Raw genomic sequence first — 57,671 nt, 5'->3', positions numbered from 1 at the left:
GGGTTGGTGATCTGAACGCGGCGCAGCATCTGGCGCGCGAGCACCTCGATGTGCTTGTCGTTCAGGTCGACGCCCTGCGAGCTGTAGACGTCCTTCACCGAGTGCACGAAGGTGTGCATGGTGGTCTCGATGTCCGTGAGCTTGCGGAGGTTGCGGAAGTTCACGAAGCCGCGGGTGATCAGGTCGCCGGCGCGCACCTCGCAGGTCTCGCCGTCGCGGAACCCGGGACTCAGGTGCGCGGAAGACGGGATGTGGATCTCGTCGAGCACGCGGGTTGGGTCGTCCATATCGGTGATGGTGGCCACGTAGCCGCTCTCGTCGGTTCCGATGGTGACCATACCGGAGTGCGGCGCGAGCACGGCCTCGGCACCGAGGATCTTCTCGTTCACGTTGCCGACGATGTCGAACATACGCGAAACGGTCGGCAGACCCTGGGTGATGTCCTCAACGCCCGCGACGCCGCCGGAGTGAATGGTACGCATCGTAAGCTGCGTGCCGGGCTCGCCGATCGACTGGGCGGCGATGATGCCCACCGCGGTGCCGATGGCAACCGGGCGACGGGTGGAAAGGTCCCAACCGTAGCACTTCTGGCACACACCGTGCTTAGAACGGCAGGTGAGGAGCGCCCTCAGCTTCACCTTGGTGAGGCCGGCGTCAATCATCTTCTTGAGATCGGCCTCGCGCTCGATGTACTCGTCCTTGTGGAAGAGCACGGTGCCGTCCGCTGCAACGACGTCCTCGATGAAGCAGCGGCCCACGAGGTCGGCGTTGATGTCGCCGGACTCGAGAATGAGGTCGTAGGTCACGCCCTCGGTCGTGCCGCAGTCCTCCTCGCGCACGATGACGTCCTGGCCCACGTCGACCAGACGACGCGTGAGGTAACCGGAGTCGGAGGTGTGCGAAGCGGTGTCGACGAGGCCCTTACGAGCGCCGTAGGTCGAGATGAAGTACTCGAGCGGCAGCAGGCCCTCGCGGAAGTTCGCCTTAATGGGAAGGTCGATCGTCTCGCCGGACATGTCGGCCATGAGGCCGCGCATGCCGCCGAGCTGACGCAGCTGGGTCTTGGAACCACGGGCGCCGGAGTCGGCCATCATGTAGAGCGGGTTCTCCTCGTCGAACATGTCGAGCATGAGCGCGGAGACTTTGTTGGTGGCGTCGGTCCACACCTGGACCACCTCGTTGTGGCGCTCGCGGCTCGTGACAAGGCCGTTCTCGAAGTTCTCGTTGATCTGGTCGGCCTTCGCCTGGGTCTCGGCCAGGATCTCGGGCTTCTCATCGGGGATGAGAGCGTCCCACAGCGAGATGGTGAGGCCGGAGCGGGTGGCGTAGTGGAAGCCGGTGTACTTGATGTTGTCGAGCATCTCGGCAACCTCGGCCTGCGGATAGCGGTCGCAGCACTCGGCCACGAGCTTCTTCACGTCGCCCGAGCCCATCTTGTAGTTGACGTACTCGTAGTCGCGCGGCAGGCACTGGCGGTTGTAGATGATGCGGCCGATCGTGGTCTCGAAGCGAGCGGTCTTGTTGCCCGTCACGTCGAGCTCCAACACGTCGCCGCCGCCGTTGTTCACGCGGAACAGGCGGGTGCCATCCTCGTTCTCGACGTTGGCGTCCTCGCCGGCCACGCGCACCTGGATCTTGGCCTGAAGGTCGATCTCGGTGCGGGCGTCGTAGGCGTTCATGGCGTCATCGAAGCTCGCGAACACGTGGCCCTCGCCCGCCAGCCCGTCGCGGGCCTGGGTGAGGTAGTACACGCCGATGATCATGTCCTGGCGCGGGGTGTTCACGGGCTTGCCGGACGCCGGCGAGCGCAGGTTGTTGGAGCTGAGCATGAGCACGCGGGCCTCGGCCTGCGCCTGCTGCGAGAGCGGCACGTGCACTGACATCTGGTCGCCGTCGAAGTCCGCGTTGAAGGGCTCGCAGACGAGCGGGTGAAGGTGGATGGCCTTGCCCTCGACGAGCACGGGCTCGAACGCCTGGATGGAGAGACGGTGCAGGGTCGGTGCGCGGTTGAGCAGCACCAGGCGACCGTCGATGACCTCTTCCAGGATGTCCCAGACGAAGCTCGCGTTGCGCTCGATGGCGCGCTTGGCGCCCTTGATGTTCTCGACCTTGCCAAGCTCCACGAGGCGCTTCATGACGAAGGGCTTGAAGAGCTCGAGGGCCATGGTCTTGGGCAGGCCGCACTGGTGCAGCTTGAGCTTGGGGTCGGTAACGATAACCGAACGGCCGGAGTAGTCCACGCGCTTACCGAGCAGGTTCTGGCGGAAGCGGCCCTGCTTGCCCTTGAGGGCCTCGGCGAGCGACTTGAGCGGGCGACCGCCACGGCCGGACACCGGGCGTCCACGACGACCGTTGTCGAAGAGCGCGTCCACGGCCTCCTGCAGCATGCGCTTCTCGTTGTTCACGATGATCGCAGGGGCGTCGAGGTCCAAGAGGCGCTTCAGGCGGTTGTTACGGTTGATCACGCGACGATAGAGGTCGTTCAGGTCGGACGCGGCGAAGCGGCCGCCGTCGAGCTGGACCATCGGGCGCAGATCGGGCGGGATCACGGGGATCACGTCGAGGATCATGTTGGCGGGGTCGTTGCCGCCCTTGAGGAAGGCGTCCACGACCTCAAGGCGCTTCACTGCCTTCTCGCGCTTCTGCTTCCGGCCGTCCTCGTCGGCGATGATGGCCTTCAGGGTCTCGGCCTCCTGCTTGAGGTCGATCTGCGAGAGCAGGTCGCGAATGGCCTCGGCGCCCATGTCGCCGGAGAAATACATGCTGTAGTAGCGCTTCATCTCGCGGAAGAGCGGCTCATCGGAGATGAGGTCGCGCTCGGAGAGCTTCATGAAGGCCTCGAAGGCGTCCGTGCGGAGCTGCTTCTCGTCCTTCGTCTCCTCCTCGATATCGATGATACCGGCGGCGATCTCTTCCTCGGTCAGGGGCTCCTCGTCGCTGAACTCATCGAAGTTCTCGGGGTTGCCCTGGGCCTTCAGGCTCTCGATCTGGCGGGTGCACTCGGCATCGAGCTCCTCCAGGTCGGCGGCGAGCTCTTCGCGCAGGTCGTCGGCATCGGCCTCACGAGCCTCATAATCCACGTGCGTGATGATGTAGCTCGCGAAGTAGAGCACCTTCTCGAGGTCCTTGGACTTGATGTCCAGAAGACGGCTCATGGGGAAGCTGGTGGGGCTCTTGAAGAACCAGATGTGGCTCACGGGAGCCGCCAGCTCGATGTGGCCCATGCGCTCGCGGCGCACCTTGGAGGTGGTCACCTCGACGCCGCAGCGCTCGCAGACAATACCCTTGAAACGGATGCCCTTGTACTTGCCGCAGGAGCACTCCCAGTCCTTGGAAGGTCCGAAGATCTTCTCGCAGAACAGGCCGTCCTTCTCCGGCTTCAAGGTGCGGTAGTTGATGGTCTCGGGCTTCTTGACCTCGCCCTTGGACCAAGAGCGAATCTGGTCGGCGCTGGCCAGCGAGATCTTTACCGCGTCAAAATCAGTAGCTTCGAAATCTGCCACAGTCAACTACTCCTTATCTGTGGTCGTGGCGGCGAGGTCGGGAAGCGAGACCTCGGCGGCATCGGCGATCAGATCGTCGTCACCGAGCACGGCCTCGTCGGCGAGGGGATCGACGGGCAGGGCCTCATCGGCCTTATCCGCGACCTGCGCCTTCGCAGCGGGCTCCGCCTCATGCAGCGGCTCGATGTCGAGCGCGAGCGAGCGGATCTCCTTGACGAGCACCTTGAACGACTCGGGGATGCCGGCCGTGGGGATGTTCTCGCCCTTGACGATGGACTCGTAGGCCTTCACGCGGCCCACGGTATCGTCGGACTTAACGGTGAGGATCTCCTGCAGCACGTTGGAGGCGCCGTACGCGTAGAGCGCCCAGACCTCCATCTCGCCGAAGCGCTGGCCACCGAACTGAGCCTTGCCGCCCAGCGGCTGCTGGGTCACGAGGCTGTAGGGGCCCGTCGAGCGCGCATGGATCTTGTCGTCGACCATGTGGCCGAGCTTCAGGATGTAGGAGGTGCCAACCGTGATGGGCTCGCGGAACTCCTCGCCGGAGCGACCGTCGTAAAGCGTGGTCTTGCCGCGCTCGTCGAGCTGGGTCACGAACTTGGGGTCCATGTGCTCGCCATAGCGCTCGGTGGCAAGGTTGAGCATGTTCTTGTTGGCACGGCGGATGACCTCGGCGATCTCGTCCTCCGTGGCGCCGTCGAAGACGGGCGTCGAGACGAAGAACGGGCCGGGCACGTACTTGTCGGAATCGGCGTCGTCCACATCCCAGCCAGCGGCAGCAGCCCAACCGAGGTGGCACTCGAGGAGCTGGCCCACGTTCATACGCGAAGGCACGCCGAGCGGGTTCAGGATGACGTCCACCGGGGTGCCGTCGGCCATGTAGGGCATGTCCTCGACCGGCAGGATCTCGGAGATAACACCCTTGTTGCCGTGGCGACCGGCGATCTTGTCGCCCTGCTGGATCTTGCGGCGCTGGGCAACGTAGACGCGCACCTGCTCGTTCACGCCGGGCGCAAGGTCGTCGCCGTTCTCGCGGCTGAAGCGCACCACGTCGATGACGCGGCCATAGGCGCCGTGCGGCATCTTGAGCGAGGTGTCGCGCACGTCGTGGGCCTTGGCGCCGAAGATGGCCTTGAGCAGGCGCTCCTCGGCGGTCTGGGTGCTCTCGCCCTTCGGGGTGACCTTACCCACCAGGATGTCGCCCGGGCCCACCTCGGCACCGATGCGGATGATACCGTCATCGTCGAGGTTCGCGAGCATGTCCTCGGAGAGGTTCGGCACCTCGCGGGTGATCTCCTCGGGGCCGAGCTTGGTGTCGCGCGCGTCGATCTCGTGACGCGAGATGTTGATGGTGGTGAGCAGGTCCTCGGCCACCACGCGCTCGGACACCACGATGGCGTCCTCGTAGTTGTAGCCTTCCCAGCTCATGTAGGCCACGGTCAGGTTCTGGCCGAGCGCGAGCTCGCCGTGATCGGTCGAGGGGCCGTCGGCGATGGGCTCACCGGCGGCAACCGTATCGCCCACGCGCACGAGCGGGCGGTGGTTGATGCAGGTCGACTGGTTGGAGCGCTGGTACTTGGGCAGGCGGTACTCCTCCAGGCCCGCGGAGGTCTTGATGGTGATCTTCGCGGCGTCGGCGAACACGACCTCGCCGTCGTGCTTGGCAAGCGTGACCTCGCCCGAGTCGAGCGCGGCGCGGCGCTCCATGCCCGTGCCCACGTACGGAGCGGCCGGGTGGATGAGCGGCACGGCCTGGCGCTGCATGTTCGCACCCATGAGGGTACGCTTGGCGTCGTCGTGCTCGAGGAACGGAATGAGGGTGGCGGCGACCGAAATCATCTGGCGCGGCGAGACGTCCATGTAGTCGACTTCCTCAACCAGAACGTCTGCGGGAGCACCGAACTTGCCGTCGTAGTCACGCGTACGGGCCACGATGGTGTGCGGGCGCACGATGTTGCCGTCGATGTCGGTGGTCACGAACTCGTTGGTCTTGGGATCGACCGGGGTGTTCGCCGGCGCGATGATGTGGTTCTCCTCCTCATCGGCGGTCATCCAGTCGATCTGGTCGGTGACGCGGCCATTCTCCACGCGGCGGTACGGAGCCTCGATGAAGCCGTACTCGTTCACGCGGGCATAGAGCGCGAGCGAGCCGATAAGGCCGATGTTGGGACCTTCGGGGGTCTCGATCGGGCACATACGGCTGTAGTGCGAGTTATGGACGTCGCGGACGGCCGTGGGCACGTTGGTGCGGCGGCTGGAGCCGGACTTGTGGCCCGCAAGACCGCCGGGGCCGAGGGCCGAGAGACGGCGCTTGTGGGTAAGGCCCGTGAGGGGGTTCGCCTGGTCCATGAACTGGGAAAGCTGCGAGGAGCCGAAGAACTCCTTGATGGCGGCCACGATGGGGCGGATGTTGATGAGGCTCTGCGGGGTGATCTCGTCGATATCCTGAGAGCTCATGCGCTCGCGCACCACGCGCTCCATACGGCTCATGCCGATGCGGAACTGGTTGGCAACGAGCTCGCCCACGGTGCGCACGCGACGGTTGCCGAAGTGGTCGATGTCATCGGTGTAGAAGCCGTCCTCCCCCGCGGCGAGCGCAAGGAGGTAACGGAGCGTGGCAACGATGTCCTCGTCGGTGAGGATCTTGACCTCTTCCTCGGTAGCGAGGCCGAGCTTCTTGTTCACCTTGTAGCGGCCCACGCGCGCCAGGTCGTAGCGCTGCGGATTGAAGAGCAGGCCCTCGAGGAGGCTGCGGGAGGCATCCACAGTGGGGGGCTCGCCCGGACGCAGGCGACGATAGATCTCGATGAGGGCGTCCTCGCGGGTAAGCGCGGTGTCGCGCTCGATGGAGCGCTTGACCACGTCGGAGTTGCCCAGGAGCTCGAGAATCTCGTCGTTGGTGGTCGCGATGCCGAGCGCGCGCAGGAACATCGTGGCAGACTGCTTGCGCTTGCGGTCGATGGACACCATGAGCTGGTCGTGCTTATCGACCTCGAACTCAAGCCAGGCGCCGCGGGCCGGGATGACCTGCGCCTTGAAGATGTCCTTGGGGGTCGTCTTGCCGTTGGCGTCCGTGACCACGCCGTCCTGCTCGCTCGAGAAGTACACGCCCGGCGAACGGACGAGCTGGCTCACGACGATGCGCTCCGTGCCGTTGATGATGAAGGTGCCCTGATCGGTCATCATGGGGAAGTCGCCCATGAAGACGAGCTGCTCCTTGATCTCGCCCGTCTCCTTGTTGGTGAGACGAACCTCAGTGAGGAGCGGCGCCTGGTAGGTCATGTCCTTGGCGCGGCACTCGTCCTCCGTGTGGGGAGCATCGCCGAACTGGTGATGACCGAAGGTGACCTCCAGCACGTGGTTCTGGCTCTGGATGGGGCTCGACTCCTTGAACGCTTCGCGGAGACCCTCATCCATGAAGCGCTGGAAGGATTCCTTCTGCACGGAGATGAGGTTGGGAAGCTCCATGGAGGGCGCGATCTTGCCAAAGTTGACGCGAGCGCGCTCCGTCGGTGTTGCCTGCGGAATTAATGTTGCCACCAGGTTGTTCCTCCTTCTTGAAAAGGCGGGTTTGTTGGCCTCATGGGCGGCGTGGCCGGAAGCGCTCGCGGGGCATGCGCGCCCGCTTTGAGCGGCATAGCCGCCTCTCACGCTTTCCGGATCCAATCCACCTGATGGGGCCAGTTTCGCAACCTATAAGTTTACCAATCGCCTACCGTTTAGCAAGATTTTCCTTGACGCAGGCACTGTTTTGGGGTAGCAAAATTCTTTACGATTAAATCCGCAGGTTGTTGCTGGCGTATCGAACATTTGTTCATGAGTTTTGTGTGAGACGATGTGCCCAACGCGAACGGGACACCGCCCAGCGGCATGCGAAATCTTACGTCCGGTGCAGCCAGAAGAGCACGCGGACTCCAGAATCCGAGGCTACGTGCGAAACACCGGCACGGCCCATAGCATAAGAAGCAACACGGCGCACGCCACGCGATACCATCGTTGACAACTCATTCCCGTCCCGTCTGTCACGCGTTGCCCCCCCTCACACGTCGCCGCGTTCTGATTCCTCTGCATCCGTCGGCGCAACTTGAGCAGGCCGAGAACTGCCATCACCTTCGAAGCTCGTGCGCTCGGAGATGATGTAACGCGGGCGTGCCTTGGTCTCGAGATAGGTCTTGCCTACATATTCCCCGATGACACCGAGGCATATGAGCTGGACGCCGCCCAAAAGGCATATCACACTGATCGTACTCGCCCAACCGGATACAGCCCACCCCATCACAACATTCGCCACCGCCCACACGATGCCGAAGAAACTTGCGACAGAGATAACAACCCCCAAAGCCATGACCAGGCGAATCGGCTTGATGGTAAGACTGGTGACGCCATCGAGCGCGAGTCCGATCATGCTCATTAAGGAATAGCGAGACCTTCCAGCGATGCGCTTCGAACGCTCGTAAACAACCTCGCAGCTTTTGAATCCCACGAGGGGGACCATGCCCCGTAGATAGATGTTCACCTCGCGAAACCCCGATAGCTCCTTCATAACCGGAGCCGAAAGTAAGCGATAGTCCGCGTGATCGTACACCACCTCGGCACCGAGCCATCCAAGCAGTCGATAGAATGCCCGAGCGGTCGTGCGTTTGAACCAAGCATCTGTTCTGCGATTACCACGCACGCCATACACGACATCGAAGCCCTCTCGGTAGCGCGAAATCATCTCATCCATCGCATCGACATCGTCTTGCCCATCGCAATCAATGGAGATGGAAGCGTCACAGCAATCCTTCACCTCCATGAGGCCGGCGAGCACGGTGTTCTGATGGCCGCGATTCCTGCTCTGGCGAATGCCGCGCACGCGGGAGTTATGCCGAGCGAGTGTACAGATTATGTCCCATGTCGAATCCGACGATCCATCGTCAGCGAGCATGAGGAAGCTATCTTCAGCCACCTGATTGTTACGTATGAGCTCGCCAAGCTTTGCGAGGAACCGAGGAAGCGTGTACGGAAGCACTTCCTCTTCGTTGAAACAGGGGACTACGATGGCCAGCGTGGGTTTTGTCCGCATGAGCTGCTCGAGGGCCTACCGCGTGAGGCCGCCACGCACCTCGATGGCATCCCAGAACTCGTCACGGAAACGCGGGTCGGAAGCGGCCATGAGGGCGTTCGTCGCCATCCAGCCGGACGGGGTGCCCGTATCGTAGCCGCTGAGCGGGTCGATGACGACGGCATACATGGTCTCGCGATCGAGCGAGCGCGCCATGGCATCGGTGAGCTGGACCTCTCCGCCCGCACCGGGAGCCTGATCGGCAAGCAGGTCCATCACGAGGGGCGAGAGCAGGTAGCGACCAACGATGTAAAGGTTCGAGGGGGCGTCGGCGGGATCGGGCTTCTCAACGAGGCCCGAGATGCGCCACACGGCACCGGGTTCGCAGTCGGCAACGTCCTCCGCGCCGGCAAGCGATCCCGCGCGCTCGCCCGCGATCACGCCATAGCGCGAGACCTCCTCCGGAGCGCAAGCCGCAACAGCGATAACGCTCGCGCCACCATGGGCGCGGCTGACCTCGAGCATCTTGTCGCAGATGTCGCGCGCCGGCACCACGTAGTCGCCGAGGAGCACGAGGAAGCTCTCCCCCGCCACGGCATCGGCCGCAGAGCGGATGGCATGGCCGAGGCCGTTCGGCTTGTACTGGAAACGGAAGTCTACGGGAAGGCCGCCCGCCTCGGCAACGGCATCGGCATAAGCGGTCTTTCCACGAGAACGCAGAAGCTGTTCAAGGGCCGTATCAGGCTGGAAGTAGCTCAGGAGCTCCGGCTTGTTGGGGCTCGTCACGATGATGGCGTCCGTAACCTCCTCGGGTTCGAGCGCCTCCTCTACCACGTACTGGATAACCGGCTTGTCAAGCACGGGAAGCATTTCCTTGGGCGTGCACTTGGTCGACGGCAGGAAGCGGGTGCCCAGGCCCGCGGCGGGGATGATGGCCTTCACAGATGCGTTCCTTTCAACGTGCCCGGTTCGGGCGACATCGCCGGCATGCGGCGTGAAATAACTTCGCACAGCATAGTAACGCGACACATGAAATGCACGGGAAATCTCAAGCAAATTCCAAGGCTCCCCCTCATATGTCTACCGCGAACGGTCGCCCTCCGCGTGTGAATGGATGCCTGGGGAGCTATCGAGGCCCGCGCCACCCCAATCGCCCGCTACGCGCTGCGATTGGGGTCCTGGATTTTGCCGCTTCTCACCCAAGAGATAGCAAGATCAAGGACCTCGCTTTGCGAAACGAAGCGCAGCCTTAAAAAACAAGAAGGCGAGCGCAAAAAAACGGGGCCCGAGACGAATCTCGAACCCCGTAGTGCAACACATGGGCTGCAGCCGATCATGCGGCATGTCCGAGCAGGCGCTTCGCCTGCCCAAACTTACTTGAGGGAGACGGCAGCGCCGGCGGCCTCGAGCTTCTCCTTGGCAGCGTCGGCGTCCTCCTTCTTGACACCCTCGAGCACGGCCTTCGGAGCGTTCTCGACGACCTCCTTGGCCTCCTTGAGGCCAAGGCTGGTGAGCTCGCGGACGACCTTGATGACCTGGATCTTGTTGTCGCCGAAGCCCTCGAGCACGACGTCAAACTCGGTCTTCTCCTCCTCGGCGGGAGCGGCGGCAGCGGGGCCGGCCACAACGGCGGCGGGGGCGGCGGCGGAGACGCCGAAGGTCTCCTCGATGGCCTTGACGAGCTCGGAAGCCTCGAGCAGGGTCATTTCCTTAAGAGCCTCGATGATCTCTTCGTTGGTAAGCTTAGCCATGGTAAGCAATCCTTTCGGTTACCACGCCCAACGCTGGGCGCAGAGCTGAAACTTCACGTGGCGCGCGAGCGCGCCGGGGTGCGTGGCCAGGCCACGCGCGGCTGCTAGGCAGCCTTCTGCTCGGAGATCTGCTGGACGGTACGGGCGAGACCGCTCGACACGCCGTTGACGCAGACCGCGATGTCGCGAGCGAAGCCGTTGATGAGGCCGGCGATCTGGCCAAGGAGCTGATCCTTGGTGGGCAGGTCGGCCATGGCCTTGGCGTCCTCCGCGGTAATAGCCTTACCCTCGGAGATACCGCCCTTCACCTCGATGACACCCTTGGCCTTCAGGGCGAAGTCCTTGAGCACCTTCGCAGAGCTCACCGGCTCCTCCTTGTAGAAGATGTAAGCCAGCGGGCCGGCGAGGATATCGTCAATCTCGGGCTGCTCCTGGTTCTTGAGGGCGAGGCGGACGAGGTTGTTCTTGTAAACCTTCATCTCCGCACCGGCCTCGCGAAGCGCGTGGCGCAGCTCCTGAGCCTGCTTCACGGTGAGACCGTTGTAGGACATCACGTACAGGCCAGCGCTGGCCTCCACGCGCTCCTCGATCTCGGCGACTTTGTCGATCTTGTACTGCTGTGGCATTCGTTACACCTCCTCGTTGCTTTTCCGGGCACGGGCCGCCGAAGACTGTGGCGGGGATGCCTCGGAAATGAAGCGCAGAAACCAGGTTTCCGCGTTTCAAAAAGAAACCCCCGCGCTGCGTGAGCGACGGGGGCGAGAAGACATGCAAAGTTGAGCTATCTGCTCGACCACCTCGGCTGGCGGGTTTCCCCATTGAGCCTTGGGTGTGCACCGAAGTGCTCCCCGCGGCACCGGCTGTCTCTGGCAGCGGGTCCGTGCGTGAACCGGGTGTTAGTATGCCGCGTTGCCAAACGCGCGTCAACCGACAAGCGGCAGTGGCGCAGGAAATGTGCACATATTTTCCTCGTTGATGGCCTTCTACGCTCCATTCAGACGATGCGCAAGCCGAATTGCTTTGCCTGCAGGCCAAGTTTGGCTAAAAATGTCGATTTATGGCAATCCGCGCGTGCGTCGAGGGGGTGTCGTGGCCTTCATGGAGCCCCCTTGACGGATCGGAGACGCGTATCCTGCCTGATAACCGTCCCACAGCCCCGCAAATTGCGCTATGGGGCGAGCCCGTCCCATCCAGCTTCTCTTCTTCCATCGCCAGAAATCGACATTTTTAGCCATTTTTTGCTTTCGACACAATATTTTGGCTTTGCCGGACGATTCTAGCCGCACATATCTGTCCGCGAGCGATGCCGAATGCCCCTCCAACCGGAGGAAACAATGCCAAGTAAACCGTTACAGACCGCGCACCGCGCCCAATGACCTCGTTCTACTCTTGCGGTACCATACCGGGCAAAACTCGTTGAAAGGAACGCCGTGTCCAGCCGTACCCCCTCCGTCACGCGCCGCACGCTGCACTACTTTTGGGGCGTCACGCGCATCCAGCTCCCCATGTTCGTCCTCGATGTCGCCGTGACGCTTGGCTACGTGTTCTTCCTCACTTTTGCAAGCCCGCTCATCGTGGGCCAAATCGTAGACATGGTAGGCGCAGGCGGCATGGGGCCGGACGAGGTCCTAACCGCTTTCGGGCCATACATCCTGGCGCTCATCGGCGTGAACATCGCCGGCCAGGTTTGCAGCAAACTGCAGGACTACGCCTGCGCCAAGCTTGAGATCCGCGCAGGTTACGAGCTGGGGCGCCTGGCCTTCGACACCCTCTCCAACCAATCGATGACCTTTCATACCAACCGCTTCGGCGGCTCGCTGGTAAGCTCCACGCAGAAGTTTATATCCGCATACAGCCTGCTCATGGACAATTTCACCTACTCGGCGCTACCCACCGCAGCGACCGCGGTGCTCACCATATGCATGCTTGCGCCACTTGCCCCCGCCTATGTTGTGGTGCTCCTCGTGGTGCTCATCGCATACGTGGCCATCGTATTCAAGCTGTACCGCAAGATTCTCCCCATCAATGCAGCAGCCTCCGCTGCACAGAACCGCCTTTCCGGCGAGCTCTCGGACTCCATCACTAATATATTGGCGGTGAAGACAGCCGGACGCGAGGCATACGAGCAGAGCATCTTCGAGCAGGCCAACCAAGAGGTCAAGGCCGCCGACAGTCAGCGCATGCGTCGCACGGTGAAAACCGGCGCGGTCACGAGTTCGCTCATCGTGCTCATGATGGGGCTTGTCGCGGTGTTCATCGCCGGCGGCAATGCGTGGTTCGGCATCAGCGCGGGCACGCTCGTCATGATGTTCACGTATACCAATTCGCTCACGGGGCGCTTCAACATGCTTTCCCAGATGTTTCAGCAGATCAACCGCTCGTTCGGCGAGGCGCACGACCTCACGGTGGCGCTCGACGAGCCGCGTCTCGTGGCAGATGAACCCGGCGCGCCTGAGCTCGCCGTACCGGAAGGCGCCATCGATTTCAGCAACATCGATTTCCATTATGCCGATGCCAGCGCCGACGACGCCGTGTTCCGCGGTTTCAGCCTGCACATCCCCGCGGGACAGCGTGTGGGTCTGGTGGGTCGCAGCGGCTCCGGTAAGACCACGCTTACCACGTTGCTGCTTCGCCTGGCAGACCTCTCGGGTGGCAGCATACGGATAGACGGGCAGGACATCGCCCACGTGAGCCAAGTAAGCTTGCGCCAGCATATCGCCTACGTGCCGCAGGAGCCGCTCCTGTTTCACCGCACCGTGCGCGAGAACATCGCCTACGGCCGGCCCGATGCCTCGGAGGAGGAGATTATACAGGCGGCGCGCGAGGCCAACGCGCTCGAGTTCATCGAGAAGCTGCCGCGCGGGCTCGACACGCAGGTAGGCGAACGCGGCGTGAAGCTCTCGGGCGGGCAGCGCCAGCGTATCGCCATCGCGCGCGCCATCCTCATGGACGCGCCGATCCTCGTACTCGACGAGGCAACGAGCGCGCTTGACTCCGAGAGCGAGAAGCTCATCCAGGATGCGCTCGAAAACCTCATGCGCGGCCGCACATCGCTCGTGATCGCCCACCGGCTCTCCACCGTGGCCGCGCTCGATCGCATCGTGGTGATTCGCGACGGCGAAATCGTGGAGGACGGCCGCCATGCCGACCTGGTACACGCTGGCGGCGAATATGCACAACTGTGGAGCCGCCAGTCGGGCGCGTTCCTGGGGAGCGAATAGGGCTCGATCGCAGTGCGCGGGATGGTGCTGAGCACGGCAGAAGGTGTTTCAGCGCGGTGCCGGGTGTTTCAGCGCAGTGCCGGGTGTTTCAGCGCGGTGCCGGGCGCTTCGTCGCGGCGTTGGGTTTTTCAGCGCAACGCTAGGCGTCTCGTCGCGACGCAGGGTTTTCAGCACAGCGCAGGGTGCTTCACCGCAACGCCAGACGTTTCGCCGCCCCGCAACCGCAAGTTGCACAATTGCAAGGCGAACATGGTGGCGCGCACGGGCGCGGCGCATAGACTATGTGGTAAGCGACATCCACGCCGCATCGCCTGATCGCATCGTTTGACCGGGAGGCTCCCATGAACGGACAACTTGCCCAACGCCTGCACGACCTCCGCCGCGCCAACGGCTTGAGCCAAGAGGAACTCGCGCGTAAGCTTGCGGTGAGCCGCCAGGCGGTTTCCAAGTGGGAATGCGGCGACGCCCTGCCGAGCACCGAAAACCTGTTCGCGCTGGCCGAGCTCTACGGAGTGGGCATGGCGACGCTCATGGATGACGTTCGGAACGACGCCCGCGAGGAAGACAGGCGCGCCGGGTACGACGTAGAGCCTCGGGCCGCTTGCAGCGAAGCCGGAACGGCAGCCGACGCCGACGTGCCAGGCAGCGACTCCGCGCCCCCTGCGCACCAAAAACCATCCGGCCGATGGCTCAAGATCGCTTGCCTGGCCTTGCTCGGCATCGCAGCTGCCACATTCATCGTCTGCTGCGTTACCGCAAAACCCGATCTGCACGTCATTGAGGGAACCGTGGTGGCGAGCGACCGGGCCAGTGACGACTTCGTCGTAGACCTCGGCCGCGGGTATGACTACCGTTACTGGGTTATTTCCGTTGACAGCAACACCATGTACTCGCACGCCATCGAACAGGATGGCGAGGTGCCCGAAGAGACCGAGACCGATCCCTTTGCGCCTGCGGTAGGCCAGCACGTGCAGGTATCGATCAAGACGCACGCGCAGAATGCGCCGCAAGCGACCAACCTCGCCGAAAGCGTCTGCGTCATCGAGCAGGCGGAGGGGGAATCGTGACGGCCGCGACGAAAGGGGCACGCGAGGCAGCAGGGCTGCGCGTGGGGCTCATCGAGCTTGACGAGGGCTGCGAGTCTCGGCACCCCGGCCAGGTTTGCGGGTCACGGCACGCTGGTGAGGGCAGCGGGCCGCAGCACCCCGGCGAAGGTCCAAACCCTAACCCAAGCCCTGCCGCGTTATTGCTCGACGACTTCGCAGATGCGCTCGCTGCGTACACGCGTATATCGGCACGGCAGAATGGAACAGCAGCGGTTGCGCCACGGTTTGTTCGAGCTCGCCTTGAAGTAGGCTACCACTTGCCAGCGACCTTGGAAGCGGGGGGCCTCACAGGCTGCGACGTTGTGATTTGCGCCGCGTGCTGCACAACAGGGGCACCGGATGCCGCAGCAACGTTATGCGCGGCACTGCAAGACGGCAGCGCGGCGGCGAACGACGCGATCCGCCCCGGCACTCCCATCGGCATGCTCGCCGCGGGGAACGCGCACGACGGCTCAGACGCGCGCGAAGTTGTCGCGCGCGCGGCATCTGCCTGCCAAAGCGCGGGGCACCCCTGGATCGGCGGCGTCATCGTAACCGACGGAGCGCTGTTCCCCCGCCTGATGAGAACGCCGCGACTCGGTGCGTGGCGCCGAGATGTTTCCGAGGCCGTCGATTGCCTGGTCGCCGCCGTGAGGCTCGGCCGCTCGCTTGACGAGGTGGAAGGCATCTTGGGCGCCGGCACTGAAAACCTCGATGCCAGGCACCGAGCCCCGAGCGTCATCGTTGCCTCACCTCACACGTTGTGGCGCTCCGTGGTATCCAAATGTCGAAGGCTTGGCGAATAGCCCTCGTCGGCGGGCACCGGCGAATTGCCAGTCGACCGGCAGGCAATGGTAAATACCCTCGTCGGCGGGCAACGGTTAGCCGCCGATTCGTCAGCGGGCAAGCTCGCCGAACGCTTGGGACCACCGCTCCACCAAGCGCTCGAGACTCCACGACGCGTTCGCCGGGCTGGTCGAAGGCAGCACCACCGCCGGAATGCCGGTCCGATCTTGCAGGTACCGACGATATAACCGCCCTGCCGTGCCGCCGTTGCAAAACACCGCCCCGATGTGCGCCGAACCCACGATGCGCTCGATGCGCGCGGGCACCACATTTTTAATGCTTGCGTCGGAAGAGCCCTTGATATCGCAGCTCTCGATGACATCCCAGAGCGCGATGCCGTGCCCAAGCAGCAACTCGCGCTTTGCCTCGATGGAAGCGGCGAGCGAAGCGGGGATGCCGCCCGGGAGGGCATCACCCTCGTTCGGTGGAACGGGTGCGCCCACGCAAGCCGCGATCACGCGCCAGAAACGGTTTTGCGGGTTACCGTAATAGAACGCGTTCTCGCGCGAAAGCACCGAGGGAAACGAGCCCAGCACCAGCACGCGCGAGCGCTCATCGAAGATCGGATCGAATCCATGCGTGATGTGCTGGTACTCCCCCATCGCCTAGCTCCTCTCACCACATAACCGGCAGGTTACGGCGCATCGGTAGCTCGCCGCGCGCCCCTCCTCTTCTGCTACCATGACGCAAACACCATCCCCATGCAAGGAGGCTCCATGGCTCGCAGATATCTCATCGTCATCGATATGCAGAACGACTTCGTGACCGGCGCGCTCGGCACCACCGAGGCACAGGGGATCGCCCCCGCGGTCGTCGAAGCTGCGCGCGCGTTCGATGGCGAGGTACTCTTCACGCTCGACACCCACGGCGAAGATTACCCCGAGACGCAGGAAGGCAAAAACCTCCCCGTCCCCCATTGCATCAAGGGCTCCGAGGGCTGGCAGCTCATCCCCGAACTCGCCGACGTCCAGCGCGAGCGCGATGCCCGCGTGTTTGAGAAGCCGACCTTTGGCTCCACGGAACTCGTCCACTACCTGACGCACGCCAACGCAGCCGAGCCGATTGAGTCCATCGAGCTTATCGGCGTGTGCACCGATATCTGCGTGGTTTCGAACGCGTTGCTCATCAAGGCGGCCCTTCCCGAGGTACCCGTAAGTGTAGACGCGCGCCTCTGCGCCGGCGTCACGCCCGAGGCGCACGAAGCCGCGCTTGCGACCATGCGCAGCTGCCAGGTTCAGGTGGCCGGCGCGTAGCACCGCGTCCCGCTGCCGCACTTTTTGCGTGAAACGCGTTTTTTGTGGCAGTTATTTCAACTATGAACGATGAGGCGCGGGCTTTGCCGTGCCTCATCGGGGCCACGGGGACGGCCAGCCAATAAAATCCTGCGATTTTGACACACGCATAGGCATCGCGGGGGCATCGACAGCTGCCGATGCCCCCGCGAATCGTTCATAGTTGAAATAACTGCCAGAAATACAGGCTTTCGGAAGAAAAACTACGTGACCGCTCCCAAAATCGCCAATCAGCCGCTACGCTAAGCCCAGCGCCAAGCCAATCAGCCGCACGGCCAAGGCCACCAGCCACGCCACGCCGCACTACATGAGGACCACGGCGCACATCATGCGCGTGCCAAGCTCGTTTCGCACTGCGGATACCGCTGCCACGCAGGGCGTGTACAGCAGGACGAATGTCAGGAACACATAGGCCGTCAGCGGCGTGAAGAGCGTAGCGAGGCCCGCGACCGATCCGCCCATGAGCACGGTAAGCGTCGCCGCGACGTTCTCCTTGGCCCCAAAACCCGCAACGATGGCAGCAGCCGCAATCCAGCTCCCAAAGCCAAGCGGCGCGAACAGCGGCGCGATGAACGTGCCCAGCCCCGCAAGCATGCTCTGGGACTGGTCTGCCACCACATCGAAGCGAAGGTCGAACGTTTGCAGGAACCAGATGATCACGCTCGCCGCGAAGATGATGGTGAACGCCTTGGTCACAAAGCCCTTGGCTTTATCCCACGCCAGGCGGATCGTCGTCTTGGCCGAGGGCAGACGGTAGTTGGGAAGCTCCATCACAAACGGAACGGGGTCGCCCTTGAACGCCGTCCCCTTGAGCACGAGCGCCACAAGCACGCCCACGACCATGCCCATGATATAGAGCGAGACCATAACGAGCGGAGCATGGTCGGGGAAGAACGCCGCCGAGAACAGGGCGTACACCGGCAGCTTGGCTGAGCAGCTCATGAACGGCGTGAGCATGACCGTCATCTTGCGGTCGTGCTCAGAAGGGAGGGTGCGCGTGGCCATGATGGCGGGCACGCTGCAGCCGAAACCGATGAGCATGGGCACGAAGCTCCGCCCGGAAAGGCCCAGCTTGCGCAGGATCTTATCCATCACGAAGGCGACGCGCGCCATGTAGCCCGAGTCCTCCAGGATGGATAGCAGCAGAAACAGGACCACGATGATGGGCAGGAACGAGAGCACGCTGCCCACGCCGGCGAAGATGCCGTCGATCACGAGCGAGTGCACGACCGGGTTGAGCCCGAACGACGTGAGCGCTTGATCAACCACGCCGGTGAATGCCTCGATGCCGAGTTCGAGCAGATCGGAGAGGCGCTGCCCCACCGCGTCGAAGGTGATCCAAAACACGAGCACCATGATGAGGATGAACACGGGTATGGCCGTGTACTTGCCGGTAAGGATACGGTCGGCGGCAACAGAGCGCAGGTGCTCGCGGCTCTCATGGGGCTTTACCACGCTCTGGTCGCACACCCCCTCGATGAACGAGAAGCGCATGTCGGCGAGGGCAGCCATGCGGTCGGTGCCGGCTTCCTCCTCCATCTGGCAGATGATGTGCTCTACGGCGTCGAGCTCGTTCTGTTCGAGCGCGAGGGCCTGCGTAACCAGCCGGTCTCCCTCAATCAGCTTGGTCGCGGCGAAGCGTACGGGTATGCGCGCCGCTTGGGCGTGGTCGTCGATCAGGTGGCAGATGCCGTGGATGCAGCGGTGGAGCGCACCGCCGTCCGGACCGTCCGCCGCGCAGAAGTCGAGCCGGCCAGGGTGCTCGCGATACCGCGCCACGTGCAGCGCGTGCTCGGCGAGCTCGCCCGTGCCCTCGTTCTTCGCCGCCGAGATGGGCACCACCGGTATGCCGAGCGCTGCCTCGAGCGCGTTCACGTCCACCGTGCCGCCGTTCTCGGTAAGCTCGTCCATCATGTTGAGGGCGAGCACCATGGGCCGATCAAGCTCCATAAGCTGCAAGGTAAGGTAGAGGTTCCGTTCGATGTTCGTGGCGTCCACGATATCGATGATCGCGTCCGGCTGCTCTTCCAAGATGAACTGGCGGCTCACGACCTCCTCGCTCGTGTAGGGCGAAAGCGAGTAGATGCCCGGCAGATCGGTGATGGTGGCGTTTGCGTGCCCCTTGATCTGGCCGTCCTTGCGGTCCACCGTCACGCCTGGGAAGTTGCCCACATGTTGGTTGGAGCCGGTGAGCTGGTTGAAAAGCGTCGTTTTGCCGCAGTTCTGGTTACCGGCGAGGGCAAAGCGCAGGGGCGCGGTCTCGGGAAGGGGCGCCGCCCCCTCGCGGCGCGGGCGCGCGGGCTCCTCGCCGAACGCCGGGTGAGCCGCCGTGCTCGCCTGCGGGTTCTTGCGCGGACAGTCATGGGCGTCGTGCACGTTCGCGAGCGAGATGCGCGCGGCGTCGGCTCGGCGCAGCGTGAGCTCGTAGCCGCGCAGGCGAATTTCGAGCGGGTCGCCCATGGGGGCGTACTTCATCATGGTCACTTCAGTGCCGGGGGTGAGCCCCATATCGAAGATGTGCTGCCGCAGGACGGCATCGCCGGAATCGACCGATTCGATGATGGCGTCCTTGCCGATTTCTAGCTCATCGAGCTTCATGCAATATCTCCTCTGCATGAATCTGTCCAAAGATTTCTACGGTGAATTGTAATCGCAATACATCGACCTAGCGCAATATCGTTAATTATTTATATGTGAACATATGTGCAGATAGTATTGTATTATCACTGTTTGCCCCTCATGCGGCCGTTGGATGTCGCTACGCGCCATAGTCCTCTCGTCACTTCATGGCAAGGCATTTCCAGAGCCCCTTTCGAAGGTCTCCGCATTACAGCAGGCCACAGCGACCTCAAATCGATTTGAGCAGAGGGAACTTTCTCCAAATCAAAAATCATCGCTGAGGTTCTCAACTACGCTGGGAATATGAATTGGAATGAGCACCCCCTTGTGTTCGCATACTACCCAAGTACACGGGAATGCCAATTACTTCGACAGTTCAGGATGGCGGCAGCGACACATTGCCCGCCGGAATCTCGCGCTACCGACATCCGAGACAAATGGGCTGACCAGCGGCAGGCATTCATATCTGCCGTATGCCGCCCAATCCTGTCGCAGCGAATGGACATGCCCAGAATTAAGACACAACGCAACGAACCGGCTGTAATCGCATGCGGACATGCGCCCCTCGCTGAGACCCCACGGCGCAACGTTCACCACGCGAAACGGCACGAGTTGAACGGCCGAACAGGCGCCATTTGCCCGACCTTTCAACTTTTGGGCACCCCATGGGGATCAAGCGAAGATGACGGAAAAGTGCCAGCGTCCCTACCTGCGCGTTCCCCGCACACCGCGCCGCGTCTACTCCGACGCTCCCCGTTTACGTGCCCAAAAGTTGAAAACGCTTCTCAGCGAGGAGGGAACCAGGCGCGAAATCCAGCTCGAAGCCCCTTAGAAGCTCTTGGGGGCGACGCATCGCCACCTCAGCGCTCCCCTAGCGCGCGAGCAGATGACCATACGCCCGCTTAAGCTCTTTAATCCGATCGAGGGTTTCGAGCGCCGGCCCGTCTAGCTGCGCCGCAATGCCCACCACAAGCGCGTCGACCAACGCCACCGCGCTCGCCATCGAATGATACGCACGCGGCTCCCCGCGGTAGGTATAGAGCTCGATCGTCGCCCTCGGTCCCGCGCTGCGCACATAGCGGTCGGTGAAGAGCACCGTCGTGCAGCCAACCTTCTCGCCATGGTCCAAAAGCGCCTGGCCCTCGGGCGACACGCGCTGGAAGCCGAAGGTCACGAGCACGTCGCTCTGCCCCGCGTGCACAAGGCCCTCCATGAGCTCCGTTCCGCCCGCAGGCAGCAGCTCCACGAGCATCCCGTAGCGGTTGAGGCGAAAGCGCAGCAGCTCGGCCACGCAGGCCGAGGCGCCCTTACCGTGCAAGAAGATGCGCCGGGCCGCCACGAGCGCGTGCACCGCCTTGGCAAACGATTCCTCATCGAGCCCTTCGAGGGTGCGATCGATGTTCGAGCGCTGCTGGCGCAGGAACGCCTGCGCGTCGCCCGCGCCCTCATCGATACTCGCTGACATTTTATCCGCGGGCCCCAGCGAACGCGCCGCGACAGCATTCTTCAGCGTCTTGAAATCGCCGAACCCCGCATGGCGCGCGAACCGCGACACCGTGGCCTCGGAGATGCCGAGGCTCGCCGCCACGTCTTGAATCGACTGCAGAAGGAACTCGCGCGGCTTCTCGACAATATGGTTGATGATGAGCTCCTCGGCGGGCGTGTAGGCCACGCCCGTGGAAAAAAGCGACGGATCGGTCATGGCTCCCCTACTCTGCCCCCGCTATGAGCGTCCGCACGTAATCGCCGCCCAAGCGGTCAATCTCCTTGAGCGCACGCTTGAGCATGCCCGCCGTCTTGACCTTGAACGCAAGGTCGGACGCGTAGGAAATGCGGTAATTCCCCGAAAGCACCTGCGCACGCAGGCCGGCTACGGTCGTTACGCGCTCGCCCATGACGGTGACGGCGCATCCATACTGAAATGCCTGGTGCGTGTCGCTCCCCGAGACCACGGGCACGCCGAGCTCTTGCGCGAAGGCGTAGGTCTTCGCAATCGTTCCCTCGAAGTCCTGCGCGAGGTCCTTGCCGTTCAGATCGACAAACTGGAACGCCGCGAGCGCCTCGCGCGGCTGCTCGGGAATGCGACCGGGCGCCCGGAACGGATGCGCCGCGCCAAAGAAGAGCCCCCGCCGACGAACCTCTTCCGCAAGTTCCGCGAGCGGAAGAAAGGACCCCTTGGCCTTATGGGGCTCGAGCGCCCTATTGAAATCGAGGATCTCTTCCATCGTGCCGAGCACGAGCGTATGGCCGCTCTCTGCAACATCCACCTCCATGCCCGGAAAGACCAGAAGGCCGTTCACGTTGAAGGCGTCGCCCTCCCGGGGGAAGCGCGCCGCGATGTCGGCATACACCTGGTCGAATCCGAGCGTGTTGAAATGCTCGGTGAGGCATATGGCATCGAGTCCGGCCGAGGCCGCCTCGCCAAAGAGCCAATCGGTGTACGCCGGCGAGAATGCCAGGTATTTAGCTAATTTTCCATGTGTGTGAAAATCGATGTTCATTGATTTCCCCTCTATTGATTACCGTTGGAGCGGCCGGCGCGCCCGCCCGCTCTGGTATGCCGCGCACCAACCTGAGCACACCCGCGAGAGCAGGCGCGACGCGCGCCCACAGCAGCACGCCCGACCGGTGCTGGCCCAACGCGCGCCTACAGAAGCACGCCCGCGAGAACGGGCAGCGCGAAGCAAAGCGCGGCCCAAACAATCGAGACGGCAGCGAAGATAAGGTCATTCCGGCCGATGGCAAGCGAAGAGAGCTTGATCTTGAGCACGTCCATATTGGACGATGCGTACCGGTACCCCTTGAGCTCGAGCGCTTCCACCGTGGTGCGCGAGCGCTTCGCCATGTTGAGCATGAGCGGGTAGAACGACTGCACGATGGTCTTCACCTGGTAAACCAGCCAGCGCAGCTTGCCCATGAGCGTATCGTGCGCCGGCGCCTGGCCGCGAAGGCGGAAAGAGAGCAGGATGTTCTGCAGCTCCTCGAACATGATGGGGAGAATCCGGTAGGCAAACGAGATGGAAAACGAGAGGCGCTCCGGGCAGCCAAACCAGAGAAGCCCATTCGAGAGGCGATCGGGATCGAGACCCGAAAACACGGTAATCGACGCAAGCGAGCAGGTGGTCACCTTGAGGGTGAGCACGAGCAAGGGAACGAGCGTCTCGACGCTGCCGCCGAAGAAAAGCGCCACGATGAGCAGATAGCCCGTCTGCGAGAACACACCCAGCGCAAATACGAAGAGCACGAGCGGCGCGACGCGAGCGAGCCTTGTGGTGACAGCGCAGAAGAGGAAGAGCCCCAGCAGCACGGTCACGTCGGAGAGGAACCACGGCACGAGGCCGAAGAAGAGATACCACACGATGAGCACGCGCGGGTCGAGCTTGGCGATGGGCGTGTCATCGTTGCCGTACGCGTTCCTGAGCACCTGGTTGCGCAGGAAATCGATGGACACCTTATCCATGACGTTCTCTGAGAGTTTTTCGAGCATCGAGCCCGCATCTCCTTTCCATGTCACATGGGGGGCAGCCCCTTGTTTGACACTCCAGATTTACTCGCTGATGGCAGCAAGCGCCAGCTCACGGTAGCCGTCGAAGCACATGAGGAAGTCTTCGATATCGAAGCAGGTTGCCCGCGCATCGAGCGCGGCGCCCATGGCATAGATCTCGGGCGGGCAGATGCCCGACGCCTCGACCACGGCTTCGTTGTGGAAAATCTCCTCCGGCGTGCCGTCGCCGATAACCTCGCCTTGATTGAGCACGATCACCCGGTCGGCGAACTGGCACACAAGCTGCATGTCGTGCGTCGCGATGACCACGGTGTCCGTAACGCCGCGCAGGTCGGCGATGGTACGCACAATTTCGCGCCGCGTGGCGATGTCGAGGTTTGCCGTGGGCTCATCGAGCAGGAGGATCGGCGGATTGAGCGCGATGCCAATGGCGAGCGATGCCCGGCGCATCTGGCCGCCCGACATGAGGCGCCCATCACGATCGGCGAGGTCGCCCAACCGGAAACGGTCGATGAGCTCCTGGGCGCGCTCCTGCCAGCCCTCCACCCCGCGTGCGCGCATGGCAAACTCCACATCGGCGCGCACGGTGTCCTTGATGAACATCTGCTCGGGATTCTGATAGACGAGCGAGATCGCACCGGAGATGTCTTCCGGGCTCATCGCGCGCGTGGCCACGCCGCCGAGGCGCACCTCGCCGGATGCGGGCTTGATGAGGCCGCACATGAGCTTCATGAGCGTGGTCTTGCCCGCTCCGTTGGAGCCCACGAGCGCGACCTTCTCCCCCGGCTGTATAGCGAGGTCGAGGCCGTCGAATACCGTGTGTGGCGCGCCCTTGACGCTTCGGTACTGCACGTGCACGTCGCGGAAGGCCACGGCGAGCTCTGCGCCGGGCGCCTCCGAGGGGCGGGCGGGCTCTGCGCCGGGCGCGTCCGAGGGGCGGGCAAGCCGCCCGGCCATCGCATCGCCGCGGGAGGAGTGCGCCTGCGGTGTGAACCCAAGCCCTGCAAACGCACGCACGCCCTCGTCTACGGTCGTGGGCAGCTCGATGCAGCGATCCATGATGCCCGCGCTCTTGAGCTCGCGCGCGGCCGAGGCTATCTGCGGCGGATAGATATCGCTCGCCGCGAGATCATCTAGCTGACGCAGCGCCTTGCGTGCCGGGAGCTTCCACGATACCGCGCCGTTCACCATAAGCACCGCATGCTTGCAGTAGTCGGCAATGAAGTCGGTATGATGTTCGATCACGATGATCGTCTTGCCGTGATGCTCGTTGAGGTCGCGCAACACCTCATAGGTCTGGCGCGCATGATACGGGTCCAGCTGGGCGATGGGCTCGTCCAAGATGATGACCTCGGGCTCCAGCGCGAGCGCTCCGGCAAGCGCGAGCAGGTGCTTCTGCCCGCCCGAAAGCGCCCACACATAGTCCTGTGCCTTATCGGCAAGGCCGCAAAGCTCAAGCGCGGCCATCCCGCGCTCCAGGTAATCGGGCTGAGCGTAGTTGAGGCTCGCGAACGATGCCTCGTCGAGCACCGTCGGGCGCACCAGCTGGTTCTCGAAATCCTGATATACATAGCCCACGTGCTGGGCCAACTCGCCGATAGGTGTATCGCGCGCCTCAAGGCCGGAAACCACGAGCGAGCCGGTCATATCGCCCGCGATGAACTGGGGAATGAGCCCGTTCATCGCTTTGCAAAGGGTTGATTTGCCGCAGCCGTTGGCACCCATGATGGCAAGGAAGTCACCCTCCTCCACCTCGAGGTCAAGGTGGCGGAGGGTGGCATCATGGGCACCGGGATACGTGAACGTGAGGTCCTTGATGGAGATAATCGACATATCCTGGTCCCTTGGGGGCTACGCGCGGCTCAGGGTCGCGTTGCGGTGCAGGCAGAACGCGGCGACGATCGCAATTACCGCGGCAACGCCGAGCCCGGTGAAGATGGCACCGGTGCTCTCGGCCCACTCGGCCTCCCACTCGATGAGGGAGAATCCCGCTTTCGAGAGGCAGGCGGCGAGCACGGCCACCACGAAGCACGCCACGGCGCCCAGAACGAGCTTGACAGAGGGGACCTCGGGCGCGTCCTCGGCCGTACGCGGCTTCATGCCCAGGAGCGGCTCGATCTTTCCATAGAGGCGCGGGACCAGGAAGAGCGTGGGGAGCAGGCAGAACAGGATACCGCTGAAGAGCAGGTCGTTCAGGAAGGCGAAGCCCTCGGTGAAGAAGACCGACTCGGGAAGGCCCGGTACAGCCTCGAATTCCTCGACTGCGAAGATCACCTTCAGGATGTCCACGCCGGCGCTCATGGCAAGCTGGAGCGCCGTCGCGCCGATGGCGGCAGCGGCCACGGCCTTCAGGTTGCGGGGATCTCGAACCAGGGTGCCTGCGATGTAGATGGCGATGGTGACGGTCAGGAACTTCTCAAGCTCGCCGATGCCTCCGAACTGGCCGAGCATGATCTCGCTGAAAACGAGCTCGCCCGTTGCGGCGCCCAGCGCCACCGAAAGCGGGTCGAAGAGCATGGCTAGGGTGAGCGGGATGAACAGGAAGAACTCGACCGAGAACTCAACAATGCCTACCTGGACGGAAGGGATGAGCTCGGAAACGAGCGTGGCGAGGCCGTAAAGCGACATGCTGAGGACGAAGACCATCAGCTTGTGCGCCTGGGCGCCCTTAGAAGCCGTAGTTGTCATGGGATTCCTCTCTCTTTCTGCGCCGGCGAAAGCGCATTGGTTCGAGGGACGTGGCGGCGTGTTCGGCGTGCCGCGCGCGGCATTGCGAGCGATAGCCCCGCATGACGCCGCAGACAGCTGCCCACGCGGGGGCCACGGTCCCTGCCGATGTGCTCGGCAGGAAGCATCATACGCAGCTGAACTGCGGAAATGGGTTAGCCGTGCGTAAGGTGAAAATAAAGTTTCGCTGGCTGGTTTGATGAAAATTCTGCATGCACCCGCAGGTGCGGCAGGGTGCTTTCTCGCACGTCTCATGAAAATGCGAGCGATTTCGCACTTTACATAGCGCTGATATTGAGCGCCTGGCCCGAGTTGCTGGGCGGGAACCAAGCGCCGACTGGGCTTCCGAGCGGGTTTTGGACATCGCAAGGGCCGCCCGGCGAGATCCGGACACCGCTCGCGTTGCCGGGCGAGATCCTGCCGCAGCCCCCGTTCTTGGGCGACTTTCGGACACCGCCGGCGTTCTCGGGCGACATTCAAACGCTACGAGGCTCTCAGATGGCGAAATCCCGCCCGAGAAACTGAGAAATATCCGAACGTCGCCCGATGCCGGTGCCGTCAGCAAATGGTGAGACAGATGTACCCGGCACAATTGTCTCCGAGACAGATGTACCCGGCACAACTGTCTCCCCGCACCTACATCTCGCCTAGAGCAGCAGGCGCTCACACGCGCGGCAAGTAATGAGATAATACGCACCCATAATCGCAACCGTGAAGCCAAGCACGCCCGCCACCACCAACGCAAACGACGCGCTTCCCAGCACCAGCGCAAGAAAGGCCACGAGCACAAGGCCGAACACGTCGTGAATGAGGGCTCCCGCAAGAGGCGCCGCAAAGCACAGGCGCACCTGCGCGCGCAGCGATGCCCGAGCCATGGCGCGCTCGCACCCCAGTTCGCGCAAGGTTTCGAATGCCTGCCGCGCGTCGGCCGCCCCCGAAAGCTGCTGCAGCGCGAGAATCGCCGCTGCCGTAACCAAAAACGCCGCCCCGTAGAAGATGCCCACGAATCCGATGGGCGCAAGCGAGCTTGCATTCTCGATGAGCGCACCAGGGCCGCGCATTCCCACGCTGAACGCAAAGCCCGCGCAGGTCATGCACACCGCCGCGGCAATAAGCACGCACACGCACGAAAGCGCGGCGGCGGTGCTCGACACCCTCGCCTCGACCTGCCGCACCGTGAATGCGCGAAGGCCCGTCCAATATACCTCGACGTGGCGCCGCGCCCGCGCTCCCCAACGCCATGCAGCCGATCGCATCACCAAGTACGTCGCCCCGAAAGCAGCAAACCCCATGGGAATGATGAACATGACGAAATACATGGGCTGGAACACGCAAGCTCCCCATACGATAGCGAGAAGCGGAAGGGCCGCGATGAACTGGATGCGCGCCGCGCGCTTCGTGCCAAATGCCAGGTGCTCGGGCGCCCGCTCGGCGCACATGAGGTCAACGAGCGGCCGACGCAGCACGTCTCGCGCGCACGCAGCGGCACCGAGCGCGGTGATGGCCACGAAGCAGCCCGCTGTCCAGGTTGCGGCACCGGGCGAAAAGCTCGCCTGGAATCGCCATGGCGCATCGAACACGAAAGCGGCGATGGCGCTGAACACGGGCGAGAGCAGGCCGCCAAGGATTATCCCCGCCGCCAGCGAGGCAGCGCCCACCACGAGACCCTCGAGCGAAAGAACCGCCGCGACCCCATGGCGCGGCATACCGACAAGCGCATAAAGCCCGAACTCCCGCTTGCGCCGGCGCACGATAAACCGGTTGGCGTAGGCGACCAGAAAGATGAAGATGACGACCACAAAGACCGAAAAACCCTCGAGCACCGTACCCGACTTCGCATAGATGGCGCGCTGGTCTGGGGTGAGGTCGAACGCGAGCAGGTAATCGCCCGAAGCGATGAAGCTATAGAGCAGACAAGCGGCGAGCGCGAGCGTTGCGAAATAAACGGAATAGTCGCGCAGGCTGCGCCGCACGTTGCCCAAGGCAAGCTTGACGTACATGAGACTCCTCGCAGGAGATTTGCGGGTAATTCCATGGCTCATTGTCGACCGGTCGCGCCATCGGCGCCATCGATTTGACTTACGCCCGCCTTACGTTTTTGCAACGTAGCACCTCGTTCAGCCGCGGTGTCCGCAACGTGCGAAAACCCTGCCGCGCCACCCGCGGAAGCCGCGCGAGCACACGATATGCGGCGCTCGACATAAGAAACCCCTGCCCGCGGCGCTCAGCGCAACCAGCGTTCGCCTATGATAGAACCAGCTCGACAGGCTGCGCACGACCGACAGGCCGCACGAGCCTAGCAAGCCGAACACGGCCGACGGGCTTGACCTGTTCAGTGGATTGAGCTTGCTCGGTAGGGTTGCACCAATTCTCGGGAGAGGAAGTTCCATGACGTCTTCCATTCGCAATGTCATCTTCGACATGGGCGGCGTGCTCATGACATTCGATAGCAAGCGCTTCGCAACCATCTTTACCAGCACCGAAGAAGACGCCGAGCTGCTCGACCGCGCGCTCTTCGACCGCAATGAATGGGCGCTCCTCGATGCTGGGGTCATCAGCCACGAAACCATGCGGCGCATCGCAGAGGCTACGCTTCCCGAGCGGCTCCTCCCCAACCTGCATGAATGCATCGCCCACTGGCCCGAGCACTCCGAGCCCATCGCACCCACCAACAGCTTCGCTGCACAGCTCAAGGAGCGAGGCTTTGGCCTGTACCTGCTCTCCAACGCAAGCACGCGCATCGACGAGCAGCTGGGCCACTGTCCCGCCTATCCACTCATGGACGGGCGCGTGGTTTCGGCAGAAGAGCATCTCATGAAACCGGATCCGGCCATCTACCAGCTGCTCTGCGAGCGCTATGGCCTCGATCCCGCAACATGCATCTTCGTGGACGACAATCTCAACAACTGCCATGGAGCAGAGGTGGCCGGCATGCAGTCGTTCCATTTCATCACGGATGATGCCGAAGCGAGCGTCGCCCAGTTGGAGCGGATTCTTGACCTCTAGGTTTACAGTAGAACCGAACGACCGACGATCACCAATACCATCCTGGCGGAGCTGATTGCCTCCAGCGCTCACCATTGTTGCAAACCGCGTCATCGTTTATGGCATGTCAATATGCTCGACGCTATACATGCGGTCCTCAGTACAAGGAATCCAGCGGCGAGCCTCATCTACGAGCCACGAAAAAGCTCGCGAATTCAGCCATCCACACGATTCTGAATCAAAACTCTTGCCAAAGGATCGAATTTTAAGACATGGCCCGAGTACAACCGATGAAAGCTTTCGAACTATCGCAGGTAGACGCATCGGCGCTTCGCTAGCTACTTTGCCCAGGCCCCAAAATTCGATCCTTTGGCAAGAGTTTTGATCTGCGCCGGGCCATGAGAGTGCCAAACGCGCCCCTTAAGGGAAAACTTTGCGCCTGAAAGCCCGCTGACGCGACTCCACACGCCACGACGCGCCCTTCCGAACGACGGAGGGCGCGCCTTCGCGCGGCGCAGGGTAGACGATTTCCGCGCGGCATGCCGGCGATGTATAACGCGACGATACAAGGAGCATGCCGTTGGCACAGCGCCCACGGCGCGGGGCGTCGGCAACGCTCGCACTGCGCGGCGTGGCGCAGGGCACGCGATGTCGGGTATCATGTGGCCGTATACGAAACACGCCCAAGAATCGAGGATTACTGTGGACCGCACTAAAATCGTCCAGCTCTATACGCACGCCGAGGAGCTTGGTGGCCAGACCGTCACCGTCGCGGGTTGGATCAAATCCGTCCGCGACATGAAGAACTTTGGCTTCGTGACCGTGAACGATGGCAGCTGCTTCCGCGACCTGCAGATCGTCATGAACCGCGAGACGCTGGCCAACTACGACGACATCGCGCACCAAAACGTCTCGGCAGCCATCACCGCCACGGGTACGCTCAAGCTCACGCCTGACGCGCCCCAGCCCTTCGAACTCACCGCCGAGACGATTGAGGTCGTAGGTGCCTCCGCGCCGGACTACCCGCTGCAGAAGAAGCGCGCCACGGTGGAGTTCCTCCGCACCCAGCAACACCTGCGCCCGCGCACGAACCTCTTCCGCGCCGTGTTCCGCGTGCGCAGCGTCGCGGCAGCGGCCATCCACCGCTTCTTCCAGGAGCGCGGGTTCGTGTACGTGAACACGCCCATCATCACGACCTCGGACTGCGAGGGCGCGGGCGAGATGTTCCGTGTGACCACGTTCGACCCGGCGAACGCCCCCCGCGTGACCGGAGAGCAGGCAGCGGCCTCGGGCGGCGCGCTCGCCGAGGGCGACATCGACTGGAGCCAGGATTTCTTCGGCAAGCCGGCATCGCTCACCGTATCCGGCCAGCTCAACGCCGAGAACTTCGCCATGGCCTTCGGCGACGTCTACACCTTCGGCCCCACGTTCCGCGCAGAGAACTCAAACACCACGCGCCATGCAGCGGAGTTCTGGATGATTGAGCCCGAGATTGCCTTCGCCGACCTGGCAGACGACATGAACCTCGCCGAGGACATGCTCAAGTACGTCATTCGCGATGTCATGACCACATGCCCCGACGAGCTGGGCATGCTCAACAAATTCGTTGACAAGGGCCTCATCGAGCGCCTCGAACACGTGGCGAGCTCCGACTTCGCCCGCGTGACCTACACCGAGGCGATTGAGATCCTGGAGCAGGCGGTCGCCGCCGGGCAGCACTTCGACTATCCCGTGAGCTGGGGCATCGACCTACAGACCGAGCACGAGCGCTTCCTTACCGAGCAGCACTTCAAGCGCCCGACCTTCGTGACCGATTATCCTGCCGAGATCAAGGCCTTTTACATGCGCCTGAACGACGACGGCAAGACTGTGGCCGCCGCGGACTGCCTGGTGCCCGGTATCGGCGAGATCATCGGTGGAAGCCAGCGCGAGGAGCGCCTGGACGTATTGGAGCGCCGCATCGAAGAGCTCGGCATGGACAAGGAGCAGTACAAGTACTACCTTGACCTGCGCCGCTACGGAACGTGCCCGCACGCGGGCTTTGGCCTGGGCTTCGAGCGCCTGGTGATGTACCTCACCGGCGTGGGTAACATCCGCGACGTGATTCCGCACCCGCGCACGGTGGGCAACGCGGAGTTCTAACTCATCGCGCCGAGCTTTGGCCAGCCAAACGTGTAGATACGGTGCGTGATTAGGATTCCGTTCGGCTGGCAGCCCATGTTGAAAATTCGCGCGCCCGTTCGCCGAGCTTAAGCGACCGTCCAGAACCGCGGGCGGTCGCTTTTTCGTACGCGCTCGTATGCTCGCAGCATCAATCAACGGTCCCCCACCGCTGCGAGGTGCCCATGAACAAAAGCCATCATCTAGAACACGATATCTTCGTTAACACCCCCATTGAGACCCTGCGAGATAGGCTGTACGCCGCGCGCTGCGTCGCCTCGGAGCCCTTTGAGCGCGGCGGCTCGGGATCCGCCGAGCATGAAGGCGACCGAGAGACCGCCGCGCTGAGCGCCAGCCCAGACGCCGCCTTTTGCCACGTCGACCGAGAACCTGCCGACTACCAAGATGATTGGGAGCTTCCCGCATTACCCGATGAGGAGGCGCCCGCATACGGCAAGTTCGACCGAACGCGGGCGTACGATACACGTACGCTGCGCATCCTTGCGATTCTGGAAGAGCACACCGATGAAGAGCACGCGCTCAGCGCGCCGCGCATCAAAACCATGCTCGACGCACAGGACCACCCCGGCACTCGGCCGCCACGCGTCACCACCAGCTCGATACGCTACTCAATCCAGATGCTCCGCTCCTTTGGGTTGAACATCGCGGGCAACAACCATCGCGGCTATGCCCTGCTTTCGCACCCCATCCCCACCGAAGATGCCGAGCTCACCCTCAGCACCATATGGAACAGCGCAGCGCTCACCTCGATCGAACGCCGGAGGCTTGTAAAGAATCTGCTCCCTCTCGTCGCGCCCACGGTTCGGCATCGCTTTGAGAAAAGCATGGAGCAGCCTTCCGGGAATGCAGCGCTTCCCGCTCGCGTAACCATGCGCTTTCAGCTTGCCACGGCGCGGCAGATCATCGAGCGCGCCATACAGCTTAGCGCGCCCGTCACGTTTGTGCTCGCCGCAGCGCATGGGGAAGCGGGGGCGTCGAGCCATCGGTTTTGCCTCTTCCCCGAAGCGCTTGTTGAATCAAACGGCTCCGTCTTCGTGCGGGGACGCCTCGCCCAAGCGGCACGCTCGAACAGCACCGATCCCGCAGGCATTGTCGATAGCGGGCGCACCTTCCGGCTCGACCGCCTCCAGGCGCTCTCGATGCGCGACGGAGATGATGTCATGTACGTCGCGCCTGCGCCGCAGGCAGCGCCACCGGTACCGCAGGCCATCTCGCCTGCGCCGCAGGCAGCGCCACCGGTACCGCAGGCCATCTCGCCTGCGCCGCAGGTAGCCTCGCCCACACCCGCGCTGCAGGCCATCGCGCCCGCGCCGCAGGCCGTCCTGTCGGCATCGCAGTTCGCCCCATCCGCACCGCAGGCCGCCGCGCCCGCGCCGCAGGCCATCGCGCCTGCACCGGAAGCCCCCACCGTCCACGATTCCAATCGTTAACAATCTATAACAAGACCTCCACATGTGCCTGTATCCAGCGCTTCTCGCTATGATGAAAAAACCCGCGCTACCGTGGGTTTTTTATCATCCGATGCCAGGGGGAACTGCCTTCGGCTGATTTTTGGAGGAACAATGGAACGGACTACCGTCTCGCGCCGCGGCTTCATCGCCTCGCTCGCCGCTGCTGGCTCGCTCTCACTTGCCGCCTGCGCCAACGACACCTCTGGCGGAGGCTCGGCCGGCAGCGCTAGCAGCTCGGACACCTACAGGATCGGCGTCCTGCAGCTCACGCAGCATGCTGCGCTCGATGCTTCGAACGAGGGATTCATCGCCGCTCTTGACGATGCCGGCATCTCCTACGAGGCGGACCAGCAGAACGCCAACAACGAGCAGTCGACCTGCACCACCATCGCCTCAACCTTCGCGAACGACGGCGTCGACCTCATCCTGGCCATCGGCACGCCCGCAGCCCAGGCCTGCCTGAACGCCACGACCGAGATCCCCATCGTGGGCACCGCCATCACCGACTTCGCAGAGTCCGGGCTCGTGGAGTCGAACGACGCCCCGGGCGGCAACCTCACCGGCTCCTCCGATATGACGCCCGTCGCCGACCAGATCTCCCTGCTCACCCAGCTCGTGCCGGATGCGGCGCAGGTGGGCCTGCTCTACTGCACCGCCGAGAGCAACTCCGAGATCCAGATCCAGATGGCAGAAGAGGCCCTGGACGATGCGGGCCTGGGCCACGAGCGCTACTCGTTCTCCTCCACCAACGAGCTCCAGACCGTCGTGGAGACCATGGTCGGCCAGGTTGACGCCGTGTACGCCCCCACCGACAACACCGTGGCGGCCGCCATGGCGCAGGTTGCCTCGACCGCCGACGCCGCGGGCATTCCCACCATCGTGGGCTGCGACACCATGGTCGAAGACGGCGGCACCGCCTCGTACAGCATCAACTACCGCGACCTCGGTTACCGCGCGGGCGAGATGGCCGTGCAGATCCTCACCGAGGGCGCAGACCCGGCAACCATGCCGATCGAGTATCTGGAGGCCGAGGACTGCACGCTCATCGCCAACCAGGCCTCGGCCGATGCCTGCGGCGTCGACCTCTCCGTGCTCGACGCCCCCGAAATCGTCTAACGCGCCTCGCAGCCCTGGCAGTGAACCCTGCTGCCTCCGATGTAAAGGAGAAGAACCATGAAGTCCGCAATTTCTCGTCGCACCTTCGCAAAGGGCCTCGCAGGCACCGCCGCTGCGCTCGGCGGCCTCGGCATCGCCGGCTGCAGCGATAACGCCGCCTCCGGATCTGCCGCAAGCAGCGGAACCACCTACCGCATCGGCGTCCTGCAGCTCACGCAGCACTCCGCCCTCGACGCGGCGAACGAGGGCTTCATCCGTGCCCTCGACGAATCGGGCATCTCCTACGAGGCGGACCAGCAGAACGCCAACAACGAGCAGTCCGCCTGCACCACCATCGCGTCCACGTTCGTGAACGACGGCGTGGACCTCATCCTCGCCATCGCGACCCCTGCCGCGCAGGCCTGCCTGAACGCCACGACCGAGATTCCCATCGTGGGCACTGCCATCACCGACTTCGCAGAGTCCGGGCTCGTGGAGTCGAACGACGCTCCGGGCGGCAACCTCACCGGAACTTCGGATATGAACCCGGTCGCCGACCAGATCGCCCTGCTCACCCAGCTCGTGCCGGACGCCGCGCAGGTGGGCCTGCTCTACTGCACCGCCGAGAGCAACTCCGAGATCCAGATTCAGATGGCCGAGGAGGAGCTCGATGGGCTCGGAATCGGCCACGAGCGCTACTCGTTCTCCTCCACCAACGAGCTCCAGACCGTCGTGGAGACCATGGTCGGCCAGGTTGACGCCGTGTACGCCCCCACCGACAACACCGTGGCGGCCGCCATGTCGCAGGTATCCGCCACCACGAACGAGGCGGGCATCCCCACCATTTGCGGCGAGGTGGGCATGGTCCAGAACGGCGGCCTTGCATCCGTTTCGATCAACTACGAAGAGCTTGGTTATCGCGCGGGCGAGATGGCCGTGCAGATTCTCACCGAGGACGCAGACCCGGCGACCATGCCGGTGGAAACCATGGGCGCCGATGAGTGCGACCTGGTTTACAACCAGCAGACCGCCGACGAGATCGGCGTGGACGTCTCGAGCCTGGCCAGCGACGGCGGCACAGACGTGAGCGCTGAGACGTAAGGCGCCTCGAAATCAGAATCGTCTAGCCCCACGGCTGGGCAGCAAGCGTAGCGCTACGTACAATGCGGGCTCCGTTCAAAAGGACGGAGCCCGTTTTCGTTCATGCGAAATGGAGTTGGCAGACAACGCCGCCCGCCCTCTGAGTCGAGATGGGCGAAATGGGACGAGCAAGACAAGATTGCCCATGCGCCGCTCAGGCAAAAGAGCTGGCCGAGCAACGCCGCCTTTATCCCGCTGAAATGAAGCAGCGCACGGACTAAACGGTGCCCACGAGCCGCCTCCATGTCTCCGCGTGCTTCTTACCAACCTCCGTCGCGCGATACCTGTTGCCGCCTTGGGCGCCATTCGGCAAGAACTGCGGCTGCGACTCCACGAACCCCTGTTCACGCAGGCGGTGCACCGCACGGTCGAGCGACCGCGAGCAGCACCCCAACCAGCTTGCCATCTCCTTTTTATTGAATATCACGCCGCCCGCTTGGTTGGTCTCCCGCACGATGTACTCAAGCACGCGCTCATGCACGAAGGCATGCCGTTTGTTGATGTTCACGCTAATGCCGTCGAGCGGGCTCAAAGCCTCCTCGTTGCGTTCCATACACCTCTCCTTTTCATGCTGCCCCGCCGCTTGCACGTGCGGGCACAACCGTTTACCTTTTGAAATGCCTGCCGTCGGAACGATTGCGCGGGCGTCCATCGGGAGCGTCGCGCGAAAGCCCGCCTGCCTGTTTCCAGCGACCGGCGGCACGGTGCCGCCCATCGCCCCCAGTCTCCCGCGTATCCGTTCCCCCTGGAGGCCCCGCCGCGTCTCTCCAGCTTCCTTTATGCGAAAACCTCCGGCTGGCAGCTTCTGCCGACCACCGTTCCCCGAAACGGCCCCCGAGCGGCACATGCCGCCGATCACGTGGTCCGCACCCCTTGGCCGCTTGATTACCACTCCATTACAGACGCGCCGGTCCGTGGCGTTCGCAGCGGGGCGTGATACACTTTTGGCGTTATTTATGCAGGATTTCTTGCATCGGCCCCGGCGGGTTTGCTCGCCGGGGTTCGTTGCCTTACGGAAGAGAGGGGCTGCTATGGGACTCGCCATGCTTGGTGCCGTCTCGCAAGGCATTCTCTGGGGCGTCATGGTGCTCGGCGTCTTTATCACCTATAAGCTACTCGACATCGCCGACCTCACCGTCGACGGCAGCTTCGCCCTGGGCGGCAGCGTATGCGCGGTGCTCGTGGTGAGCGGCGTGGACCCGGTGCTTGCCATCTTCGCCGCCATGCTCGCCGGCATGATCGCCGGAGCGGTGACGGGATTCCTCCACACGGTCTTCGAGATTCCCGCCATCCTCGCCGGCATCCTCACCCAGATCGCGCTGTGGTCGGTGAACCTGCGCATCATGGGCAAGTCCAACACGCCGCTTCTCCGCGTGGACACGCTGTTCTCGAGCGTCACCGACGCCACCGGCCTCCCGCAAAACGTTGCCTCCATCATCGTGGGGCTCATCTTCGCCATCTTGATCATCGTGGCGCTCTACTGGTTCTTTGGCACCGAAATCGGCTCTGCCTGCCGCGCAACCGGCAACAACGAGGCAATGGTGCGCGCACTCGGCGTCGACACGAAGGTCACCAAGATGATCGCGCTCACCCTTTCGAACGGCCTCGTGGGACTCTCCGGTGGCCTCATCTGCGAGAGCCAGGGCTACGCCGATATCGGCATGGGCACCGGCGCCATCGTGATCGGCCTCGCCGCGATCGTGATCGGCGAGGTGCTCGGTCGCCTCACTCCCGGCAAGCTCCGCTCCTTCGGCAGCCGCCTTACCGCCGCCGTCGTGGGCTCCGTGGTGTACTTCCTCATCCGCGCGATCGTGCTGCAGCTCGGCATGGACGCGAACGACATGAAGCTCATCTCGGCCGTTATCGTCGCGCTCGCGCTTTGCATCCCCGTGGTGTGGGAGAAGTACCAGCTGCGCCGCGCCTACGCGCGCTCCGCGAAAGCAGCGCCCGCGACCCCTGCCGCCAACTCCGAAGGGGGGCGATAGCGCATGCTGACGCTCAACGGTGTGTGCAAGACCTTCAACGCTGGGACCATCAACGAGAAGCGCGCCCTTATGAACGTTGACCTTCACCTCGAAGCAGGCGATTTTGTGACCGTCATCGGCGGCAACGGCGCCGGCAAGTCGACGCTCATGAACATGATCGCGGGCGTATACCCCATCGACGCGGGAACGATCACGCTCGACGGCCAGAACATCTCGCGGCTCTCTGAACCCGCGCGCGCGAAGTACCTCGGCCGCGTGTTTCAGGATCCCATGATGGGAACCGCTGCCGACATGCAGATCATCGAGAACCTTGCCATGGCAAAGCGACGCGGCAAGACGCGCACCCTTGCCTGGGGCGTCACGCGCTCCGAGAAAGACGAGTACGCCGAGCGCCTGCGCGAGCTGGGGCTCGGGCTCGAAAAGCGCCTGACCGCCAAAGTGGGCTTGCTCTCGGGCGGGCAGCGCCAAGCGCTCACGCTGCTCATGGCAACACTTACCGACCCCAAGCTGCTGCTGCTCGACGAGCATACGGCGGCGCTCGATCCCAAGACGGCAGCCAAGGTGCTCGACCTCACCGAGAAGATCGTTGGCGAGCACCATCTCACCACGCTCATGGTGACGCACAACATGAACGATGCCATCCGCTTGGGCAACCGCCTCATCATGATGCACGAGGGGCGCATCATCTACGATGTCTCCGGCGCCGAAAAGGCAGCGCTCACCGTGGCCGACCTGCTCCAAAAGTTCGAGGAGGTCTCGGGCGGCGAGCTTGCTAACGACCGCATGCTGCTGAACTAGGCGCGCGTGCGGCATGTTCTGCTGGCTTATTCGAGGCTCGAATCAATTCGAGCCTCGAGTCGGAAGGTTTTTCGCAAACCTCAGAGTAGACCCGGGCTTGCGCGTAAAAAACCGCAGGAAAACTCTGCCTAAAAGGCTTGTTTACTCAGCGAATCTCCAAAAACCTTCCGACTCGAGGCGTGAACTTTTTCTTAGACTCCCGTAGCGTACGAAATACGCCCGGCAATCCTATACTGACCGTATCGGCATCCGACGTCCCACCACCTTCGCCACCTGCTTCACGAGGAGGCACCATGAGCATGCGGAACGAACTTGCTGTCATTGCGGATCCTGCATATCGAGAGTTTCAGGCCAAGCTGGTGCCGACCGTTGCCCCCGAGCGCATCCTGGGCGTACGCATACCGGAGCTGCGGCGTTTTGCCCGCACGCTCTGGAAGGACCGGCCTGCGGAGGCGCAGGCTTTTCTAAATGAACCCCTCCCCCATGAAACCTATGACGAGATGAACCTTCACGGCCTGCTCATCGGCATGGCAGCGCAGACGCCGAGCGAAGCCATCGATCTGCTTGACCGGTTCTTACCGCACGTCGATAACTGGGCCACCAGCGACCTCATACGCGTGCCCGAGTTCAAGCGCGATCTGCCCGCGACCCTCGTACAGCTGCGAGCTTGGATGCAGGCCACAGGTTCGCATACGGAATACGTCGTGAGATTCGGCGTGACGCAGCTCATGGAGCTCTTCCTGGGCGACGATTTTGCGCCCGAACAGCTCACGTGGGTCGCCGCAATCGAGCGGCCCGAATACTACATCAATATGGCGCGCGCCTGGTACTTCTCGTACGCCCTCATCAAGCAGCCCGCGGCCACGCTCCCCCTCTTCGAACAAAGAAGCGCCCAAGGCGAGCCGATGCTCGATCCTTGGACGCATAATAAATCGCTGCAGAAGGCGCGCGAGTCGCGTCGCATGAGCCCTGAGCAGAAAGCCTATCTGCAATCGCTCAAGGTGTAGCGCCGGGCCCGCGGCGCGCACGGAACGCGAGGGGCACCCTCGCCATCACGCTCGGCACAAGACCTATTCGCCGCCGAAAATCTCCATGATGTCGCCCAGAGCAGAAAGCGGGCTCTGCTTCTTCTTGCTCTTTTTGTCGTAGCGGGCATCGTAGCGATCTTCGTGCCGGTCGTCACGCCGCTCTTCGCGACGATACTCCTGCCGCTCGCTCTCGCGATACCCGTCGCGCGCGTCGCGGGCGCGATCGATAATCTTATCGAGCTCGCCCCTATCGAGCCAAATGCCGCGGCACTCGGGGCAATAATCGATCTCTACGCCGTTCTTCTCGCTCATGAGCAGGGTCACATCTTTGCAAACGGGGCATTTCATCGGGCGTTCCTCCATGGGTCGCTCGGCACACGTGGCCGCATGAACACATGGCAGGTTTATACCCATAAGCCCCGATGCTGAACGTTCGGATGCGCAGGCAATTAGAACCAATCGATATCGTGGCGCAGGTACACGGCGATCTGGCCGCTGTCGTCGAGGTCGGCGACCATGGTCACCGTCCAGTTGCCGGCATCGAACACCGCTCCGCCGTCGTCGGTCACGATAACGAGGTCGTTGGGGTCGATGCCGTACGATTCGAGAATCCGCAGCGCGTTCGACCATTTCTCGTTGATGATTCCCGTGAGGTCGGCAGCGGTAACGCGGTTGCCATCCGCATCGTACACGCCGGGCTCGTCTTCCTCGCCCTCTATCGAGCCAGACGAGGAGTCGCCGTTAGAGCCGCTTTGGGCCCCAGAGCCGATAGACCCAAAGACGCCGTCCCCGTCCTGTGATTCCGGCTCGTCCTCAAGAGAGGCGGCATCCGATTCGCCTGCGCTCTCCTGAGCTTGTTCGAGCGCAGCGATCGCGCCCCCTTGCTCATCAATCTTTGAGAACAAGACGACCCCCATAGCGATGGTCGCCGCGGCGAGCACAACGACAACGCCCGCGAGCACCCCCATGAGCACGCGCATGCGGCGGCAGCTTCGCTCGAGCTGCGCCACGCGGTCCTCGCCCGACGGTCCCGAGCCGGGCTGCGCCGCCCCAGCATGGCCGGCATCGGCCGGTGCAGGCGCGGGCGCCGACATATCGATTCGCTTCGTCCAATCGACCTTGGTGTCGTCCATGTGCCCCTCCCTCAACACGCCCTTCGCAGCGATTCCAATGCAAAGCCGCCTAGCAGGGCATTTCGAGAATACCCCGCAAGGCGGACTTATAGACAGGAGGTTCTATTCGTGCAGAAGTGATGGCGGTCTATGAGCGAGCAGCCGCATTCGCACAGGGCGCCGATGGGCCTGCAGGCGGGCGGACCCATGGATGATGGACCCATCCGCGGGACCCCGGTGAGCTTGCAGGCAAGCGGCTCCATCCGCAGAGAAACCATAGAAGGCCCTCGCAGGTAAGACGCTACGGAAACGCTGATTTTGCCTTCGGGGCGATCGCGATTTAAGCTTTTGGGCACTTGGGGGCGGAAGGTCCGGGTAGCCACGCCGTGGCAGGGAGGACGCCGGCCTCCTGAGCTGCGCCTTTCCCTTCCCCTCGCTTTCCTCTACCCGCCCGCCGCGTCGGGAAGTGCCCAAAAGTTGAAACCTTGACGGGACAGACGGCTCCGGTGCCCATCAATCAACGTTTCCTAGCAGAATCGGACCGACTCAGCCCCCTCGATCGCCATGCTCGCCTCAAAGAAAGCTTGAAGCGCCCGCGCGGCAAGGCGCACGTCGCGCGTGCCCGCCGTCTCGTACGAGGAGTGCATGGCAAGCTGCGGGCAGCCCACGTCGACGGCGTGCATGCTGGCCTGGATGTTCGAAAGGTTGCCGAGCGTCGACCCGCCGGCCATATCGCTACGGTTGGCGAAGGTCTGGCACGGCACGCCCGCGCGTTCGCATAGGGCCAGAAACGCGGCGCGGCTGAAGGCATCGGTGCAGTAATGCTGGTTCGCCGCCTCCTTGACCACGATGCCACCGTTCAGGCGGCAGCGATTGGCCGCGTCGTACTTCTCGGGCCTGTTGGGATGCACGGCGTGAGCGTTATCGCAGCTCACAAGCATCGACTTCGCAAGCGCACGTCGATAGTCCTCGGGCGTGAGGCCGAGCGCCTCGGTCAGGCGTCCAAGCACATCGGGCAGGAAGGTCGACATCGCACCCTGCTTGGTGTTGGAGCCCACTTCCTCGTTATCGAAGCAGCAGAAAACCGTGACGCAGCCGGGATTTTCGGCAGCGAGAAATGCCAAGAGCGAGGTATAGGCGCACATAAGGTCGTCGAGCTTAGGCGATGAGACGAACTCGTGCGCAGCGCCCCACACCCGTGCGGGCTCCCGGTTCACAAGGAAGAGGTCGCGGGCGAGCACCTGCTCCGGCTCAACGCCCGCCTCGGCGGCAACGAGCTCGTCGAAGCTTCCCGCGCCGAGCTCTCCGGCAGACACGAGCGGGCAGAGGTCGGTCGCGCGGTTGGGCGAGAAACCGTCGTTCATGCCGCGGTCGAGATGTATGGCGAGGCTTGGTATGAGCGCGATGTCGCGGTCGGGCGCGATGAGGCGGCTTTCCACGCGCTCGCCCTCTGCGGTTGCCGTGCGCACGAGCACACGGCCCGCCACGGAGAGCGGACGGTCGAACCAGGTGTAGTCGATCATGCCGCCGTATGCCTCGACGTTGAGTCGCAGGGAGCCCTCGGGGCCCTCAAGCTCGGGCGTGGCCTTCACCTTGAATGTCGGGGAATCGCCGTGGGCGGCGGTGAGCTGGAAGTGAAAGCGGTCAGGGTCGGCCGCGGCGGCCTCGCCCACTTTGAACGCGATGATGCTCGAGCCGTTGCGCTCCGCGTAGTAGCGCCCTCCCGGCTCGAGCCTCCCCCGCCACGAATCGCCTTCGGACAAGCGCGCGAAGCCCTGTGCCTCGAGGCGCGCGGAGACCGTCGCCGCCGTATGGAACATGCTCGGGCACTGCTCGATAAACGAGATGAGACCCTCGGCCGCTTGAACGTCCTCTTCTGCAACCATGTCTATTCCTCCACTGCTTACACGTAGCAGACGCGGCACACCTACCGTAAGCCACGCGCTCAACGAGCAACGCGCCTGGTGATGCCGCAGGCGCCCGCCCTGGAATCGGCGGGCCCGGCTACGCCGCCAGCCAGGCTACGCCGCCGGCTGCCGTTCCGGAATCTCCCAATACACTGCAACAGCGAGGGCATCCCATGATGCCGCAGGCGCCCGCTCCGAAGCCGGCCAGCGCGCTGCGGCACGTTGTGCGCTCGAAGTTGCTACACCAGCTTGCCCGCGCAGTGATCGATCGCGTGCTGAACAATCTCGGCCGTCCAGCCCGAGAGGCGCTTGGTGCGGCTCACCAGATTGCCGTTCGCCACCACCTGGTAGCCCACGGTGATCATCTGGAAGCGCTTCACCTCGCTAACCTCTTCAAGCGAAAGGCAGCTCTCCTGAGCCTGATACGGCTGGGCAGCGATCTTGATCTTGGGGTTGAGCATCACGAACGTGCGGCCGTTGTCTTCGTAGGCAATGATGGCCTTGGTCGAACCGATCTGGTTCGCCGCAAGGCACACGCAGTCGTCAAGCGCCTCGATCGTGTCTCGAAGATCCTGCACGACCTCAGCGTCATCGGCGGTCGCAGGCTCTGCGGGCTTGCTCAGGAAGTCGCGGTCCTTCACGATCTCTTTAATCATCTCGGTCCTTTCATAATCATGCGCCGCCCATGCAGCGCAAACATGCGCACCAACCATAACACAGCACATCGAGCCCCGATGCCGCAGCCGTCCCGTCTCCAGGCGAAATCAAGGTGGAGAGGCGTTGCTGGGCGCGGATCGGACACTGTTGGGATTCTCGGGCGACATTTGGACACTCGAAGGCCTCTGAGCGTCCAAATGTCGCCCGAAAACCCTGCGAGTGTCCGGATGTCGCCCGGCGATGCACGGCGTGTCCGGATATCGCCCGACAACGCCAAGAGGCGAGACAAAGCGAGCGCGGCCGGGCACCCGAGACGGCGCGCTCGCCTTCTGCGCCTCCTATCCTGTGAAGCCGGGGACGGGCACTCGGCTCACGAACCTGCTATCAACAGTGTAGCTCTTCGGCCACATAACGGCCCGTGATGCTCTCGGGACACGCCGCCAACTGCTCGGGCGCGCCTGCTGCCACCACGCGCCCACCGGCAGCGCCGCCACCAGGCCCCATATCGATGACCCAGTCCGCGTTGGCAATCATATCCAGGTCGTGCTCGATTACCACCACCGTGGCACCGTTGTCGATAAGCCTCTGCAGCACACCGAGGAGCACCTCCACGTCAAGCGGATGCAAGCCAATCGTAGGCTCGTCAAATACGAAAAGCGCGTCTTCCTGGCTGCGCGTGAGCTCGCTTGCCAGCTTGAGGCGCTGCGCCTCGCCGCCGGAAAGCGCCGGGGTGGCCTCGCCGAGCGTAAGGTACCCAAGCCCCAAGTCGGAAAGCACCGCAAGCTTGGCTTTGGCCGAACGCAGGCCGGTCTCGGCAAGCGCATCACGCGCCTGGTCAACGGTATAGGAGAGAAGCTCCGGCAAGCTGATGTCGCCCGCCAAGCAAACCTCGGCCGCCGCGCTGCCATAGCGCGAGCCCCCGCAATCCGGGCACGGGATGTCAACGTCCGGGAGAAACTGCACGTCGAGCGAAATCTGCCCTGTGCCGTCGCAGGTCGGGCACCGCAGGCTCCCCGTGTTATACGAGAACGCGCCCGCTTTGAGACCACGCTCCTTGGCCTCGGGCAGCTTGGCATAGGCGCGGCGCAGGTCGTCGAGTACGCCGGAGTAGGTCGCCACCGTAGAGCGCACGTTAGCCCCAATGGGCGTGGCATCGATGAGGTTGGCGCGGCGCAGCCCCTCGGCCTCCACGGCCCGCACATGCGCGGGCAGCTGCTCGCCCGCAATAGCTGCGCGCAACCCCGGAATAAGGCTCTCCAGCACGAGCGTCGTCTTGCCGCTGCCCGAGACCCCTGTGACCGCGGTGAGCCGTCCTCGCGGAATCTCGACCGCGAGCGGCCTCACCGTGTGAATCGCCCCCGTCTCGAGCCGCACCGCGCCATGGGCGAACATATCGCTTGCCGCCGCGCGCTCACGCACGCGCACACTCCTTGCACCCGAGAGGAACGGCCCGATGCGCGTGGCCGGCGAGGACTCGACCTCCTCCACCGTGCCCTGGGCAATGATGCTGCCTCCATCCGCACCTGAACCGGGGCCAATCTCAATCAGATGGTCGGCATGGCGGAGCACCCGCACGTCGTGGTCCACGAGCACCACGGAGTTACCGTCGTCCAAGAGGTCGTCTACCACGCCGAGCAGGCCCTCGACGTTGGAAGGGTGCAGGCCGATGGACGGCTCGTCAAGCACGTAGAGCACGCCGTTCGTGCGGTTGCGCACGGCGCGGGCGAGCTGCACGCGCTGGCGCTCGCCCGTAGAAAGCGTGGAGCTCGCGCGGTCGAGGCTCAGATAGCCGAGCCCCAGCTGCTGCAGGCGGCAGATGGGCTCCGCCATCTCGGCCACGATGACCTGGGCCATGGGCTGGAGCTCCTCCGGCATGAGCGCGGGCACGCCAGGCGCCCATACCGCGAGCTCATCGAGCGTCATGCGTGTGGCATCGCCGAGCGTCATGCCATCGATCACCGGCCCGCGCGCAGCCGCAGAAAGGCGCGTGCCGCCGCAATCGGGACACACGTCCTCGCGCAGGAACTTGGCTACGCGCGCGAGCCCCTTTTCGTCCTTGGCCTTGGCGAGCGCGTTCTCCACCGTGTAGACAGCATTGAAGTAGGTGAAGTCCAGCTCCGCGAAGTTGTCACCCTTCTTGGCGTGGTAGAGGATGTGCTTCTTCTCCGCCGGGCCGTGAAAGACGATGTCACGCTCTTGGGGCGTGAGCTCGCAAAACGGCACGTCCGTGCGAACGCCCATCTCCCGCGCGACCTGCTTCATGAGGTCCCACATGAGGGTATTCCACGGAGCCACGGCCCCCTCGTCGATGGAGAGGGACTCGTCCGGCACGAGCGAGGCCTCGTCTACCGTGCGCACGATGCCCGTTCCGCCGCAGGTGGGGCATGCGCCCGCGCTGTTGAAGGCAAGGTCCTCCGCACCGGGGCCGAAGAACTCCCGGCCGCATGACGAGCACGTGATGGGCTGCATGAGCGCCACGGCCATGGACGGCTCGGCATGCGCGCCGCAGTGCGGGCAGCGATGGCTGCCCAAGCGCGAGAACACAAGACGCAGATAGTTAAGGAGCTCGGTCGAGGTTCCGAAGGTTGAGTGCACACCGGGAATGCCCGGACGCTGGCGCAGCGCGAGCGCTGCCGGCACATGGCGCACCTCGTCTACCGTGGCGCGCGCGGACTGGCTGATGCGCCGGCGCGTGTAGGTGGAGAGCGCGTCCAAATAACGGCGACTCCCCTCGGCATAGAGCGTGCCCAGCGCGAGCGAGCTCTTGCCCGAGCCCGAAACGCCCGCGATGCCCACGAGCTCGCCAAGCGGAATGTCGACATCGATGTTCTTCAGGTTGTGCACCCGTGCGCCGCGCACGTGGATATGCGTCGGCTGTGGGCGCCGTTCGCGCTGCGCCATATTTCCCCTATCGAACCTCGAACATGGATAACAACGGATTTTGGACCGAACGTAGCCATGCGCCAACGATATGCGGCGCAAACCGCGCCCCGCTACACCTCGCTCGCCCAGCTGCCCGGGCCCTCGGCCATGGCGATCACGCCCCGCACGCCCTGCTCGACCATGCTGTTCACATTGGTGTCGGTATAGAACGCCATGTGCGGCGTGAGCACCACGTTGGGGAATTGCCGCAGGTACGCCATATCGCGGTTGCGAATGATATCGTTCACGCGGCTTTCGTGGTAGATGCCCCCCTCGTCTGCGAACACATCCATGGCGAGCGCACCGATCTTCTCGAACTCGATGGCACTCGTAACAGCCGCCACATCGATGAGCTCACCGCGACTCACGTTGACCAGCACCACGCCATCGCGCATCTGGTTGATGGCCTCGGCGTCGACCATGCCGCGGTTCTCCTCCGTAAGCGGAACATGCAGTGTCACAACATCCGAGCGCCGGTAGAGCTCCTCGAGCGGCACGTACTCGATCCCTGCCGCGCGCGCCGCGTCGCTCGGATAGGGATCGTAGCCGAGCACCTTGGAGCCGAAACCGCCCAAGATGCGCGCGACCTGCTGGCCGATACGGCCCGTGCCCACGATTCCCACGGTAAGGCGGCCGAGTTCGCGCCCTTCGAGCCCGCCGAGCGAGTAGTCGTTCACCTGCTGGCGCCAGAGCGTCGGCTTGTAGCGGCGCAGCACGATAAGCATGAGCATCACGGCGAACTCCGCCACGCCCTCGGGCGGGTAGCCGGTGTTGCATACGCGCAGCCCGAGCTCGTGTGCATGCGCCACGTCGATATGGTCAACGCCCACAGTGCGCGTGGCGAGGTACTTCACCCCGAGCTCCGCGAGCCGGTCGAGCACCTCGGCCGTCATGGCGCTTCTGCCCGAGATAACCACCGCATCGAAGCCCTGAGCGCTCGCCACGTTCTCGAGCCCAAGCTCGTCGGGACGGCATCGATCGTGATGTCGGACGGGGCCGCGCACGCCTGCGGGGCAGCGCCCCGCTTCAAGGCGTCGCCCGCCCCAACTCGAGCCATGACCTCGGCCAACGCTGGCTTCTCGTCTTCCCGCAGCTCATAGAGTTTAATGTTCATGCTCGTCACTGCCCGTCGCATCAATCGCCCTGGTTGCTCCTGTCAAGCTGGATTCTAACATTGCCGTCAAGATCCAGCCCGCCCGCAACCCGAACGGATAGCGCCGCCCGCTGCCCGTCTCGTGCCCGACCTGCTGCGCAAAGTCCACCGCACCCGCAGCTCGCTGCCCCGATACCGCCCATCGGCCAAGACTGGAACACGGCGCTTCGGGTACCATGGGAGAAGGACCATCGCAGCGAGAACCGGAGCATCATGGACGGCGTTCTTTCCAGCATTCAGGCAATCGTCACCCACCCGCTTTTCCAACAGGTCGCATGGGCGGTCATCATCGTGATAGCGACACGGGTGGTCGAAAAGCTTACCGTCAAGGCGGCAATGCGCATGCTGCACCACGGCAGCAACCCGCTGCCCAGCTCGAGCATCATCATTAACATCGTGCGCGCCATCATTTGGATCGTCGGCGCGAGCATCGTGCTCGACAGCTGCTTCGGCGTCAACACCAGCTCGGTAATCGCCGCCCTCGGCGTCGGCGGCATCGCCGTCTCGCTCGGCTTCCAAGACACGCTCTCCAACCTCATTGGCGGACTCCAGGTTACGTTCATGGGCATCGTGAAGCCCGGCGACAACATCGAGGTGGGCAGCGAGCGCGGCGTGGTACAGGACGTTACATGGCGCCACACCACCATCAAGGACAGCTTGGGCCAGACGGTGATCATCCCCAACTCGATCATCTCCACGACGGCACTCGTGCACCTTTTGCCTGCAAGCCGGGTAACGGTGCCCTTCAGCGTGCCGCGCACCTATCCCACGCTGCGCGAACTCGAGGCGCGTCGCGGGGATGCCAGCGCCGCCGGGAACGACGAGGCTACCACCGCACGCGACCGCGCGCGTGCGGGCAAACCCGTCGACCTCGACGAGCTCTCCGCTCAGGTCATTGCCGAGGCGCGCCGCGCAGCAGAAAGCGCGTCGGCCGTGACCGACGGGCCCAGCGTGTTTTTCTCCGAGGTTGGCGAGCTGGGCATCAAAGGCAGCGTCGTGTTGACTGTGGCCGACGCGAGCAAAACCTCCGCCGCCAAGGATGCCGTTGTGCGCGCCATTGCGGCTATGCTGGGATAATATGCAGAATCGCATTGGTTTTATTCATTGTTCGCATGGTCTACTTTAGGGCACCGGGATAAACTGCCCAAAAGTTGAAATAATCCCCAAACTCATCGAGCTGCGGAAACGTTGCGTTTTAGCAGGTAGATTGCCTGCCTGCTAAAGACGAGTTTTTCAGTTTTTGGGCAGTCGGTAAAGTAGACCGCCTCAAATCATACAAAACCAAGTACACGCCCCCGGGAAAACCGCCGAGAACGCCCACTGGACGCCGGTTATGCGCCCTTCCCGGGCAGCCGCCACACGCCGGGTCACTCGTCCTTCCCTGCCAGCCGCCGCAAAAACGCCGCGCGTTCCTCTTCCGTGGAGACATCCATGCTACCGAAGTTCTCCCAGGTACCGCTCGAGATGCCGAGCTGCCACAGCGTGCCTTCGATGAACATGCGCTGGATGGCATCGCCGGTTTGCTCGCGCAGGAACTCGGTGGGGTTCGAAGACGCGGTGTAGACCTCGGCCGATGTGATGTAGGTGAGCGTGCCCTTGAGGCCCTCGCCCGTGGGCTCCCACGAGAAGCCCTGCAGCAGCACCTTGTCGAGCCAGCCTTTAAGCATGGCGGGCATGTCGTTCCACCAGATGGGGAAGATGAACACGAGACGGTCGGAGCCGGCGATGAGCTCCTGGTAGCGCGTCACGAGCGGATCGAGCGCTGTGCCCTCGCCGTAGACCGCGAGCTCGTCGCGCGAGAGTACGGGGTCGAAGCCGTCTGCATGCAGGTCGATGATCTGGTACGGAGTGCCCTCGCGGTCGTAGCGTTCGCAGAGGGCATCGAGCATCGCGTGGCAGAAGCTCTGCTCGTAGGGGTGGCAGTAGACGATGAGGGTGCTCATGGGGGTTCCTTTCGGCGGCGCGAGATGGATAACGGCGGCAGAAGCGATAGTCTCGCTGGGCATGGGCGTCGCGGAGTGCGCGGGCCGGCGGGTGGAGGGCGCGGCTTCGCTCTGGGGATGCGGGCGCACCGGGCCGTTAGCGCCGCAGCCTCCCTAGAACGCAGCAGCGAAGAGTGCCGCTACTCCCAGGTCTTCCAGGTATCGGGCTCGTAGCCCACCGTGGCCTGCTTGCCGTTACGGACGATGGGCTCGCGCAGAATCTGCTGGTTTTCCAGCAGCTTGTCGAACTTCTGGCTCTCGGCGAGGTAGGTGATGAGCGCGACCGTGTCCTGGTCCTTGGCCTTGGGGTCGATGAGCGCGTCGAGGCCGCCCACCGCGCGCATCACGCTCTGCAGCTCACCCTTGCTCATCTCTTTCTCGCGCAGGTCGATGAACTGGAATTTGATGCGCCGCTCCTTAAAGTAGCGCTGCGCCTTCTTGGTGTCGAAACTCTTCTTGGTTCCGAAGATCTGGATGTTCATGGAGCCTCCGCCTCGAGTGGTACATGTGATGGCAGGGTGGAACCTCGCCACCCGATGGCTTCATTTTCGCATGAATGGCCTCTGAACGGCATGCACGCGTAGCATCCAAAACACGATAGGCCTAGCGCCCCACTAAGCATCGCGCCAAGTTTTGAAACGCGGGGATGCAGACATCGATGATGGCGTAGATCAACCTACGCTCCGCCTCATCGCCAGTCATGCAGACGGCGCCACAATGATTCTCCAGCATCTTCATCCGCAGGGCCTCGTCGATGCAATCGGAGCGATTGCTCGCCGCGAGTAAGATGCCACGTGGTGTACCCGCTACGGCAGCATCGCTCTCATCCACCAGCATCCGCTTCAATAGGTTCAAGACAAGCCTCATCTGCAGGTAAAACAAATTGACGATGCCCGACCGGAAAACGCATTGCTCTTATTCTGCTCAGAAGCTTGCCCAAGAACACTCAGGGCGCTGGCGTATGATTCGTATCCCGTCACATGAGCAGTTCCCTACCGGCAGGAGTTTGAAATAACTAATCGTGCCGAGCCGCTACTCAATAACAACACTCCCCTCATCAGAAACACCAAACTCATCCAAATCAATCACGATTTCCGAATCAGGCTTTGCGGGCGGTAGTGTCGCCAAGTGATCACGAAGTCGATTCGACTCAGTCATCAAGCTCACAAACGTCAAGCCGCCTGAAATGACTCCACCGATGACAGGGACAATCTTTCCCGCAGCTTTTCCCACGCTCTGCTTGGTAATGTTCACACCGATGAGCCGTAGCGTGTTTTTAAGCGGAACGTACCAGGCAGTCTTCGTAAGCGCCATTGTGGCAACACGTTTTTCGATTGAGGGCATCACCGTTTTCAGCGCAAACACATTAAGGGCCTTCGTCGTTCCGGCAACACCCAGCATGACGCCGAAAAACGTTCCGAGCAGCGCGATGGTTTCGTCGTCAGCCTCCTTGCAATCGTCAAGGAACGAGTTCCATCCGTACAAATAGGCGAGCTTCTGCATCACACGAAAAGCATGCACGTAGTATTGAGCCACATCCGCCGGAATCGTTCCAAGCAACGCGAAGCCACCAGGCAAGCCAGCGGCGAATGAGAGCGCAGAAGATTTATACGTCTCGAACGCAATGGTTTCTTCTGCAATCTGCTTAATGATTGCATCGGGAATATCCGTCTCTGCAGGACGCACGTCAATGGCACGCTGAACAGCCTCTTTCGAGACGCCCTTTTTCTCGAGCTCAGAGCGCAAAAAGCCCTCGCGATCAATTCGAACGCTCCGGAGTCTCAAGACCTCTTTCAAGAATTTGACTGCATAATCTACTGCCTCATCATCCTGAACACGCATCTCGTCTTCAAGCTCGCTCTCGCGACCGTGCAGAAGCCCATGCAGAGACTCCGCCGCCGTGGAAACGGCACCGCCCGCCACATTCGCGGCGCCAGCAAGAACGTCGCCTGCTCCAGTTGCAGCATCTTGAATCGCGCCTCCGACGACCTTTCCGGCAGACGCAAACACATCTCCCAATGAGAGCGGTGTGGGTGCCTTCGCTGCATCATCAGTAGCAAATGCACCCTCCTCGTTGCGCGGCATTTCTTCCGATTCTTTCCCTGCCATGCTTCCTACCTTTCTGCCCCAACACGAAACGTTTGCCGATTCATGACAATGCGAACTACGGGCACACCACTCATACCGGATCAGCAAGATCTGCTAGCACCTTATCGCCGAGAGAACTCTCCCGCACGCCTTCGCTTGGAATTCCATCTACACTAACGATTAAGCCTCATGTATTTCCAGAATATCAAATGCGCTATGTATAAAACAGCTGTGCACTTTGATGGAACCGACAAACTCATCGCCATATCTTTTGAAGCATATCTGGTCAGCAATCGAACCTCTTTTTTCCAGTATTTGTTTTGCCGTGCACACCACGCCGCGAAATGTCCATCTTCGTCTTTGTCTCAGACAAAGCTCCGCTTCGCATTTACGCAGCCGCATACAGCCTGTTTCAGCAAAAACATTAGCTGAGTGGTAAAGTTTCAACTACACCAGGGTCAGCTGCTACCACAATGTATTTTTCAGACTCGTTGCTGAAAGGAGGTAGCAACATGAGCGCCAAGCTCTCCGTCGCCCTGGACTACCTTGCCAAAGCGGGTGAGATCTGCATCATCATTGCTGAGGCCGGGAAGCGGGTCGTAGCTCTGTATCAAAGCTAGGCCCAGAATCGGGGTGTTGCCGCATTGGGAACGCCCCGATTCGCGTATGAGCCTATTTGTCAACAAGCTTTTAGAAGTGTCGATACTGCCAATTGGCTGCCGTAAAGTAAAAGCCTTATTATCAAACCTAGCGTTTCATCTCCTTCGTAATTTGAACGGGGAATTCCACATGGATTTGAGCTCTATCATCAATAAAGAAGCGGAACTTACGGCGGACGTGTTCAGAAACTATTTGCAGCTCAAACTACAAAATAAATATCCTGGCACCAGCTGGAAAGGCCCTCTTTTCGCGCGTTTTAAGCAAAAGCAATATTCCAATTATGGAGACACCTACAAGAAAGCCTTATCAAGAATCGAAGAGCTCGGAGAGGAAAACTACTCCTTAAATAATATGGATATCACGCTTCTCAGCGCAGTCCTTTGCTTTGATTTGGAAAACGCGCTCGGCTTGCCAGTGAAAGCAGGAATATTATCTGCCATCAAACGCCTCAGAGATGACAAGAATGACATGGCGTCTCATCGTGAAATGGGAAAAGATGAACCCATATACGATAAGTTATATTTTGCCATTGTCTGGCACAAAGATATCAAGCGTTTTCTCAACGAAATAGAGCGTGAAATGGAGCGGGGTGCCAACAAATCTGAAGAAACGACCTTGCTTCTTAACGCGCTCTTCAATCGAGCCAAGGAAATCGATGAGCTCATTCGAGCGCACTTCTCTACCCCGGAAAACAGCGAAGTAGTCGACCATGCCCTCATGCTTTTACTCCAAAAGGACGTCAATCAGGTTCTCGATGCAAGCGATTGCCCAAGCAAACAAAGGCATCTTTACTTGCGTTTCCTTGATAAATATAAATACGTCAATTTCGGGCCGAACTTATCATTCCTCTTTTGGAAAATGCTCGCCGATGGGGGTTACCTCGATGCCGCTCTCAGTACAGCTCGTTCATATTACGATGGATACTACAGAAGTGGTTCTTCGGTGCCTGATTATGAAAGCGCTTCCTACTACTTTCAGCTAGCCGGCGAAGAGCGCCTGATGATATATGACAAATGCATGCTTGCGAGCATTTATATCAACGAAGCTAGCGCGCATCATACAAAGAAAGAAGGAGAAGTCTTGCTAGATGAATGCAGGACGTTCTTATCAGGGCAAGGTCGAGCGGTGCTGTCACACGTCGATGAGAATGGCTTTACGCACTATCGACCAGAACGATAGCGGGTAACAGCCGAGCCCGAGCGCACGGCAAAACCTCAGAAGTAATTTGAAATAATCTCGAAACAGCCGGCATCTTTGCCTTTTAATTCGCCAGCATACTCCTCTATACGGGTATACGGATCGCAGAATCGCTTATAGAATGGATTCATCTTCCCCACGTACACACCTCGTTCTCTAAATTCTTGCTCTCCAAATTGGTCTACGGTAATGTCCACTATTGTCCCCTCTGCAATATCTTGGCAGCGGTACAACTTGACAAGCTCTTCTTCCTCACGAGCAGGTCGCCATATTGCACAAGCTGCCCGTCTAATTCGGCCGGTATTTCCGGCGGTTTATATGAAGAGGGCATAATGAGGGCATCTTTTACCACAAGCCACATATGGTTTTGATCTCCATATTTCCCTGAAACAAGTATTGCGTCTACCCCTTGTTCCTTCAGCGCTTGAGCAAGCAGGTACGAAGCGCGGCCGCAGCTAGCAAGAGGAAAGTGCCGAAGTAATTCGTCGTGGCGAAAGGCGCCGTCTCTTTTTGCCGCTTCGATACTTCCCCTTACTCGATTTGCCACTGTGCACAAAACGTCTTCTGGAACTATTGCGTCTTCATCCCTTAAAACAAAATCCATTTTTCCGCCTTTCATAATTACTCAGCAGCGAATTAATGCTCGACCATGTGTCCGCGAGCCTATCCTTTCTGAAAACCGCGCGACTCCAGTCATTCCACTTCTACCCTCTCAGGCTTATCGAAAAGTCGCGCACTCGGTGCTCGAGTGCGCGAGCTTATTGAGTTCTAGCCTGGAGCAATAGCGACGGAGTGCATGCCACTACCGCCCAACCTCGGCAAGCTTTGTCGTGATGCGCGCCATGGCCTCGGTGTAGTACGCGTAATCGACGGTCGACAAGCTCCCTGTGCCAATGTCATCGAGGGCGGCCTTCACCTCGGGATGCTGCGCCATCATGTTTGGATACCAAGCAATCAGTCAGGCGAACTCCGATCGCAGAATATGCATTCATGAAGTCGACGTACTCGTTGACGAACACCTCGTACTCATCCATGGTTGCCTTGAAATCCGTCGACACACTGGACGTATTCCCGGCCCGCGCAGAGCCATCGCCAACGCCGCTGTTGTCTTCCGTGAAATCGTCGGCCTGAACGGCCACCGCGAATTCTCGGATAATCTCATCCATCGTGAACTCATCGTCGCAGAAAGCGCTCCTTGCGCCAGAATTGATTTCGTACGCCACGGAACGCGCACCAGCAATAGCCTCGTATACATTGGAGCGGGCGTCCGCGCAGACCTTGTACTCAGCTGACATCAACTCAGATACCTCGCTGCAGTCATAATCGGCATCGACGGCATCCTCAACAGCATCTTCATCGGCCAGGCCCACGGTATCAATGACCGTCTGAAAGCACACACGGCTGTTATCCTGGACATGCTCTCCCAGCGCTTCGGCTTTGTTTACGACAAGGCTGTACCAACCTTGAATCTGGTCTTTATGCTCTTTGTAATCCTTGTAGAAATCCCCCGCCAGCTCGAGCATCTTCTCTTGCTCATCGTAGAGGGCCAGCACCGTATCATTACAATCCACCTGATCTTCAAGCACGACCTCGGGAGAGCCCGCTTCGACAGTCTACGAAGCAGCGCTTTGCCCGGCGAACCTGCTGGTGCCTGCCCTCCTCCGTTGCATGCTGCGAGCATAAAAGCCAGCGTCACCGCTCCAATGCACGCAACCATTGCTTCATAGCTAAACCTCCCATCCCCCGTATCCAAGCGAAGCAAGTGTAGGAATCGTTTCAGAACCAATCGCTCAGACCTGCAATCAGAGCGCCCAACCCATCGAGACGGACTCAGCCACCCCTTCACCGCCCTCGATCATCACAATGGAATCATCACTGAGGTTGAGGTAGCACGAATCGCCCGGATTGAGGTAGAAGTCGCTCCACGCATTCTGTTCAACCGCTGCACCCCACTCACCGTTCGTGGAATGGCCGGCATTCTCGAAAGCGTCATATGCCTCTTTGTTTTCAAATACGACAACGTCGAAGCCGCCATTTTCTTCCGTACTCGAAAGCACATACGTCCCAGCTCCCAGCTGATTGGAATCGTAGATTCCGTCAACCATACGCACCGGATTTCCGCTCACAACCTGTGTCGCTTCGCCATTCTCACCCTCTGCCGGAGACAGCGTTCCTCTTGCCTCAACAAGCAGCACACTTCCTTCCTGCAAGGAGAGGTTCAGAGAATCACCTTCGTTGAGATACTCGCTAAACGCTGCATTCGCTTCAACCGCGGCACTCTCCTCACCATTGGTAAAACGGCTCGCAGTGTGATAGGCAACATAGTTATCCACAGAGTTGAACACGATAACGTATCCGGTGTACTCGTCATCATCGCAGGTAAATATGTAGTTACCTGCAGCGAGATCACTGCCAACGAGATATACGCCCTGCGTCATCGCATATGGATTGTCCCGATACCAAGCATTGTCGACTTCAACCGTTTCGGCACTCTGAGAAGTAGCGCCATCTTCAGCGGATGTTGAGCCGGCGGTTGTATTCGACTGGCCACCGTTGCAGCCAGAAAGCGCAAACGCGAGAGCCAATACGGTCACGCAAGATACTAATGCCTTCATCTTCTTCCCCAATCGCAGAATTATCCCATCGCATAACACGTTCGACATTCACTAGCCAGCAGTCTTCGTGCGTAAACAATCCTTTCCATCCATATCTGATTCCTTCCTATTCGTTTTCCGATATCCCCACACAGGCCTTCGCCGCCTGCACGAGAAACGCAAACGAACGCCGCCGAAAACGAGCTCGACGGGCACGCCGTTTTCCGATTCGCTGAAATAAGCAGCATTTTGCATACAGATAAAACTGTTCCTGATATGCTTCTCACACTGCCACCTTCTTCCGAGTCCAATATATGCTCTCTACAGTGAGCCACATTACACTATACCGCACGTATGCTCAGAACATGGATAACGTGCGCGAAAAGAGAAGTTTGGGCTCCCGGATCAGGGCCGTTCGCACCGAGCAAGGAATCTCGCAGCGGCAACTTGCCCTCATGACGGGAATCAGCCGTTCCTATCTCTGGAAGATTGAGACAGGAACGGCCGACATCGGCATCGATATCCTCATTTGCATCGCGCGAGCGCTTGATACGCCGGTGCGCGAACTCGTGGAGTTCTAAGCCACTTGGACCGAACGGCACCGCGCCTTCAGGTCCCTACTCCTCGTCATTCTTTTTCACGTTGACGACCGGATCCCGGAAGATCTCATCGAGAACGAATTCATCGTCATAGTACGCGCTGTATGCATCGGAGCTCACATCGTAAACATCCGAACGAGCATCGGAAATCGCGTTATAGACGTCCGAGCGCGCATCGGACCAATTGTCATACTCCTCAGACCTTGCATCCGAAACGACGCCATAGTCCTCGGTATCAAGCGCATCAGCAAGAATGCCGTCGTAGAACTGATCATAGGCGTCCTTGAACGCGTCCTCGTAGACGGCATCGTAATAGTCGCCATAGGCATCTTCATAAATCGCATCATAGTACGCTTCGATGGCATCGTGAATTGCGTCATCGTCATTGGGGTCAACCGTGTTGATCACCGATTGGAAGTACACCTTGCTATTCTCATAGGTGCGCTCCCCAAGCGCCTCCGTCTCGCTCAGCGCAAGCGCGTACCAGTCATTAACGAGCTGCTGGTTGGCAGTATAGTCGTCAAAGTTCTCACCAACCTCATCAAACATCGCCGCCTGCTCGTCATACAACTTCTGAGCGGTATCGTTAAAATCGGCCTGTATATTGGCGAGAACCTCCTCCGGGCTTCCTGCTTCGACCGTGCTCTGCTGAGCAGAGGCCGCTCCAGCAGACGCGTCCTGCCCCGCCGATTGCGATCCCGCCGCAGAGGGCTCAGCACCTCCCCCATTGTTGCAACCCGTAAGGACGATGGCCAAGACACCCATCGCAGCAATCATCCAAAATCGTTTCATCGCACTCTCCTTACCTCGAATACCATTACGTTTTGCTCCGGCACGTCTAGCGAGGCGCCCCCGCCGGTCGAGCGGAAACGCCTTTCTCCTGTCGTTTGCCCTCCTGCCGCCTGAGCATGAACATCCAAACCGACGCAACTAACACCACAACAAGGCCAACGGTGTACACCGCTGGCGCGAGGCCCCAATCGTGCGTACTGCTGGGAAGCACCCCGCGATCACCAAAGTCCCATACCAAAAGGCGCGAGGCGGCAAAGGCCGCGATGCCGAATACCACCGTTGGAACGGGCTTCCCAAATGCAGCGAAAACCAAGGCAACAGCGGCTACGCCCACCGTCGCGTACATGATGACCATATATACCTGCCACGTTCCTCCCATGGAGCCATACACCTGGGCGTACTCCATGAGCGAGATATCGGTCGCACCGGAAACCGTCATCCCTGTAGGCTCATAGAACACAACGTCGGGTGCGAGCGCTGCAGCATCGCGGAACTCGTCCCCCGCCGAAGCCCATGGCAAGAAGAACGCCGCCACCAACATGAGGGCGCCTACGACCATCGCGATACGAGCCACGAGGCGCGCTGCCCCCAACCCCGCGCGCGGCATCTTTGCCTCTCCCATATCCAACCATCCCTTCTATCTGAGCTGCTTATCCATATCGTTCACGCGGGCTACAGCTGCCTGCGCGAGAAACGCGAACGAGCCCTCGCCAAAAACGAGCTCGATGGGAACGCCGTTTTCCGATTCGTTGAGGAATGCGGCGAGGGCACGGACCGCCAGAGCATCGCGTGCGCTACTGGTGCATTCGCTTGCAAGGACGTCACGTACGTTGCCGGCGTCTTCGCACGCAAGGGCGTCACGTACGTTGCCGGCGTCTTCGCTTGCAAGGGCGTCGCACGCGTTGCCAGCGTGCCTGCCCGCACTCGCACCCTCGCCCGCGACTGCATGCGCCATCTTCCGGATCAGCCTCTGGGCACCGGCGGTGGCAGGCGCCGCGTCATCGGCAAGAAGGTCGGCAACTGCTCTCGCCCAGCCAGCAACTAGCGGGGCAATCCCGCGCCCGCCCATCTCGGCAGGCGCGCCCTCGCCACGCAGTACGCCAAGCACGGCAGCAACCAGCTCGCGCATGCCACGACGCACAAGCACCTCATCCGCCTCCGCCGCCTGTGTCTCAGTCGTCGCAACTTGCACAGCGCGCTCAGCGCTCTGCGTTAATGCGACCTCCATCACGGCATACAGGCGATCATCGGTCGCCGCCGTCGCGGCCACCTCCAAATACTCGAGCGCACTCAGCTTGCTATCGAGCTCAGCCCGGCGCCGATGAAGCACCGTCGCCTTCCGACGCAGCGCGCGCTCAAACGAATCGTCATCTTCCATCAGATCAAACACCGCCGATTCAATCTCTTTGAGCGTGAACCCGGCCTTCATGAGCTGGCGCACTAGGTAGAACGCCAGCAGGTCGCCCTCGTCAAAGCGCGAATACCCCGGCTTGGATATCGCCGGCTCCCAGAACCCCAAGCCATCCCCGCTGGTATTGGGGTTGCATAGGTCCTGGATCATGTGGCGCGTGAGGCCCGTCAGGCGCTCAACGTCCGACCGCTTCCACATAGGCACCTCCCTCGCCCTCCATGCTGTACCGCCCGGTAAGCGGGCGGCAAGCACGTGGGCACCGAGGCCCGGCGAGCGACCGAGCAGCCAGGCACGCAGCTCACGCCCCGCACCCTTGGCTCCATGCCCTTGCCGTTCTTCCA

The 57,671-nt window shown here is 61.9% G+C and carries 47 protein-coding genes (1 of these 47 running past the window's edge); 15 read left to right on the top strand and 32 right to left on the bottom strand.

From position 1 onward, the window contains the following. The 6 genes from HGEM_RS02735 to rplJ all read right to left on the bottom strand — a co-directional run. On the bottom strand, window positions 1-3,503 hold the 5' portion of the coding sequence (locus HGEM_RS02735) for a DNA-directed RNA polymerase subunit beta' (protein ID WP_035100595.1). It extends 994 nt beyond the left edge of the window; the window shows 3,503 of its 4,497 coding nt (coding positions 1-3,503); the start codon lies at window positions 3,501-3,503; the stop codon falls past the left edge of the window. Window positions 3,504-3,509: 6 nt separating this feature from the next. Beyond that, entirely contained in the window at window positions 3,510-7,046 is a 3,537-nt protein-coding gene (rpoB, locus tag HGEM_RS02730; protein WP_051008474.1) for a DNA-directed RNA polymerase subunit beta, read from the bottom strand. Between the two features lie 496 nt (window positions 7,047-7,542). Beyond that, entirely contained in the window at window positions 7,543-8,568 is a 1,026-nt protein-coding gene (locus HGEM_RS02725) for a glycosyltransferase family 2 protein (protein WP_051008430.1), read from the bottom strand. Window positions 8,569-8,583: 15 nt separating this feature from the next. Next, entirely contained in the window at window positions 8,584-9,489 is a 906-nt protein-coding gene (locus HGEM_RS02720) for a UTP--glucose-1-phosphate uridylyltransferase (RefSeq protein WP_019127869.1), read from the bottom strand. 431 nt (window positions 9,490-9,920) lie between these two features. Then, entirely contained in the window at window positions 9,921-10,298 is a 378-nt protein-coding gene (gene rplL / locus HGEM_RS02715; RefSeq protein ID WP_019127868.1) for a 50S ribosomal protein L7/L12, read from the bottom strand. Between the two features lie 104 nt (window positions 10,299-10,402). Further along, entirely contained in the window at window positions 10,403-10,924 is a 522-nt protein-coding gene (rplJ, locus tag HGEM_RS02710; protein ID WP_019127867.1) for a 50S ribosomal protein L10, read from the bottom strand. Between the two features lie 804 nt (window positions 10,925-11,728). Between rplJ and HGEM_RS02705 the strand changes: the two genes are divergently transcribed. The 3 genes from HGEM_RS02705 to HGEM_RS02695 all read left to right on the top strand — a co-directional run bounded on the left by HGEM_RS02705 (window position 11,729) and on the right by HGEM_RS02695 (window position 15,410). Next, window positions 11,729-13,519 (top strand): ABC transporter ATP-binding protein, encoded by a 1,791-nt coding sequence (locus HGEM_RS02705; RefSeq protein WP_019127866.1) that lies wholly within the window; start codon window positions 11,729-11,731, stop codon window positions 13,517-13,519. A 341-nt stretch (window positions 13,520-13,860) separates the two neighbouring features. After that, the gene (locus HGEM_RS09655) at window positions 13,861-14,586 is read left to right on the top strand and encodes a helix-turn-helix domain-containing protein (RefSeq protein ID WP_019127865.1); all 726 of its coding nucleotides are present in this window, start codon (window positions 13,861-13,863) and stop codon (window positions 14,584-14,586) included. Next, window positions 14,583-15,410, top strand: a complete 828-nt coding sequence (locus HGEM_RS02695; protein WP_019127864.1) for a hypothetical protein — start codon at window positions 14,583-14,585, stop codon at window positions 15,408-15,410. Before HGEM_RS09655 ends, HGEM_RS02695 begins: the two co-directional genes overlap by 4 nt. 90 nt (window positions 15,411-15,500) lie before the next feature. Here the strand turns inward: HGEM_RS02695 and HGEM_RS02690 are convergent, their stop codons facing one another. Further along, window positions 15,501-16,052: a uracil-DNA glycosylase family protein gene (locus HGEM_RS02690; protein ID WP_019127863.1), complete on the bottom strand. Its 552-nt coding sequence runs from the start codon at window positions 16,050-16,052 to the stop codon at window positions 15,501-15,503. Window positions 16,053-16,166: 114 nt separating this feature from the next. On the opposite strand from HGEM_RS02690, the gene HGEM_RS02685 reads away from it, so the two are divergent. Continuing rightward, window positions 16,167-16,703 carry a cysteine hydrolase family protein gene (locus tag HGEM_RS02685; protein ID WP_019127862.1) on the top strand — a complete coding sequence of 179 codons (537 nt, stop codon included), beginning with the start codon at window positions 16,167-16,169 and terminating at the stop codon, window positions 16,701-16,703. Between the two features lie 342 nt (window positions 16,704-17,045). Here the strand turns inward: HGEM_RS02685 and feoB are convergent, their stop codons facing one another. The 7 genes from feoB to HGEM_RS02650 form a co-directional block, all read right to left on the bottom strand. After that, window positions 17,046-19,340, bottom strand: a complete 2,295-nt coding sequence (gene feoB, locus HGEM_RS02680; protein ID WP_019127861.1) for a ferrous iron transport protein B — start codon at window positions 19,338-19,340, stop codon at window positions 17,046-17,048. An 892-nt stretch (window positions 19,341-20,232) separates the two neighbouring features. Continuing rightward, window positions 20,233-21,063 (bottom strand): MurR/RpiR family transcriptional regulator, encoded by an 831-nt coding sequence (locus HGEM_RS02675; protein WP_019127860.1) that lies wholly within the window; start codon window positions 21,061-21,063, stop codon window positions 20,233-20,235. A gap of 7 nt (window positions 21,064-21,070) precedes the next feature. Next, window positions 21,071-21,862, bottom strand: coding sequence for a PHP-associated domain-containing protein (locus HGEM_RS02670; RefSeq protein ID WP_019127859.1), 792 nt, complete (start codon window positions 21,860-21,862; stop codon window positions 21,071-21,073). 146 nt (window positions 21,863-22,008) lie between these two features. After that, on the bottom strand, window positions 22,009-22,848 hold the full coding sequence (locus HGEM_RS02665) for an energy-coupling factor transporter transmembrane component T family protein (protein WP_019127858.1): 840 nt from the start codon (window positions 22,846-22,848) through the stop codon (window positions 22,009-22,011). A gap of 60 nt (window positions 22,849-22,908) precedes the next feature. Beyond that, on the bottom strand, window positions 22,909-24,699 hold the full coding sequence (locus HGEM_RS02660; protein WP_019127857.1) for an ABC transporter ATP-binding protein: 1,791 nt from the start codon (window positions 24,697-24,699) through the stop codon (window positions 22,909-22,911). An 18-nt stretch (window positions 24,700-24,717) separates the two neighbouring features. Beyond that, entirely contained in the window at window positions 24,718-25,554 is an 837-nt protein-coding gene (locus tag HGEM_RS02655; RefSeq protein WP_019127856.1) for a DUF8171 family membrane protein, read from the bottom strand. A 686-nt stretch (window positions 25,555-26,240) separates the two neighbouring features. Further along, window positions 26,241-27,593 carry an FtsX-like permease family protein gene (locus HGEM_RS02650; RefSeq protein WP_019127855.1) on the bottom strand — a complete coding sequence of 451 codons (1,353 nt, stop codon included), beginning with the start codon at window positions 27,591-27,593 and terminating at the stop codon, window positions 26,241-26,243. A gap of 388 nt (window positions 27,594-27,981) precedes the next feature. On the opposite strand from HGEM_RS02650, the gene HGEM_RS02645 reads away from it, so the two are divergent. The 5 genes from HGEM_RS02645 (at window position 27,982) to HGEM_RS02625 (ending at window position 34,406) form a co-directional block, all read left to right on the top strand. Next, a complete protein-coding gene (locus HGEM_RS02645) occupies window positions 27,982-28,599 on the top strand; it encodes an HAD family hydrolase (protein ID WP_019127854.1) in 618 nt (205 codons plus the stop codon). Between the two features lie 681 nt (window positions 28,600-29,280). Next, on the top strand, window positions 29,281-30,720 hold the full coding sequence (asnS, locus tag HGEM_RS02640) for an asparagine--tRNA ligase (protein WP_019127853.1): 1,440 nt from the start codon (window positions 29,281-29,283) through the stop codon (window positions 30,718-30,720). A 203-nt stretch (window positions 30,721-30,923) separates the two neighbouring features. Beyond that, complete coding sequence (locus tag HGEM_RS09650) at window positions 30,924-32,189, top strand: hypothetical protein (RefSeq protein WP_051008429.1); 1,266 nt, start codon at window positions 30,924-30,926, stop codon at window positions 32,187-32,189. 132 nt (window positions 32,190-32,321) lie between these two features. Next, window positions 32,322-33,326: an ABC transporter substrate-binding protein gene (locus HGEM_RS02630; protein ID WP_019127852.1), complete on the top strand. Its 1,005-nt coding sequence runs from the start codon at window positions 32,322-32,324 to the stop codon at window positions 33,324-33,326. A 57-nt stretch (window positions 33,327-33,383) separates the two neighbouring features. Then, entirely contained in the window at window positions 33,384-34,406 is a 1,023-nt protein-coding gene (locus HGEM_RS02625; protein WP_019127851.1) for an ABC transporter substrate-binding protein, read from the top strand. 256 nt (window positions 34,407-34,662) lie between these two features. On the opposite strand, the gene HGEM_RS02620 is transcribed toward HGEM_RS02625, so the two are convergent. Continuing rightward, complete coding sequence (locus HGEM_RS02620; RefSeq protein WP_019127850.1) at window positions 34,663-34,998, bottom strand: hypothetical protein; 336 nt, start codon at window positions 34,996-34,998, stop codon at window positions 34,663-34,665. Window positions 34,999-35,476: 478 nt separating this feature from the next. Here HGEM_RS02620 and HGEM_RS02615 point away from each other — a divergent pair, with 478 nt between their 5' ends. The 3 genes from HGEM_RS02615 (at window position 35,477) to HGEM_RS02605 (ending at window position 38,235) form a co-directional block, all read left to right on the top strand. Further along, window positions 35,477-36,430 (top strand): ABC transporter permease, encoded by a 954-nt coding sequence (locus HGEM_RS02615; protein ID WP_019127849.1) that lies wholly within the window; start codon window positions 35,477-35,479, stop codon window positions 36,428-36,430. 3 nt (window positions 36,431-36,433) lie between these two features. After that, entirely contained in the window at window positions 36,434-37,228 is a 795-nt protein-coding gene (locus HGEM_RS02610) for an ABC transporter ATP-binding protein (protein ID WP_019127848.1), read from the top strand. Window positions 37,229-37,521: 293 nt separating this feature from the next. Further along, complete coding sequence (locus HGEM_RS02605) at window positions 37,522-38,235, top strand: DNA alkylation repair protein (RefSeq protein ID WP_019127847.1); 714 nt, start codon at window positions 37,522-37,524, stop codon at window positions 38,233-38,235. Between the two features lie 63 nt (window positions 38,236-38,298). Here the strand turns inward: HGEM_RS02605 and HGEM_RS02600 are convergent, their stop codons facing one another. The 6 genes from HGEM_RS02600 to HGEM_RS02575 all read right to left on the bottom strand — a co-directional run bounded on the left by HGEM_RS02600 (window position 38,299) and on the right by HGEM_RS02575 (window position 45,858). Continuing rightward, entirely contained in the window at window positions 38,299-38,604 is a 306-nt protein-coding gene (locus HGEM_RS02600) for a TFIIB-type zinc ribbon-containing protein (protein ID WP_019127846.1), read from the bottom strand. Window positions 38,605-38,705: 101 nt separating this feature from the next. Then, window positions 38,706-39,389 carry a hypothetical protein gene (locus HGEM_RS02595; protein ID WP_019127845.1) on the bottom strand — a complete coding sequence of 228 codons (684 nt, stop codon included), beginning with the start codon at window positions 39,387-39,389 and terminating at the stop codon, window positions 38,706-38,708. Between the two features lie 506 nt (window positions 39,390-39,895). Continuing rightward, window positions 39,896-41,254 (bottom strand): M18 family aminopeptidase, encoded by a 1,359-nt coding sequence (locus HGEM_RS02590; RefSeq protein WP_019127844.1) that lies wholly within the window; start codon window positions 41,252-41,254, stop codon window positions 39,896-39,898. Between the two features lie 260 nt (window positions 41,255-41,514). After that, window positions 41,515-41,931 carry a peptide deformylase gene (locus tag HGEM_RS02585; RefSeq protein ID WP_019127843.1) on the bottom strand — a complete coding sequence of 139 codons (417 nt, stop codon included), beginning with the start codon at window positions 41,929-41,931 and terminating at the stop codon, window positions 41,515-41,517. Between the two features lie 385 nt (window positions 41,932-42,316). Beyond that, a complete protein-coding gene (locus tag HGEM_RS02580; RefSeq protein WP_019127842.1) occupies window positions 42,317-44,833 on the bottom strand; it encodes an excinuclease ABC subunit UvrA in 2,517 nt (838 codons plus the stop codon). 92 nt (window positions 44,834-44,925) lie between these two features. Beyond that, complete coding sequence (locus HGEM_RS02575; RefSeq protein ID WP_154646797.1) at window positions 44,926-45,858, bottom strand: NAD(P)-dependent oxidoreductase; 933 nt, start codon at window positions 45,856-45,858, stop codon at window positions 44,926-44,928. A gap of 362 nt (window positions 45,859-46,220) precedes the next feature. On the opposite strand from HGEM_RS02575, the gene HGEM_RS02570 reads away from it, so the two are divergent. Further along, the gene (locus HGEM_RS02570; protein ID WP_019127838.1) at window positions 46,221-47,084 is read left to right on the top strand and encodes a mechanosensitive ion channel family protein; all 864 of its coding nucleotides are present in this window, start codon (window positions 46,221-46,223) and stop codon (window positions 47,082-47,084) included. 290 nt (window positions 47,085-47,374) lie between these two features. Here HGEM_RS02570 and HGEM_RS02565 read toward each other — a convergent pair whose 3' ends face one another. The 4 genes from HGEM_RS02565 to HGEM_RS02550 all read right to left on the bottom strand — a co-directional run bounded on the left by HGEM_RS02565 (window position 47,375) and on the right by HGEM_RS02550 (window position 50,098). Continuing rightward, window positions 47,375-47,950 carry an NAD(P)H-dependent oxidoreductase gene (locus tag HGEM_RS02565; RefSeq protein WP_019127837.1) on the bottom strand — a complete coding sequence of 192 codons (576 nt, stop codon included), beginning with the start codon at window positions 47,948-47,950 and terminating at the stop codon, window positions 47,375-47,377. Window positions 47,951-48,129: 179 nt separating this feature from the next. Further along, window positions 48,130-48,471, bottom strand: coding sequence for an arsenate reductase family protein (locus tag HGEM_RS02560; protein WP_019127836.1), 342 nt, complete (start codon window positions 48,469-48,471; stop codon window positions 48,130-48,132). A gap of 121 nt (window positions 48,472-48,592) precedes the next feature. Next, a complete protein-coding gene (locus HGEM_RS02555; protein ID WP_154646796.1) occupies window positions 48,593-48,844 on the bottom strand; it encodes a hypothetical protein in 252 nt (83 codons plus the stop codon). 177 nt (window positions 48,845-49,021) lie between these two features. Then, window positions 49,022-50,098 carry a hypothetical protein gene (locus tag HGEM_RS02550; protein WP_019127834.1) on the bottom strand — a complete coding sequence of 359 codons (1,077 nt, stop codon included), beginning with the start codon at window positions 50,096-50,098 and terminating at the stop codon, window positions 49,022-49,024. Between the two features lie 768 nt (window positions 50,099-50,866). Here HGEM_RS02550 and HGEM_RS02545 point away from each other — a divergent pair. Next, window positions 50,867-51,916 carry a hypothetical protein gene (locus HGEM_RS02545; RefSeq protein WP_019127832.1) on the top strand — a complete coding sequence of 350 codons (1,050 nt, stop codon included), beginning with the start codon at window positions 50,867-50,869 and terminating at the stop codon, window positions 51,914-51,916. Window positions 51,917-52,130: 214 nt separating this feature from the next. Here the strand turns inward: HGEM_RS02545 and HGEM_RS10210 are convergent, their stop codons facing one another. The 4 genes from HGEM_RS10210 to HGEM_RS02530 form a co-directional block, all read right to left on the bottom strand. Then, window positions 52,131-52,538 carry a hypothetical protein gene (locus tag HGEM_RS10210; RefSeq protein WP_019127830.1) on the bottom strand — a complete coding sequence of 136 codons (408 nt, stop codon included), beginning with the start codon at window positions 52,536-52,538 and terminating at the stop codon, window positions 52,131-52,133. A gap of 198 nt (window positions 52,539-52,736) precedes the next feature. Next, the gene (locus HGEM_RS10575; RefSeq protein ID WP_268257915.1) at window positions 52,737-52,871 is read right to left on the bottom strand and encodes a DUF6591 domain-containing protein; all 135 of its coding nucleotides are present in this window, start codon (window positions 52,869-52,871) and stop codon (window positions 52,737-52,739) included. Further along, window positions 52,831-53,520 (bottom strand): DUF6591 domain-containing protein, encoded by a 690-nt coding sequence (locus HGEM_RS02535; RefSeq protein WP_019127829.1) that lies wholly within the window; start codon window positions 53,518-53,520, stop codon window positions 52,831-52,833. The genes HGEM_RS10575 and HGEM_RS02535 overlap by 41 nt, the downstream gene beginning before the upstream one ends. A 216-nt stretch (window positions 53,521-53,736) precedes the next feature. Continuing rightward, window positions 53,737-54,549 carry a hypothetical protein gene (locus tag HGEM_RS02530; protein WP_154646795.1) on the bottom strand — a complete coding sequence of 271 codons (813 nt, stop codon included), beginning with the start codon at window positions 54,547-54,549 and terminating at the stop codon, window positions 53,737-53,739. 371 nt (window positions 54,550-54,920) lie between these two features. On the opposite strand from HGEM_RS02530, the gene HGEM_RS02525 reads away from it, so the two are divergent. Beyond that, complete coding sequence (locus HGEM_RS02525) at window positions 54,921-55,109, top strand: helix-turn-helix domain-containing protein (RefSeq protein ID WP_019127827.1); 189 nt, start codon at window positions 54,921-54,923, stop codon at window positions 55,107-55,109. Window positions 55,110-55,145: 36 nt separating this feature from the next. On the opposite strand, the gene HGEM_RS02520 is transcribed toward HGEM_RS02525, so the two are convergent. The 3 genes from HGEM_RS02520 to HGEM_RS02510 form a co-directional block, all read right to left on the bottom strand. Then, window positions 55,146-55,919 carry a hypothetical protein gene (locus HGEM_RS02520; protein WP_035100582.1) on the bottom strand — a complete coding sequence of 258 codons (774 nt, stop codon included), beginning with the start codon at window positions 55,917-55,919 and terminating at the stop codon, window positions 55,146-55,148. Window positions 55,920-55,965: 46 nt separating this feature from the next. Next, on the bottom strand, window positions 55,966-56,541 hold the full coding sequence (locus HGEM_RS02515; RefSeq protein ID WP_019127825.1) for a hypothetical protein: 576 nt from the start codon (window positions 56,539-56,541) through the stop codon (window positions 55,966-55,968). 15 nt (window positions 56,542-56,556) lie between these two features. Beyond that, window positions 56,557-57,671 (bottom strand): helix-turn-helix domain-containing protein (locus tag HGEM_RS02510; RefSeq protein WP_230197207.1); only part of this gene is annotated, 1,115 nt, incomplete at its 5' end.

This window comes from Enorma massiliensis phI (genome assembly GCF_000311845.1).
In the GTDB taxonomy this organism is placed as follows: domain Bacteria; phylum Actinomycetota; class Coriobacteriia; order Coriobacteriales; family Coriobacteriaceae; genus Enorma; species Enorma massiliensis.
The sequence above is the reverse complement of the archived record's forward strand: the minus strand, read 5'-3'. Positions and strand labels throughout refer to the sequence as shown.

Bases quoted from the DNA above. Each gene is read 5' to 3' on its own strand.
- HGEM_RS02565 (WP_019127837.1), bottom strand. From the start codon at position 47,950: ATGAGCACCCTCATCGTCTACTGCCACCCCTACGAGCAGAGCTTCTGC.
- HGEM_RS02675 (WP_019127860.1), bottom strand. From the start codon at position 21,063: ATGACCGATCCGTCGCTTTTTTCCACGGGCGTGGCCTACACGCCCGCC.
- HGEM_RS02685 (WP_019127862.1), top strand. From the start codon at position 16,167: ATGGCTCGCAGATATCTCATCGTCATCGATATGCAGAACGACTTCGTG.
- HGEM_RS02650 (WP_019127855.1), bottom strand. From the start codon at position 27,593: ATGTACGTCAAGCTTGCCTTGGGCAACGTGCGGCGCAGCCTGCGCGAC.
- feoB (WP_019127861.1), bottom strand. From the start codon at position 19,340: ATGAAGCTCGATGAGCTAGAAATCGGCAAGGACGCCATCATCGAATCG.
- HGEM_RS09655 (WP_019127865.1), top strand. From the start codon at position 13,861: ATGAACGGACAACTTGCCCAACGCCTGCACGACCTCCGCCGCGCCAAC.
- HGEM_RS02595 (WP_019127845.1), bottom strand. From the start codon at position 39,389: ATGGACGACACCAAGGTCGATTGGACGAAGCGAATCGATATGTCGGCG.
- HGEM_RS02545 (WP_019127832.1), top strand. From the start codon at position 50,867: ATGGATTTGAGCTCTATCATCAATAAAGAAGCGGAACTTACGGCGGAC.
- HGEM_RS02590 (WP_019127844.1), bottom strand. From the start codon at position 41,254: ATGGTTGCAGAAGAGGACGTTCAAGCGGCCGAGGGTCTCATCTCGTTT.
- HGEM_RS02645 (WP_019127854.1), top strand. From the start codon at position 27,982: ATGACGTCTTCCATTCGCAATGTCATCTTCGACATGGGCGGCGTGCTC.
- HGEM_RS02515 (WP_019127825.1), bottom strand. From the start codon at position 56,541: ATGGGAGAGGCAAAGATGCCGCGCGCGGGGTTGGGGGCAGCGCGCCTC.
- HGEM_RS02530 (WP_154646795.1), bottom strand. From the start codon at position 54,549: ATGAAGGCATTAGTATCTTGCGTGACCGTATTGGCTCTCGCGTTTGCG.
- HGEM_RS02655 (WP_019127856.1), bottom strand. From the start codon at position 25,554: ATGACAACTACGGCTTCTAAGGGCGCCCAGGCGCACAAGCTGATGGTC.
- HGEM_RS10210 (WP_019127830.1), bottom strand. From the start codon at position 52,538: ATGGATTTTGTTTTAAGGGATGAAGACGCAATAGTTCCAGAAGACGTT.
- HGEM_RS02660 (WP_019127857.1), bottom strand. From the start codon at position 24,699: ATGTCGATTATCTCCATCAAGGACCTCACGTTCACGTATCCCGGTGCC.
- HGEM_RS02610 (WP_019127848.1), top strand. From the start codon at position 36,434: ATGCTGACGCTCAACGGTGTGTGCAAGACCTTCAACGCTGGGACCATC.
- HGEM_RS02605 (WP_019127847.1), top strand. From the start codon at position 37,522: ATGAGCATGCGGAACGAACTTGCTGTCATTGCGGATCCTGCATATCGA.
- HGEM_RS09650 (WP_051008429.1), top strand. From the start codon at position 30,924: ATGAACAAAAGCCATCATCTAGAACACGATATCTTCGTTAACACCCCC.
- HGEM_RS02625 (WP_019127851.1), top strand. From the start codon at position 33,384: ATGAAGTCCGCAATTTCTCGTCGCACCTTCGCAAAGGGCCTCGCAGGC.
- HGEM_RS02570 (WP_019127838.1), top strand. From the start codon at position 46,221: ATGGACGGCGTTCTTTCCAGCATTCAGGCAATCGTCACCCACCCGCTT.
- HGEM_RS02615 (WP_019127849.1), top strand. From the start codon at position 35,477: ATGGGACTCGCCATGCTTGGTGCCGTCTCGCAAGGCATTCTCTGGGGC.
- HGEM_RS02560 (WP_019127836.1), bottom strand. From the start codon at position 48,471: ATGAACATCCAGATCTTCGGAACCAAGAAGAGTTTCGACACCAAGAAG.
- rplL (WP_019127868.1), bottom strand. From the start codon at position 10,298: ATGGCTAAGCTTACCAACGAAGAGATCATCGAGGCTCTTAAGGAAATG.
- HGEM_RS02690 (WP_019127863.1), bottom strand. From the start codon at position 16,052: ATGGGGGAGTACCAGCACATCACGCATGGATTCGATCCGATCTTCGAT.
- HGEM_RS02585 (WP_019127843.1), bottom strand. From the start codon at position 41,931: ATGATTAAAGAGATCGTGAAGGACCGCGACTTCCTGAGCAAGCCCGCA.
- HGEM_RS02600 (WP_019127846.1), bottom strand. From the start codon at position 38,604: ATGAAATGCCCCGTTTGCAAAGATGTGACCCTGCTCATGAGCGAGAAG.
- HGEM_RS02620 (WP_019127850.1), bottom strand. From the start codon at position 34,998: ATGGAACGCAACGAGGAGGCTTTGAGCCCGCTCGACGGCATTAGCGTG.
- HGEM_RS02580 (WP_019127842.1), bottom strand. From the start codon at position 44,833: ATGGCGCAGCGCGAACGGCGCCCACAGCCGACGCATATCCACGTGCGC.
- HGEM_RS02520 (WP_035100582.1), bottom strand. From the start codon at position 55,919: ATGAAACGATTTTGGATGATTGCTGCGATGGGTGTCTTGGCCATCGTC.
- HGEM_RS02550 (WP_019127834.1), bottom strand. From the start codon at position 50,098: ATGGCAGGGAAAGAATCGGAAGAAATGCCGCGCAACGAGGAGGGTGCA.
- HGEM_RS02665 (WP_019127858.1), bottom strand. From the start codon at position 22,848: ATGCTCGAAAAACTCTCAGAGAACGTCATGGATAAGGTGTCCATCGAT.
- HGEM_RS02670 (WP_019127859.1), bottom strand. From the start codon at position 21,862: ATGAACATCGATTTTCACACACATGGAAAATTAGCTAAATACCTGGCA.
- HGEM_RS10575 (WP_268257915.1), bottom strand. From the start codon at position 52,871: ATGATGGCGCAGCATCCCGAGGTGAAGGCCGCCCTCGATGACATTGGC.
- rplJ (WP_019127867.1), bottom strand. From the start codon at position 10,924: ATGCCACAGCAGTACAAGATCGACAAAGTCGCCGAGATCGAGGAGCGC.
- HGEM_RS02725 (WP_051008430.1), bottom strand. From the start codon at position 8,568: ATGCGGACAAAACCCACGCTGGCCATCGTAGTCCCCTGTTTCAACGAA.
- HGEM_RS02630 (WP_019127852.1), top strand. From the start codon at position 32,322: ATGGAACGGACTACCGTCTCGCGCCGCGGCTTCATCGCCTCGCTCGCC.